Annotated in this window: 43 protein-coding genes and 2 pseudogenes (2 of these 45 cut by a window edge); 21 read left to right on the top strand and 24 right to left on the bottom strand. The window is 70.6% G+C overall.

Annotated elements, in window-relative coordinates:
- The 6 genes from tal to IE217_RS21315 all read left to right on the top strand — a co-directional run.
- Positions 1-1,161, top strand: partial view of a transaldolase gene (gene tal / locus IE217_RS21340; protein WP_190179498.1) — the 3' portion only. It extends 9 nt beyond the left edge of the window; the window shows 1,161 of its 1,170 coding nt (coding positions 10-1,170); the start codon falls outside the window, past its left edge; the stop codon is at positions 1,159-1,161.
- 359 nt (positions 1,162-1,520) lie between these two features.
- Complete coding sequence (gene zwf / locus IE217_RS21335) at positions 1,521-3,053, top strand: glucose-6-phosphate dehydrogenase (RefSeq protein ID WP_229865478.1); 1,533 nt, start codon at positions 1,521-1,523, stop codon at positions 3,051-3,053.
- Complete coding sequence (gene opcA, locus IE217_RS21330) at positions 3,050-3,976, top strand: glucose-6-phosphate dehydrogenase assembly protein OpcA (protein WP_190179496.1); 927 nt, start codon at positions 3,050-3,052, stop codon at positions 3,974-3,976. Before zwf ends, opcA begins: the two co-directional genes overlap by 4 nt.
- Before the next feature lies 1 nt (position 3,977).
- Positions 3,978-5,618: a glucose-6-phosphate isomerase gene (gene pgi, locus IE217_RS21325; protein WP_190179495.1), complete on the top strand. Its 1,641-nt coding sequence runs from the start codon at positions 3,978-3,980 to the stop codon at positions 5,616-5,618.
- A gap of 15 nt (positions 5,619-5,633) precedes the next feature.
- Positions 5,634-6,518, top strand: a complete 885-nt coding sequence (gene gnd / locus IE217_RS21320; RefSeq protein ID WP_190179585.1) for a phosphogluconate dehydrogenase (NAD(+)-dependent, decarboxylating) — start codon at positions 5,634-5,636, stop codon at positions 6,516-6,518.
- Between the two features lie 141 nt (positions 6,519-6,659).
- The gene (locus IE217_RS21315) at positions 6,660-7,325 is read left to right on the top strand and encodes a TetR/AcrR family transcriptional regulator (RefSeq protein WP_190179494.1); all 666 of its coding nucleotides are present in this window, start codon (positions 6,660-6,662) and stop codon (positions 7,323-7,325) included.
- Here IE217_RS21315 and IE217_RS21310 read toward each other — a convergent pair.
- Positions 7,322-7,936 (bottom strand): TetR/AcrR family transcriptional regulator, encoded by a 615-nt coding sequence (locus IE217_RS21310; RefSeq protein WP_190179493.1) that lies wholly within the window; start codon positions 7,934-7,936, stop codon positions 7,322-7,324. The two genes, IE217_RS21315 and IE217_RS21310, sit on opposite strands and share 4 nt — an antisense overlap.
- Positions 7,937-8,095: 159 nt before the next feature.
- On the opposite strand from IE217_RS21310, the gene IE217_RS21305 reads away from it, so the two are divergent.
- A complete protein-coding gene (locus tag IE217_RS21305) occupies positions 8,096-9,073 on the top strand; it encodes an NAD(P)-dependent oxidoreductase (RefSeq protein ID WP_190179492.1) in 978 nt (325 codons plus the stop codon).
- Here IE217_RS21305 and IE217_RS21300 read toward each other — a convergent pair.
- Positions 9,070-9,546 (bottom strand): PPOX class F420-dependent oxidoreductase, encoded by a 477-nt coding sequence (locus IE217_RS21300; protein WP_190179491.1) that lies wholly within the window; start codon positions 9,544-9,546, stop codon positions 9,070-9,072. The genes IE217_RS21305 and IE217_RS21300 overlap by 4 nt on opposite strands.
- A gap of 176 nt (positions 9,547-9,722) precedes the next feature.
- Here IE217_RS21300 and IE217_RS21295 point away from each other — a divergent pair, with 176 nt between their 5' ends.
- Positions 9,723-10,970 (top strand): serine hydrolase domain-containing protein, encoded by a 1,248-nt coding sequence (locus tag IE217_RS21295; protein ID WP_190179490.1) that lies wholly within the window; start codon positions 9,723-9,725, stop codon positions 10,968-10,970.
- An 86-nt stretch (positions 10,971-11,056) separates the two neighbouring features.
- On the opposite strand, the gene ribA is transcribed toward IE217_RS21295, so the two are convergent.
- Positions 11,057-11,716: a GTP cyclohydrolase II gene (gene ribA, locus IE217_RS21290; RefSeq protein ID WP_190179489.1), complete on the bottom strand. Its 660-nt coding sequence runs from the start codon at positions 11,714-11,716 to the stop codon at positions 11,057-11,059.
- 38 nt (positions 11,717-11,754) lie between these two features.
- On the opposite strand from ribA, the pseudogene IE217_RS21285 reads away from it, so the two are divergent.
- Positions 11,755-12,501: pseudogene (locus tag IE217_RS21285) on the top strand (creatininase family protein); the annotation flags it as partial.
- On the opposite strand, the gene IE217_RS21280 reads toward IE217_RS21285, so the two are convergent.
- The 5 genes from IE217_RS21280 to IE217_RS21260 form a co-directional block, all read right to left on the bottom strand.
- Complete coding sequence (locus IE217_RS21280; protein ID WP_229865476.1) at positions 12,387-13,724, bottom strand: lysylphosphatidylglycerol synthase transmembrane domain-containing protein; 1,338 nt, start codon at positions 13,722-13,724, stop codon at positions 12,387-12,389. The pseudogene IE217_RS21285 and the gene IE217_RS21280 sit on opposite strands and share 115 nt — an antisense overlap.
- Positions 13,721-14,728, bottom strand: coding sequence for a class I SAM-dependent methyltransferase (locus tag IE217_RS21275; RefSeq protein ID WP_229865475.1), 1,008 nt, complete (start codon positions 14,726-14,728; stop codon positions 13,721-13,723). The genes IE217_RS21280 and IE217_RS21275 overlap by 4 nt, the downstream gene beginning before the upstream one ends.
- 152 nt (positions 14,729-14,880) lie before the next feature.
- On the bottom strand, positions 14,881-16,080 hold the full coding sequence (locus IE217_RS21270) for a glycosyltransferase family 4 protein (RefSeq protein ID WP_190179487.1): 1,200 nt from the start codon (positions 16,078-16,080) through the stop codon (positions 14,881-14,883).
- A complete protein-coding gene (locus IE217_RS21265) occupies positions 16,077-16,475 on the bottom strand; it encodes a 6-pyruvoyl trahydropterin synthase family protein (RefSeq protein ID WP_190179486.1) in 399 nt (132 codons plus the stop codon). The genes IE217_RS21270 and IE217_RS21265 overlap by 4 nt, the downstream gene beginning before the upstream one ends.
- A 192-nt stretch (positions 16,476-16,667) precedes the next feature.
- Positions 16,668-17,654, bottom strand: a complete 987-nt coding sequence (locus IE217_RS21260; protein WP_190179485.1) for a zinc-dependent alcohol dehydrogenase — start codon at positions 17,652-17,654, stop codon at positions 16,668-16,670.
- 109 nt (positions 17,655-17,763) lie between these two features.
- Here IE217_RS21260 and IE217_RS21255 point away from each other — a divergent pair, with 109 nt between their 5' ends.
- The gene (locus IE217_RS21255) at positions 17,764-18,561 is read left to right on the top strand and encodes a CDP-alcohol phosphatidyltransferase family protein (RefSeq protein ID WP_190179484.1); all 798 of its coding nucleotides are present in this window, start codon (positions 17,764-17,766) and stop codon (positions 18,559-18,561) included.
- 88 nt (positions 18,562-18,649) lie between these two features.
- Here the strand turns inward: IE217_RS21255 and IE217_RS21250 are convergent, their stop codons facing one another.
- The 4 genes from IE217_RS21250 to brxD all read right to left on the bottom strand — a co-directional run bounded on the left by IE217_RS21250 (position 18,650) and on the right by brxD (position 23,776).
- The gene (locus tag IE217_RS21250; RefSeq protein WP_190179483.1) at positions 18,650-19,426 is read right to left on the bottom strand and encodes a YcnI family protein; all 777 of its coding nucleotides are present in this window, start codon (positions 19,424-19,426) and stop codon (positions 18,650-18,652) included.
- Complete coding sequence (locus IE217_RS21245) at positions 19,351-20,142, bottom strand: hypothetical protein (protein ID WP_308432755.1); 792 nt, start codon at positions 20,140-20,142, stop codon at positions 19,351-19,353. Before IE217_RS21245 ends, IE217_RS21250 begins: the two co-directional genes overlap by 76 nt.
- A 77-nt stretch (positions 20,143-20,219) precedes the next feature.
- The gene (locus tag IE217_RS21240) at positions 20,220-22,427 is read right to left on the bottom strand and encodes a DEAD/DEAH box helicase (protein WP_190179482.1); all 2,208 of its coding nucleotides are present in this window, start codon (positions 22,425-22,427) and stop codon (positions 20,220-20,222) included.
- Complete coding sequence (gene brxD / locus IE217_RS21235) at positions 22,427-23,776, bottom strand: BREX system ATP-binding protein BrxD (RefSeq protein ID WP_190179481.1); 1,350 nt, start codon at positions 23,774-23,776, stop codon at positions 22,427-22,429. The genes IE217_RS21240 and brxD overlap by 1 nt, the downstream gene beginning before the upstream one ends.
- A gap of 117 nt (positions 23,777-23,893) precedes the next feature.
- On the opposite strand from brxD, the gene IE217_RS21230 reads away from it, so the two are divergent.
- From IE217_RS21230 to IE217_RS21220, 3 genes are all read left to right on the top strand, one after another.
- Positions 23,894-24,619, top strand: a complete 726-nt coding sequence (locus IE217_RS21230) for a DUF4839 domain-containing protein (protein ID WP_190179480.1) — start codon at positions 23,894-23,896, stop codon at positions 24,617-24,619.
- Positions 24,620-24,789: 170 nt separating this feature from the next.
- The gene (locus tag IE217_RS21225; RefSeq protein WP_190179479.1) at positions 24,790-26,607 is read left to right on the top strand and encodes a DUF262 domain-containing protein; all 1,818 of its coding nucleotides are present in this window, start codon (positions 24,790-24,792) and stop codon (positions 26,605-26,607) included.
- Positions 26,604-27,656, top strand: a complete 1,053-nt coding sequence (locus tag IE217_RS21220) for a CBS domain-containing protein (protein WP_190179478.1) — start codon at positions 26,604-26,606, stop codon at positions 27,654-27,656. The genes IE217_RS21225 and IE217_RS21220 overlap by 4 nt, the downstream gene beginning before the upstream one ends.
- Positions 27,657-27,713: 57 nt before the next feature.
- Here IE217_RS21220 and pglZ read toward each other — a convergent pair whose 3' ends face one another.
- The 7 genes and pseudogenes from pglZ to IE217_RS21190 form a co-directional block, all read right to left on the bottom strand.
- A complete protein-coding gene (pglZ, locus tag IE217_RS21215) occupies positions 27,714-30,641 on the bottom strand; it encodes a BREX-2 system phosphatase PglZ (protein WP_190179477.1) in 2,928 nt (975 codons plus the stop codon).
- Positions 30,638-34,525: a BREX-2 system ATPase PglY gene (pglY, locus tag IE217_RS21210; protein ID WP_190179476.1), complete on the bottom strand. Its 3,888-nt coding sequence runs from the start codon at positions 34,523-34,525 to the stop codon at positions 30,638-30,640. Before pglY ends, pglZ begins: the two co-directional genes overlap by 4 nt.
- A gap of 390 nt (positions 34,526-34,915) precedes the next feature.
- Entirely contained in the window at positions 34,916-35,665 is a 750-nt protein-coding gene (locus IE217_RS21205) for a hypothetical protein (RefSeq protein ID WP_190179475.1), read from the bottom strand.
- A 123-nt stretch (positions 35,666-35,788) separates the two neighbouring features.
- On the bottom strand, positions 35,789-36,244 hold the full coding sequence (locus tag IE217_RS21200; protein WP_190179474.1) for a hypothetical protein: 456 nt from the start codon (positions 36,242-36,244) through the stop codon (positions 35,789-35,791).
- A gap of 119 nt (positions 36,245-36,363) precedes the next feature.
- Positions 36,364-37,035, bottom strand: coding sequence for a hypothetical protein (locus IE217_RS21195; protein WP_190179473.1), 672 nt, complete (start codon positions 37,033-37,035; stop codon positions 36,364-36,366).
- A gap of 140 nt (positions 37,036-37,175) precedes the next feature.
- A pseudogene (locus IE217_RS34830) lies at positions 37,176-37,323 on the bottom strand (SAM-dependent methyltransferase); the annotation flags it as partial.
- A gap of 75 nt (positions 37,324-37,398) precedes the next feature.
- Entirely contained in the window at positions 37,399-38,274 is an 876-nt protein-coding gene (locus IE217_RS21190) for a hypothetical protein (protein ID WP_190179472.1), read from the bottom strand.
- 303 nt (positions 38,275-38,577) lie between these two features.
- On the opposite strand from IE217_RS21190, the gene IE217_RS21185 reads away from it, so the two are divergent.
- The 3 genes from IE217_RS21185 to IE217_RS21175 all read left to right on the top strand — a co-directional run bounded on the left by IE217_RS21185 (position 38,578) and on the right by IE217_RS21175 (position 41,005).
- The gene (locus tag IE217_RS21185; protein WP_229865474.1) at positions 38,578-38,994 is read left to right on the top strand and encodes a hypothetical protein; all 417 of its coding nucleotides are present in this window, start codon (positions 38,578-38,580) and stop codon (positions 38,992-38,994) included.
- A 47-nt stretch (positions 38,995-39,041) separates the two neighbouring features.
- Positions 39,042-40,499: a hypothetical protein gene (locus tag IE217_RS21180; protein ID WP_190179471.1), complete on the top strand. Its 1,458-nt coding sequence runs from the start codon at positions 39,042-39,044 to the stop codon at positions 40,497-40,499.
- 89 nt (positions 40,500-40,588) lie between these two features.
- Complete coding sequence (locus tag IE217_RS21175; RefSeq protein WP_190179582.1) at positions 40,589-41,005, top strand: hypothetical protein; 417 nt, start codon at positions 40,589-40,591, stop codon at positions 41,003-41,005.
- A 175-nt stretch (positions 41,006-41,180) separates the two neighbouring features.
- Here the strand turns inward: IE217_RS21175 and IE217_RS21170 are convergent, their stop codons facing one another.
- Together IE217_RS21170 and IE217_RS21165 are read right to left on the bottom strand one after the other, a co-directional pair.
- Positions 41,181-41,384, bottom strand: coding sequence for a DUF397 domain-containing protein (locus tag IE217_RS21170; RefSeq protein ID WP_190179470.1), 204 nt, complete (start codon positions 41,382-41,384; stop codon positions 41,181-41,183).
- Positions 41,381-42,214 (bottom strand): helix-turn-helix domain-containing protein, encoded by an 834-nt coding sequence (locus tag IE217_RS21165; RefSeq protein ID WP_190179469.1) that lies wholly within the window; start codon positions 42,212-42,214, stop codon positions 41,381-41,383. Before IE217_RS21165 ends, IE217_RS21170 begins: the two co-directional genes overlap by 4 nt.
- Positions 42,215-42,375: 161 nt before the next feature.
- Here IE217_RS21165 and IE217_RS21160 point away from each other — a divergent pair, with 161 nt between their 5' ends.
- Entirely contained in the window at positions 42,376-42,927 is a 552-nt protein-coding gene (locus IE217_RS21160) for an ATP-binding protein (RefSeq protein WP_229865471.1), read from the top strand.
- On the opposite strand, the gene pglX is transcribed toward IE217_RS21160, so the two are convergent.
- From pglX to IE217_RS21145, 3 genes are all read right to left on the bottom strand, one after another.
- Entirely contained in the window at positions 42,917-46,540 is a 3,624-nt protein-coding gene (gene pglX, locus IE217_RS21155) for a BREX-2 system adenine-specific DNA-methyltransferase PglX (RefSeq protein WP_190179468.1), read from the bottom strand. The two genes, IE217_RS21160 and pglX, sit on opposite strands and share 11 nt — an antisense overlap.
- Positions 46,537-51,213, bottom strand: coding sequence for a BREX system serine/threonine kinase PglW (pglW, locus tag IE217_RS21150; RefSeq protein ID WP_190179467.1), 4,677 nt, complete (start codon positions 51,211-51,213; stop codon positions 46,537-46,539). Before pglW ends, pglX begins: the two co-directional genes overlap by 4 nt.
- Positions 51,214-51,432: 219 nt before the next feature.
- Positions 51,433-53,319: a DUF2075 domain-containing protein gene (locus IE217_RS21145; protein ID WP_190179466.1), complete on the bottom strand. Its 1,887-nt coding sequence runs from the start codon at positions 53,317-53,319 to the stop codon at positions 51,433-51,435.
- 310 nt (positions 53,320-53,629) lie between these two features.
- On the opposite strand from IE217_RS21145, the gene IE217_RS21140 reads away from it, so the two are divergent.
- From IE217_RS21140 to IE217_RS21125, 4 genes are all read left to right on the top strand, one after another.
- Positions 53,630-54,037 (top strand): peptidase inhibitor family I36 protein, encoded by a 408-nt coding sequence (locus IE217_RS21140; RefSeq protein ID WP_190179465.1) that lies wholly within the window; start codon positions 53,630-53,632, stop codon positions 54,035-54,037.
- A 115-nt stretch (positions 54,038-54,152) separates the two neighbouring features.
- Complete coding sequence (locus IE217_RS21135; RefSeq protein ID WP_190179464.1) at positions 54,153-55,088, top strand: hypothetical protein; 936 nt, start codon at positions 54,153-54,155, stop codon at positions 55,086-55,088.
- A gap of 291 nt (positions 55,089-55,379) precedes the next feature.
- Entirely contained in the window at positions 55,380-57,143 is a 1,764-nt protein-coding gene (ctaD, locus tag IE217_RS21130; protein ID WP_373298087.1) for an aa3-type cytochrome oxidase subunit I, read from the top strand.
- A 3-nt stretch (positions 57,144-57,146) separates the two neighbouring features.
- Positions 57,147-57,671, top strand: partial view of a hypothetical protein gene (locus tag IE217_RS21125; protein WP_190179463.1) — the 5' portion only. It continues 63 nt past the right edge of the window; 525 of the gene's 588 nt are visible here — the first part of the coding sequence; it begins with the start codon at positions 57,147-57,149; the stop codon falls past the right edge of the window.

Here is a 57,671-nt window from a genome sequence, read left to right as displayed (position 1 = left end):
GTGACCGAAGCAACCGCGACCACCTCGGCGCTCGAGCGCCTGTCCGGCCTGGGCGTGTCGATCTGGCTGGACGACCTGTCGCGGCGGCGGATCGAGTCGGGCAACCTGGCCGGGCTCGTCGAGAACCAGCACGTCGTGGGGGTGACCACCAACCCGTCGATCTTCCAGGCGGCCATCGGGTCCGGGGAGGGCTACGAGGAGCAGCTCGCCGGTCTGGCGGTGCGCGGGGTCACGGTCGACGAGGCCGTGCGCATGATGACCACCGCGGACGTGCGCGCCGCCGCCGACGTACTGCGGCCGGTGCACGAGGCGACGGGCGGCCGGGACGGGTGGGTCTCCATCGAGGTCGACCCGCGGCTCGCCCACGACACGCGGGCCACCGCCGCCGAGGCGCGGCAGCTGGCGTGGCTGGTGGACCGGCCCAACGTGATGATCAAGATTCCGGCGACCCGGGCGGGTCTGCCGGCGATCACGGAGGCGGTCGGAGCGGGTATCAGTGTCAATGTGACGCTGATCTTCTCCCTTGAGCGCTACCGCGAGGTGACCGACGCCTACCTCGCCGGCCTGGAGAAGGCGCGGGCCGCGGGCCTGGACCTGTCGGCGATCCACTCGGTGGCGTCCTTCTTCGTCTCCCGCGTCGACAGCGAGATCGACAAGCGGCTGACCCTGCTGGGCACCACGGAGGCCCTGGCCCTCAAGGGGCGGGCGGCGCTGGCGAACGCGCGGCTGGCCTACGCGGCGTACGAGGAGGTGTTCGGCGCCGTCGACGCCTCCACGCGCCCCGGTGAGCGCTTCGCGCCCCTGGCGGACGCCGGAGCCAACCCGCAGCGGCCGCTGTGGGCGTCGACCGGGGTGAAGGATCCGGCGTACAAGGACACCCTGTATGTGGACGAGCTGGTCGCGCCGGGCACGGTGAACACCATGCCGGAGGCCACGCTGCGGGCCACCGCCGACCACGGCGCCGTCACCGGCGACACGGTGACCGGCGGCTACGAGCAGGCCCGCGCGGACCTCACGGCAGTCGAGCGGCTGGGGATCTCCTACGACGAGGTCGTACGGCAGCTCGAGGACGAGGGCGTCGCCAAGTTCGAGACGGCCTGGCAGGACCTGCTGAACGCGGTCACGAAGTCCTTGAACGACAAGGGAGTTGACGCGGAATGACCAAAACCCCCGCCAAGGCGGCCGGCTCCGCCGCGCCGGCCGGACCACGAACCCCGGGCCCCGCCGAGGCCACCAGGCCCCCCGCCGCATCCACCCGGCCCACCGGGACAGCCGGCGCCTCCGGCGCCTCCGGGACAGCCGGTGGGACCGAGGGCTCCGCACCCAGCGCAGGCGGTCGGCGCCGGGCGGCGGCCGGGTCGGCCGCGTCGCGGAAGACCGGCGGCGCCGTGCCGCGGACCGGGGCTTCGGCACCGCACGACGCGGGCACCGCGCCGAAGGCCCCCGGCGGCTCGGCGCCGGAGGCCGGCAAGGCCCCGGCCAGGAAGAAGGCACCCGGGGGCCGTGGGCGGGTGCCTGTCGTGCCTGCCGCGGGGTGGGCGAACCCGTTGCGGGACGGCCGGGACCGGCGGTTGCCGCGGATCGCCGGGCCGTCCGGGTTGGTGATCTTCGGCGTCACCGGCGACCTGTCGCGCAAGAAGCTCATGCCGGCCGTGTACGACCTGGCCAACCGCGGCCTGCTCCCGCCGGGCTTCTCGCTGGTCGGGTTCGCCCGGCGCGACTGGGAGGACCAGGACTTCGCCGAGGTCGTGCACGACGCGGTCAAGGAACACGCGCGGACCCCGTTCCGCGAGGAGGTCTGGCAGCAGCTCGCCGAGGGCATGCGCTTCATCCCCGGCGACTTCGACGACGACACGGCGTTCAAGCAGCTGCGCGACGCCGTCGACGAGCTGGACGCCTCCCGGGGCACGGGCGGCAACTTCGCCTTCTACCTCTCCGTACCGCCGAAGTTCTTCCCCAAGGTCGTGCAGCAGCTGAAGAAGCACGGCCTGGCCGAGGGCCCGAAGGGCGCCTGGCGGCGCGCGGTCATCGAGAAGCCCTTCGGCCACGACCTGGCCAGCGCCCGCGAGCTGAACCGGATCGTGCACGAGGTGTTCGACCCCGAGCAGGTCTTCCGCATCGACCACTACCTGGGCAAGGAGACCGTCCAGAACATCCTGGCGCTGCGCTTCGCCAACCAGATGTACGAGCCGATCTGGAACCGCTCGTACGTCGACCACGTGCAGATCACCATGGCAGAGGACATCGGCATCGGCGGCCGGGCGGGCTACTACGACGGCATCGGGGCCGCCCGCGACGTCATCCAGAACCACCTGCTCCAGCTGATGGCGCTCACCGCGATGGAGGAACCCATCGCCTTCGACGCCGAGGCGCTGCTCACCGAGAAGCTGAAGGTGCTCAAGTCGGTGCGGCTGCCGGAGGACCTCGGCGCCCACACCGTCCGCGGCCAGTACGCCGAGGGCTGGCAGGGCGGCGAGAAGGTGGTCGGCTACCTCCAGGAGGAGGGCATCGACCCCCACTCGAAGACCGACACCTACGCGGCCGTGAAGCTGGAGATCGACAACCGCCGCTGGGCGGGCATCCCGTTCTACCTGCGCACCGGCAAGCGCCTGGGCCGCCGGGTGACCGAGGTCGCGGTGGTCTTCCAGCGGGCCCCGCACTCCCCCTTCGACACCACGGCCACCGAGGAGCTGGGCCAGAACGCGATCGTGATCCGCGTCCAGCCCGACGAGGGCATGACGGTCAGGTTCGGCTCCAAGGTGCCGGGCACCTCGATGGAGATCCGGGACGTGTCGATGGACTTCGCCTACGGCGAGTCCTTCACCGAGTCCAGCCCGGAGGCGTACGAACGCCTGATCCTGGACGTGCTGCTCGGTGACGCGAACCTGTTCCCCCGTCACCAGGAAGTGGAAGAGTCCTGGAAGATCCTCGACCCCATCGAGGCCTACTGGCACGAGCACGGCACGCCCGCGCAGTACCGGGCGGGGACATGGGGTCCGCGGGAAGCCGACGAGATGCTCGCACGAGACGGACGGAGCTGGCGCAGGCCATGAAGATCGACCTGACCGACACCACGGCAAGCAAGATCAACAAGGCGCTGGTGCAGGGCCGCCGCGCCATCGGCACGCCGGCCGTGGGCATGGTCCTGACGATGGTGATCGTCACGGACGAGGAGAACGCCTACGACTCGATCAAGGCGGCCGAGGACGCCTCGCGCGAGCACCCCTCGCGCACCCTGGTGGTGATCAAGCGCCACGCCCGGACCCTGCGCGACCGCACCCACTCCCGCCTGGACGCCGAGGTGCGGGTCGGTTCGGAGGCCGGCACCGGCGAGACGGTGGTGCTGCGCACCTACGGCGAGGTGTCCGACCACGCCGACTCGGTGGTGCTGCCGCTGCTGCTGCCCGACGCCCCGGTGGTCGTCTGGTGGCCGGTGGACGCGCCCGACAACCCCGCCGAGGACCCGCTGGGCGCGCTGGCCCAGCGCAGGATCACCGACCTGTACGCGGTCGAGCACCCGCTGGAGGTGCTCCAGACCCGCGTACGGCACTACTCCCCCGGCGACACCGACCTCGCCTGGACCCGGCTGACCCCCTGGCGCTCGATGCTGGCCGCCGCCCTGGACCAGGCCCGGGTGCAGGTGACGTCGGCGGCCGTGGAGGCGGAGGCGCAGAACCCGAGCGCGGAGCTGCTGGCCCGCTGGCTGGAGGCCCGGCTCGACGTGAAGGCCGACCGGGTGGTCAGCGGCGGCCCGGTCGTGACCGCCGTACGGCTCGGCACCGCGGGCGGCGAGATCGTCATCGACCGGCCCGAGGGACCGCTCGCCACGCTGACCCTGCCGGGCCAGCCCCCGCGCACCCTCGCCCTGAAGGTCCGTCCCCTGTCGGAACTCATCGCCGAGGAGCTGCGCCGACTCGACGCCGACGAGATGTACGCCGTCGCCCTGCGGGGCGAGGGCATCAAGGAGACCGTCTGACATGTCCGACACCCCTCAGCTGACCCGGCGTCCCGAGTGGACCGCCCTGGAGGACCACCGCGCGCAGTTCCAGCAGCACCTGCGGGAACTGTTCGCCGAAGACCCCTCCCGCGCCGAGCGCTACACGGTGCGCGTCGGCGACCTGCGCATCGACTACTCCAAGCACCTGATCACCGACGAGACCCTGGCCCTGCTCCAGGAACTGGCCACCGCCACCGACGTGTCCGGGCTGCGGGACGCCATGTTCCGCGGGGAGCGGATCAACGTCACCGAGAACCGGGCGGTGCTGCACACCGCGCTGCGCGCTCCGCGGGACGCGGTGATCGAGGTCGACGGCGAGAACGTGGTGCCCAAGGTGCACGAAGTCCTCGACCGCATGGCCGGCTTCGCGGACCGCGTCCGCTCGGGGGAGTGGACCGGGCACACCGGCCGGCGCATCCGCAACGTCGTCAACATCGGCATCGGCGGCTCCGACCTCGGGCCGGCGATGGCGTACGAGGCGCTGCGCGCGTACACCGACCGCGAGCTGACGGTGCGGTTCGTCTCCAACGTCGACGGGGCCGACCTGCACGAGGCGACCCGCGACCTGGACCCGGCCGAGACGCTGTTCATCGTCGCGTCCAAGACGTTCACCACGATCGAGACGATCACCAACGCGACCTCCGCGCGTGACTGGCTGGTGGCCGGGCTCGGCGGCGACGACAAGGCCGTCGCCCGGCACTTCGTGGCGCTGTCGACCAACGCGGAGAAGGTCGCCGCGTTCGGCATCGACACCGCCAACATGTTCGAGTTCTGGGACTGGGTCGGCGGGCGCTACTCGTACGACTCCGCGATCGGGCTGTCGCTGATGATCGCCATCGGCCCGGACCGCTTCCGCGAGATGCTCGACGGGTTCCGCATCGTCGACGACCACTTCCGCAACGCGCCCGCCGAGGCCAACGCCCCGCTGCTGCTGGGCCTGCTGGGCGTCTGGTACGGCAACTTCTTCGACGCCCAGACGCACGCCGTACTGCCGTACTCGCACTACCTGTCCAAGTTCACCGCGTACTTGCAGCAGCTGGACATGGAGTCCAACGGCAAGTCGGTGCAGCGCGACGGCGAGCCCGTGGAGTGGCAGACCGGGCCCGTGGTGTGGGGCACGCCCGGCACCAACGGCCAGCACGCGTATTACCAGCTGCTCCACCAGGGCACGAAGCTGATCCCGGCCGACCTGATCGGCTTCGCCAACCCGGTGGCCGAGCTGAGCGGCGAACTCAAGGCGCAGCACGACCTGTTGATGGCGAACCTGTTCGCGCAGGGCCAGGCGCTGGCGTTCGGCAAGACGGCCGACGAGGTCCGCGCCGAGGGGGTACCCGAGGAGCAGGTGCCGCACCGCACCTTCCACGGCAACCATCCGACCACGACCATCCTGGCCACCGAGCTGACCCCGTCGGTGCTCGGCCAGCTGATCGCCCTCTACGAACACAAGGTGTTCGTGCAGGGCGCGATCTGGAACATCGACTCCTTCGACCAGTGGGGCGTCGAGCTCGGCAAGGTGCTCGCCAAGCGCGTCGAGCCCGCCCTGACCGAGGGCGCGGACGTGCCCGGCCTCGATCCGTCCACCGCCGCCCTCGTGGCCGCGTACCGCACACTCAGGAAGTGAACTGACATGGCAGGAATGCAGCTCGGTCTCGTCGGCCTCGGCAAGATGGGCGGCAACATGCGGGAACGGCTCCGCAACGCCGGTCACACCGTGGTCGGTTACGACCGCAACCCCGACGTCTCCGACGTGGCGAGCCTGGTCGACCTCGTCGACCGGCTCGAAGCCCCGCGCACGGTCTGGGTGATGGTCCCGGCCGGCGCCGCCACCCACGGTGTCGTCGAGCAGCTGGCGACGCTCCTGAAGCCCGGCGACACCGTCGTCGACGGCGGCAACTCCCGCTGGACGGACGACGAGAAGCACGCCAAGCAGCTGGGCGCGCGGGGCATCGGCTTCGTCGACGCGGGCGTCTCCGGCGGTGTGTGGGGCCTGAAGAACGGCTACGCGCTCATGGTCGGCGGCGAGAAGGAGTGCGTCGACCGGCTGAAGCCGGTCTTCGACGCGCTCAAGCCCGAGGGCCCCTACGGCTACGTCCACGCCGGCCGGGTGGGCGCGGGCCACTTCGCGAAGATGGTCCACAACGGCATCGAGTACGCGATGATGCAGGCCTACGCCGAGGGCTGGGAGCTGCTGGAGAAGGTCGACTCCGTGGACAACGTCCGCGAGGTCTTCCGCTCCTGGCAGGAGGGCACCGTGATCCGCTCCTGGCTGCTGGACCTCGCCGTCGACGCGCTCGACGACGACGAGCACCTCGAGAAGCTGCGCGGCTACGCGGAGGACTCCGGAGAGGGCCGCTGGACCGTGGAGGCGGCCATCGACAACGCCGTCCCGCTGCCGGCGATCACCGCCTCGCTCTTCGCCCGGTTCGCCTCCCGCCAGGAGGACTCCCCGCAGATGAAGATGGTCGCCGCGCTGCGCAACCAGTTCGGCGGGCACGCCGTGGAGTCGGCGAAGCAGGGCTGACACGCGGGCCGCGCAGAGGGGCCGGGACCGAGGAGACACGGTCCCGGCCCCTCTCGCTTCCCGCCCCCTTCGTGTGTCCGTCGGGGCGCGCTCTTCCTACAATCACGAGCCTGCACGTGCGCCCGCGCCCGAAGGAACGTGATGACCAGCGCCGACGAACCGGCCCGCCCCGGCGGACGCGCCCATGACGCCGCCCGCACCCGGGCCGAGATCCTCGACGTGGCCACCCAGGAGTTCGCCCGGGCGGGGTACGACGGCGCCCGCGTGGACGAGATCGCCGCCCGCACCCGCACCACGAAGCGGATGATCTACTACTACTTCGGCGGCAAGGAGCAGCTGTTCGGGGCCGTGCTGGACCGGGCGTACGAGGTGATCCGCGACGCCGAGCAGCGGCTGGACGTGGACCACCTGGACCCGGTCGCGGCGATCCGGCGGCTGGCCGAGCTGATCTTCGACCACCATGAGCGGCACCCGGACTTCATCCGCCTGGTGTCCATCGAGAACATCCGCGGGGCGGAGCACGTCGCCGCCTCGGACAGGTTCGGCCGGATCGGCTCCCCGACCCTCGGGACCATGCGCCGCATCCTCGCCTCGGGCCGGGAGTCGGGGCTGTTCACCGCCGACGTGGACGCCGTCGACCTGCACGCGATGATCAGTTCGTTCTGCTTCTTCCGGGTGGCCAACCGGCACACCTTCGGCGCCCTGTTCGGGCGCGATCTGCTCGCCCCGGCGCGGCGCGGGCACTACCGCACGATGCTCGGCGACATGGTGATCGCCTACCTGACGGCGGACCCGGCCTCCGGTTAGGCGCCCGCGCCCTCGCCGTCGCCCGGGGCCACCGCCGCGTCGAGCAGGGGGCCCAGTTCGCGGGCCACGGTCGTCAGCGGGCCCACACCGCCCTCGGCGCGGGCCATGATGATGGCGCCCTCCAGAGAGCTGATCATGAGCGTGGCCAGCGGTTCGGCGCGCTCCGCCGGCACTCCCATGCCGGTGAGGGCCTCGGCGACCGGTCCGCGCCAGCCCGCGAAGGCGGCGGCGGCCGCCTCGCGCGTGGAGGCGGCCGCCGCCGCGCAGTCCACGGTCGCGGCGGCCACCGGGCAGCCGGTGAGGGCGCCGGTCGTCTCGTACTCCTCGGTCCACTGCCCGGTCATCGCGGCGAACAGGGCGCTCGGCCTGGGCTCCGCGAGGCCGGCCACGAAACGGGCGACACGCCGGCCCGCGTAGCGCCCCGCCCATGCGACCGCCTCGTTGACGAGCTGTTCCTTGCCGCCGGGGAAGTAGTGCTGGAGCGACCCGCGCGGCGCCCCGGCGTGGGCGGCGACGTCCCGCATGCCCGTGGCTCCCACGCCGTCGCGGCGGATGAGCTGGGCCGCGCTGAAGACCATCCGCTCGCGCGGGCCCTTCTCGGACCCCGTCATCCCCCACCTCCGCCACACCGCGACCGATCGATTCCCTCCCCACCCTATGACCACGGTCATGGACCGAGCTACTATGACCGGCGTCATAGTTGCTGGAACCCGTCCCCGTCCCGGCCTTCCCGGCCCCCGGCGGCGGACTTGAGACCCCCGGGTGGTCCCGTGCGCGTCGGTTTCATCGGTCTCGGAGTCATGGGCCTGCCCATGGCGCTCCGGCTGGCCCGCTCCGGCACCGGCCTGGTCGTGTGGAACCGCACGGCATCGCGTACCGCGGCGCTGCGCGCGGCCGGCGCGGAGGTCGCGGCCGGTCCCGGCGAGGTGTTCGACCGCGCCGGAACCGTGCTGCTGATGCTCGCCGACGACCACGCGATCGACGCGGTGCTGGACCGGGGCGGTCCTGAGTTCGCCGCCCGCGTGGCGGGACGGGTGGTCGTCCACATGGGCACGACCTCGCCGGAGTACTCCCGGGCCCTGGAGGCCGACGTCCGCGCGGCGGGCGGGAGCTACGTCGAGGCGCCCGTGTCCGGCTCGCGCGTCCCGGCGGAGAAGGGCGAGCTGGTGGCGATGCTGGCCGGGGAGGAGAAGGCGGTGTCGGCGGTACGGCCGCTGCTCGCGCCGATGTGCCGGGAGACCTTCGTGTGCGGCGCCGCCCCCGGGGCGCTGCTGATGAAGCTCTCGGTGAACCTGTTCCTGATCACGCTGGTCACCGGGCTCACCGAGGCCTACCACTTCGCCGACCGCCAGGGCCTGGACCGCGAGCTGTTCCTCGACGTGCTGGGCGCCGGCCCGATGGCCAGCGCCGTCTCCCGGATGAAGGCGCCCAAGCTGCTCACCGGGGACTTCTCGGTGCAGGCGGCCGTCGTCGACGTGCTGAAGAACAACCGGCTCGTCGCCGAGGCCGCCCGCGCCTCGGGCATCGCCTCGCCGCTGCTGGACGTGTGCCACGACCTGTTCGGCGAGACGGTCGCCCTCGGGCACGGGGGCGAGGACATGGTCGCGGTCCTGCGTGCCGTCGAGGCACGGACCGCCGGCGCGTGGGACCGATCCGGAGCGACCGCCCCGGACCGACCCAGGGCTGACCCGGACCGACCGCCCCGGACCGGCTCAGGACCGACCCGGAGCCCGTCGTCCTCGGGCTAACCCTTGTTGGCGCCCTTCGGGATCCCGTACACCCGCTCGATCCTCAGACGCAGCACGAGCCGTCGGTCACGGACCATCGCGGCGCGGTAGTCGTCCCAGTCGGGGTGCTCACCGAGGACGTCCCGGTACAGGCGGACCAGTTCGTCGACGGTCTCGTCGTGCGGGTCGGCGGCGACCGGGGTGAGCTCGGCGGTGCCCTCGGCGACCGTGTAGGCCCAGCGGTCGGCGCTGGTGACGTGGTACGAGACCCGCGGGTCCCGGCGCGCGTTGCGGGTCTTGGCGCGGTCGTCGGTGACCGAGACGCGGATGACACGCTCGTCCGGGTAGTAGGCGTGGCTGACGTTCGACAGCTGCGGGCGGCCGTCCCGCTTCAGGGTGACCAGCACCCCGCCGTGCCCCTCGCCGAGCAGCGCGAGCAGGGGTTCCTCGGTGGCGTCCGGCGCCGAGTCGTGCTTCGTCGTGTCGTGAGTCATGCCCCCAGTCATACCCGTCACCGCGGCGATGAACGTGGGCCCGCGCCGGGCCCGGCGGGAGCGTGCGCCCGCCTCCGCCCGGTGGCGAGGTTGGAGGGCGCGAGGGGAGGGGTAGTCCGCAGACGTTCCCGTACGACCTCGTACGAACCTCGTACGGGAGGGACCGGAGGTGGGCGATGGCACGGCTGCGGCAGGACGTCGAGCCGGACGAGGCCGGGCTGGACGCGAAGGCGCTGGACCGTCTCGACCGGCACCTGGCCCGTCTCGTCGACGAGGGGCGCATCCCCGGCCACCTCGTGTCGCTGGCGCGGGGCGGACGGGTCGCGCACCTGACCACGTACGGCATGCGGGACGTGGCGGCCGGGCTGCCCGTCGAGAGCGACACCCTGTGGCGGATCTACTCCATGACCAAACCGGTCACCGCCGTGGCCGTACTGCTGCTGGCCGAGAAGGGCCGGCTCTCGCTCGACGACCCGCTCGAACGCCACCTGCCGGCCTTCGCCGACCCCCGCGTGTACGTGAGCGGCTCGGGCGATCACCTCGTCACCCGCCCCGCCGCCGGGCCGGTGCTCATACGGCACCTGCTCACCCACACGGCGGGCCTGACCTTCGCCTTCTACCACGCCCACCCGGTCGACGCGCTCTACCGCGCGGCCGGCCTCGCCTCCTCCGTGCCGCCGGGCGCGGACCTCGCCGAGACGATGGACGTGTACGCGCGCCTGCCGCTGCAGTTCGACCCCGGCACGCAGTGGAACTACTCCGTGGCGAGCAACGTACTGGGGCGGGTGGTCGAGGTGGTGTCCGGGCAGCCGCTCGACGCGTTCTTGGCCGAGCGGATCCTCGGCCCGCTCGGCATGACCGACACCGGCTTCCAGGTGACGGACGAACAGGCGGCCAGGCTGGCCGAGTTGTACGGGCAGACGGACACCGGCGCCGGTCCGGGCACCGGGGCCATCGAGCCCATCGCGGGGCTGCCGCTGCGGGGCCGTCCGCGCTTCCTGTCGGGCAGCGGCGGCCTGGTGTCGACCGCGCACGACATGCACCGCTTCATGGAACTGCTGCGCCGCCGCGGCGAGTTGGACGGCGTCCGTCTCCTCACCCCGGAATCCGTGGACCTGATGACCCGCAACCACCTTCCCGGCGGCGCCGATCTGCGCTCCTGCGGCAGCCGGCCCGCCCACGACGAACCGGGCAACGACGGCGTGGGCTTCGGCTTCAACGTCTCGGTCGTGATCGACCCCTCCCGCACCCAGGCCCCGTCGGGGCTCGGCACGTACGGCTGGAGCGGGGTCGCGACGACGACGTTCTGGGTCGACCCGGCCCGCGATCTGACCTTCCAGTTCATGACCCAGCTCCGCCCGAAGACCTCGCTGCGGCTGTACCCCGAGCTCAAGCGGCTGGTGCACGAGGCGGTCCTCGACTGAGGGCAGCCGGGCCCTGCCTGGTACCGGATGCGCCCCGGGCGCGGGGCGCCGGCCGCGGACCGGCCGGCGCTCGCTCGCCCCGCCGGTCAGGACAGGTGGGCCACCGCGTCCAGGTGCGGCAGGTGGTGGTCCATCCGCTCCCGCTTGGTGCGCAGGTAGGTGATGTTGCTCTCGCACGGCGGGATCAGCAGCGGCACCTGCTCGTCGACCTGGACGCCGTGCCGTACCAGCGCCTCGCGCTTGAGCGGGTTGTTGGACATCAGCCGCACCGAGCGCACCCCGAGGTCGTGCAGCATCCCGGCGGCGACGCCGTAGTCACGGGCGTCCACGGGCAGTCCGAGGGCGAGGTTGGCCTCGACCGTGTCCAGGCCCTCCGCCTGGAGGGCCATCGCGCGCAGCTTGGCGAGCAAGCCGATGCCTCGGCCCTCGTGGCCCCTCAAGTACACGACGATTCCGCTGCCTTCGGCGACGACCGCGCGCATCGCGGCGGCCAGCTGGTCGCCGCACTCGCAGTGCTGCGAGCCGAAGGCGTCACCGGTCAGGCACTCCGAGTGCAGCCGGACCAGGACCCGCTCGGCGCCGATGTCCCCGTGGACGAGCGCCACTTGCTCCTCGCCGCGGTCGTGGTCCATGTAGCCGACCGCCTGGAATTTCCCGTAGACGGTGGGCAGGGGGGCGTTCACGACGCGTTCCACACCCGTGCGCCGTGGGGTCTTCGTGCCGAGTACGCCGAGGTTTTCTGTCATGATCTGGATCCTAAGCAGAGACGAAAGGCCGGAAAACAATGAGTGGTTCGGGAACGCGGCCGACGGCATATGGTCTGTTGCCGGCGGACACCACGCAGGACGTACGGAATCGAGGCGCGGACCTCTCACGGCAGGTCGCCGTCCTGCCGGTGGGGAGTTTCGAACAGCACGGCCCGTTCCTGCCGCTGGCGACCGACACACTGGTCGCCTGTGCCATCGCCCGGGAGATCGCCGACGCGTATCCCGTGCACCTCCTTCCACCGGTGACGATCTCCTGTTCGCACGAGCACGCGGCCTGGCCGGGGACCGTCAGCATCTCCTCTGTGACCCTCCATGCGGTGGTACGGGACATCGCGGACTCGCTGCGCCGCTCGGGCGTCGCGGCCCTGGTGGTCGTCAACGGCCACGGCGGCAACTACGTGCTGGGCAACGTCGTTCAGGAGTCCTCCGCGCGGGGCGAGCACATCGCGCTCTTCCCGGCCGCCGAGGACTGGGAGGAGGCCCGCGTCCGGGCCGGGGTGCGCACCTCGCTGCTCACCGACATGCACGCGGGGGAAATCGAGACCTCCATTCTTCTGCACTCTCATCCCGAAATGGTCCGGGCCGGCCACGAGTCCGCCGATTTCACCGCGGACGACCGGCGCCATCTCCTCACCGTCGGAATGTCCGCCTATACCGAATCGGGTGTCATCGGCCGTCCTTCCCTGGGTTCGGCGGAAAAGGGGAAGGAACTGCTGGCGAGCCTCGCCGGAGCCTTCGCGCCGTATTTCGAGCTGCTCACCTCGGGCGCGGACAACGACACGGATAGGGATACGGGCACAGGCGCAGGGGCGGGCGCGGACGCGGAGGTGGGCGCGGACGCCGGCGCCGGATCGGTGAACTCGGCACCGGCGAGCGGCGGTTCGCCCGAGTAGGCCCCGGACGGGGTTCCGGGCCCGGTCCGGGCGCGCATTCCGGTGTACCAGCGGGCGACCAGGACGAGCGCGCCCGGCAGGGCGGCCACGAAGCTCAGCACCCCGTACACCACGGCCACCGCGAGCCCGGTGCTCGCGCCGAGCCCGGCCGCCCCGAAGGCCCAGGCGGTGGCGCCCTCGCGCGGACCGAAGCCGCCCACGTTGAGCGGCAGTCCCATGGCGACCAGCGCGAGGACGGCCAGCGGCAGCAGCACCGTCACCGGGGCCGGCGCGCCCGCGACCCGGGCGGCGACGACGAACATCGCCACGTGCCCGGCCAGTACGGCCACCGAGGACAGCGCCACACCCGGACCGTTGCGGCGGGACAGCAGCCCCTCGCGCAGCTCGCCGAGGGTGCGGCGCACGGCCCGGCCCCGGCGGGAGGACGGCCGGTTCATGCGCAGCGCGAGCAGCACGGCGAACGCCCCCGCGGCGGCGAGGGCGACGAGCGGCGCGAACTGCCGTGCCTCGGCGCGGACCGGGGACGGCAGTGTCAGCAGCACTGCGGCCCCGGTCACGGCGAGGGTGATCTGCCCGGCGACCCGCTCGAGGACCACGGCCCGCACGCCGCGTCCTATGTCACCGGCGCTCTGCCCGTGCCGCACCGCGCGGTGCACGTCGCCGAGGACCCCGCCGGGCAGCGCCGCGTTGAGGAACAGCGCGCGGTAGTAGTCGGCCACGGCGGCGCCGAGCGGCAGCCGGATGCGCAGCGCCCGCGCCACCAACTGCCAGCGCCAGGCGCTGAGCACGGTGGTGACCAGCCCCACGGCGAGCGCCGCCACCAGCGTGGGCGCGTCGATCCGGCGCAGCCCCTCGAGGAACACGCCGGTGCCCAGCCGCCACAGCAGCACGGCGAGGATGGCTACGCCCGAGACCGTGCCGAAGTGGGTGCGCAGAGCACGGGTGTTGAGGCGGGCGAGGAGGGCGCGCGGACGCGAACCACCCTGCTCGGCGTCCGTACCCCGGTCTCCGGAAGCGTCCTCGGTGCCGCGCCCCGCGGGCTCGGCCGGGTCCGCCGCCCGCACCAGGAGGGCGTCCAGCGTCTGCACGCTCATCCGGCACCGCCCGTCGGCCGGGGCAGGGCGAGCAGGTCACTGTGGTGGACGACGGCCTTCAACTCCCCTGCCGCGCAGGCCGCCAGCCGCTCGCCGAGATAGCCCTCCGCGCGCTCCTTCAGCTCCGGCCGCTGCTCCACGGCCGCGCCGACCCAGCCGCGCAGCCACTGGGCGGTCAGCTCACGGTGCTCGGGGCCGAGCCGCCACGCGCTCGGGTGCACGTGCACGGTGGCGCCCCGCTCACCGAAGGCGTCGCAGGCCACGTCGACCGCGTCCGGACCGAGCAGGCCGTCCCGGCGCTGGTGGGCGTTGAACGCCTCGGTGATCTCGGCGTCCATCGGGTGGGCCGGGGTGAGGTCGACGCGGCCGGCCACCGACAGGGTCAGCAGCGCCGGGCAGCCGGCCCCGGCGCAGGCGGCGGCGAGGGTGGCGACCTCCTCGTGGGTGAGGACGTCGAGCAGCGCGGACGCGGTCACCAGGTGGGCGCCGGTCAGGGAGTCCGGGGTCAGCCGGGCCACGTCGCCGCGCCGGGTCTCCACGCTGACCCGGCTGCCGTCCGCGGCCTCGTGGGGGGAGGCGACGGCGGCGAAGTGCAGCAGGTAGGGGTCGCGGTCGTGCAGGATCCAGTGCTGGGCGCCGTCCAGCCGGGGCGCGAGCCAGCGGCCCATCGAGCCGGTGCCGCAGCCGAGGTCGTGCACGACGAGACCGCCGTGCGGGTTCGGCAGGCCGGCGAGATGGATGCGCAGCGGGTCCAGCAGCAGGGCGGCCCGCGCCTCCGCGTCCGCGGCCTCACGGAGTTGGAGCCACTCGGGCGCGTAGCGGGGCGGCTCCGCCGGCCCGTCCTCGCGCAGCCGCACGGTGGCCCGCTCACCGGGCCGCGCGGCAGGCCCGGCGCCGGGGATCACGGAGCCGGACTCGGGCGGGGGGTCGCTCAGGGGGTCGGTCGCCGGACCGGTCGAGGAGTCGCTGACGGGATCGGTCGAGGGGTCGGTCGCGGCGGTCATGGAATGCCTCCCGGCGTGGTGGGCGGCCGGTGCCGCGTCCGGTACGTCGCGCGGGCCGGGCTGGGCCGGTACACGCCCGCCGCTCCGGCCGGCGCCCGTCGAAGGGGTCGTACTCGAGGTCGTACTCGGAGTCGTACGCGAGGTCGTCTTCCTCATGCCGCCCTCCGGGGTTCGTCCGGCAGCCGGCCCAGCACTCCGGCGAGGCTGCGCGCGGTCGTGGCCCAGCCGTCGAGCGCGGCGCGGCGGCCGCGTGCCGCGGCCTTCAGCCGGCGCCGCACGTCGGCCTCGCCGAACCAGCCGCGCAGTTCGGCGGCGAGCGCCGCGGGGTCCTCCGGCGGTACGAGGATGCCGGGCACCCCGCCGTCCGGGGCGCGTCCGACCGCCTCGGGCACGCCGCCGACGTCGGTGGCCAGCACGGGGATGCCGCGCGCCAGCGCCTCGGTGACCGCCATGCCGTAGGTCTCCGCGTAGGAGGCGAGGACCATCAGGTCAGCGGTGGCGTAGGCCGCGTCGAGGTCGGCGCCGGAGCGCGGTCCGGCCAGGTGGAAACGGTCCTGCAAGCCGTGCTTGCCGATCAGGGCGCGCAGTTGGGCGACGTAGCCGGGGTCCTGGGTGAGTCCGCCGACGCACACGCAGGTCCACGGCAGGTCGGTGACCGTGGCGAGCGCCTCCACCAGCCGGTGCTGCCCCTTGCGCGGGGTGACGGCGGCGACGCACAGCAGCCGGGAGACGCCGTCGGTGCCGGGGGCGAGCGGCGCGATGTCGGCGCCGGGCGCGGCGACGTGCACCCGTTCGGGGGCGAGGCCGTGGTGGGCGACGAGCCGGCGTACGGCCCAGTCGCTGGTGGCGACGACGGCGGGCACCGCGCGCAGCACCTGCCGTTCCCGTGCGTCGAGTTCGGCGGCCACGGCGGGCTCGAGCCCGGTCTCGTCGCCGAGCGGCAGGTGCACGAGCACGGCCAGGCGCAGCCGCTGCGTCTCGGGTACGACGGCCTCGGGGACGCCGCAGGCGACGAGCCCGTCGAGGAGGACGACCGAGCCGTCTGGCAACTCCCGCAGTACGCGGGCGAGTTCCGCGCGGGCCCGGGCGTCGGGCCGGGGCCACGTGCCGTCCACGGCGTGCGCCCTGACCTGCCAGCCGAAGCCGGGCAGGTCGAGGCTGACCCGGCGGTCGTAGGCGTTGCCGCCGCTCGGCGTGGCCGGGTCGTCGACACCGCCCGGCAGGACGAAGTGCACGGTGCGCAGGGACATGGGGATGATCCCGACGTTGTCCAGGCCCGCGCGCTGGGCGGGCACGTAGGCCAGGGAGGGCGCGCCGTCTGCGGGCGCCCGGTCGATGGTCGTGTCGGTCACAGGGCACGCTCGTAACTCGCCCAGGCGACGTGCGACTCGTGGAGCGTGACGGTCAGGCCCGCGAGGCCCTTGGCGCCCTCGCCCAGGGCGCCCTTGTGGATCCGCTCGGCCAGCCGGTCGGCGATGACCTTGGCGAGGAACTCGGTGGAGGTGTTGATCCCGGCGAAGTCGGGCTCGTTGTCGAGGTTGCGGTAGTTCAGCTCGCTCACGACCGCGCCCAGCTCCTGGGTGGCCAGGCCGATGTCGACGACGATGTTGTCCTCGTCCAGCTGCTCGCGCCGGAAGGTGGCGTCCACGAGGAACGTGGCTCCGTGCAGCCGCTGCGCGGGCCCGAACACCTCGCCGTGGAAGCTGTGGGCGATCATGATGTGATCGCGGACGGTGATGCTGAACAACGGACGACCCTCCAGGTGCGGCGCGTCTGGCCCCCCGGCCTATCCCTGCCGGGGGATGCCGAGTAGTACGGCTGCACCCTTCCCGTTGTTCAGCCCGCTCTCACTCTTTTCTCAGGTCAGGCGCTCTGGTGGTTCCGGTGTGAACGGCGGCCCCGCGGACACCTCGTCCCTCGCGTCGCCCCTCGCGCGCACTCAGGCCTGCCCGTCGCCGCCGTACCGGATGCGGTGGCACAGGGCGGGGATCTCCCCGGAGGCGAGGCGGGGCATGACCTCGGGCAGTTCCTCGAACGGGCTCTCCCCCGTGATCAGCGCGTCCAGCGCGGGGTCGGCGAGGAGGTCGAGGGCGAGGGCGAGCCGGTCGGCGTAGGTGCGTCCGGCGCGGCGCGGGGAGACGGTGCCCACCTGGCTGCTGCGGATGACCAGGCGGCGCGAGTGGAAGGCCTCGCCGAGCGGGAGGGCGACCCGGCGGTCGCCGTACCAGCTCAGTTCCACCATCGTGCCCTCGGCGGTGAGCAGTTCGAGGGCGCGGGTGAGGCCCTGCTCGGTGGCGCTGGCGTGCACGACGAGGTCGCAGCCGCCGAGGGCGTCCCCGGGCAGGGCGAAGCCGACGCCGAGGGCCTCGGCGACCCGTGCCCGCGCCGGGTCGGCGTCCACCAACTGCACCCGTACGCCCGGGAAGCGGGCGAGCAGCGCGGCCACCGAGCAGCCGACCATGCCGCCGCCGACCACGGCGATCCGGTCGCCGATCAGGGGCGCGGCGTCCCACAGGGCGTTGACGGCGGTCTCCACCGTGCCGGCGAGGACGGCACGTTCGGCGGGCACGCCGGACGGCACCGGGGTGACGGCGCTCGCGGGGACGACGTAGCGGCTCTGGTGGGGGTAGAGGCAGAAGACGGTCCGGCCGAGTAGCCCCTCGGGCCCTTCCTCCACCACTCCCACGTTGAGGTAGCCGTACTTCACCGGCCCCGGGAAGTCGCCCTCCTGGAACGGCGCGCGCATGGCCGCGTGCTGGCTGACGGGCACTCCGCCGCGGAACACCAGGGTCTCCGTGCCCCGGCTGACCCCGGAGTACAGCGTGCGGACGACGACTTCGCCCTCGCCGGGGTCCGGAAGGCTCACCTCACGTATCTCGCCGTGACCGGGCGAGCTGAGCCAGAAGGCGCGGGCGGGACCATTCATCGAGGTTCTCCTGAACGATCGGGAAGTTGTTCACGTACCGAGGTGTGCACAGGCCGCGCACAACGTACGCGGCGTAGATCGACTCTGTCACTCGGCCGGAGGGTGTGCGGTGGCCCTGAACAACACTTACGACGCGAGGCCGGCTCAGCAGGAGACCGCTGTGGGAGCGGGCGTCCAGATCCTGCTGCTGGCCCTGCTCGGCACGGCGATCGGCATGGGGCCGGCGGGCTGGGTGACCGGCCTGGTCTTCGCCATCGCCACCTGGGCGGTGCTCTCGCGGGCGCTGCACCGGTCGCGCCTGAGCACCTTCGGCGCGGCCAACCGGGTGACCCTGGGCCGGGCGACGCTCGTGGGTGGTGTGACGGCACTGGTCGCGGACTCCTTCGAGAGCGCGCCGCCGGTGTCGGTACTGGTCGGACTGACGGCGGTGGCCCTGGTCCTGGACGGCGTGGACGGCAAGGTGGCCCGCCGCACCGGCACCTCCACCGCGCTGGGGGCCCGCTTCGACATGGAGGTCGACGCCTTCCTCATCCTGGTGCTGAGCGTCTACGTGTCGATGTCGCTCGGCCCGTGGGTGCTGCTGATCGGCGGCATGCGCTACGCCTTCGTCGCGGCCGCCCGCCTCGCCCCCTGGCTGAACGCCCCGCTCCCGCCGAGCACGGCGCGCAAGACGGTGGCCGCCCTCCAGGGCATCCTGCTCCTGCTGGCCGGCGCGGACCTGCTGCCGTACGCGGGCGACCTGGGCGTGGTCCTGCTGGCGCTCGGACTGCTGGTGTGGTCCTTCGGCCGGGACGTGCTGTGGCTGTGGCGCCGCTCGCGGATGCGCGCGATGGTGGCCGCCGAGGTCGACGAGGTGCTGGAGGCGTCGGTCGGAGACGTCCTGGTGGAGGCCACGCGGGCGGCGTGAGGCGGGGCCGGCCGAAGCGGGCGACGGAACGACGAAGGGCCCGGATCACAGACGTGATCCGGGCCCTTTCGGGTGTCTCCCGGCGGCCCTACGACCCCTGGGGGCCCTGGCTGCCCCGCGCTGCCCGTGTCCGTACGAGGGCGAACGCGGCGGCGGCGAGACCGAGGACGCCGACGACCAGCCCGGCGACACCGAGCCCACGGGCGGTCGAGTCGCTGCCTGCGGTCGCAGTGCTGCCGGCCGCCGCGGCGGACTTGCTGCCAGTGGCCGAGGCGGCGGCCCCCTCGCCCTCCTTGGCGGTGAGCTTGAGCGCGGGCGCGGGGTTCTCCGGCTCCTCGCCGCCCTGCGGTTCCTCGATCCACCGGGCGACCTTGCCGTCCGAGTAGGTCTGGAGGGTCTTGAAGGCCAACTGCCCTGCGTCGTCGGGCAACTGCCCGAAGGCGACGTCGAAGTCCTGGTACTGCCCAGGCCCGATCTTCCCGCCGGTCCAGGTGATCTCGGAAACGGCGTCGGTGATGGTGCCGTCGTCCGTCTTGACCGGCTTCTTGAGCTTGGTCTCGGTGACCTTGGCGGTCCAGCCGTTCTGCGGGGTGACGAGCACACCGAGGAGCGGGTGGTCGGTGGGCAGGAAGACCTGGACCTTGGTGGTACTGGCCGAGTCCTCCTCGTTGGGCACGCGGAAGGTGAGCACACCGTCGGTGGCTCCCTTGGCGTAACTCTCGGGGTGCACGGTGACGTGCGCCGAGGCGACGCCGGCGGCGGCGAGGACACCTGCGGCGGCGAGAGCGGTCACGGCGCCGGCACGGCGCAGGGCACGTGCGGAGGCGGAGGCTGGGGCTGATGTCGTGCGGTATGTCCTGGACATGACTGAACGGATCTCCGTACAAGAGAGGTGGTGTTTTCCCGGACGTCGTACGGAATCCGTCGCGGCGGCCCGCGCCGCCCCACCGCGTGCCGCAACAGCAACCGCCGCAGCCGCCGCGCCACGGAACCGGTGCGCACGCGCGTCACGGAACGGGCGTGCGCCGGGTCCGGCGCGCCCCGCCACAAAGCGCGGAGCGCGGGCACGAAGCCAACGGCCCGGCGCAACAGGCACCACAGCGCGGCCTCCCCACACCGCAACCACCAGGCCGCGACGAGCGCGGCGAGCAGGTGAGCGGCAAGGGCGTGGGGGGTGAGGGTGTGGGGAGGATGAGCGGAGGAAGCGGAGGCGACGGCCGCGTCCATCGTCATGCGCGAGGGGCCACCCATGTCCATGGCCGAACCGATCGACGATCCAGAGGGCATGGCACCCGCAACGGGCTCCCCCATCCCCCGGGCGGCGTCGAAGACGAAGTGCAGCGCGACCTGCGTGACGAGCATCGCCCCACTGATCCCGGCCAGCGACCGCTCCCGCCCCCCGAGCAGCCACCCACCTACGAACACCCCGAGGAACCCACCCCCGTCGGCCCACAGCGGCGGCATGGCCCCCACGGCGAGCCCGTGCCCGGCGGCAGCCAGCAGCACACACACCGAGGCAAACACCCCGGCCCGCACCCCCCGCACCACCACCGACACACCCACGCTGCCGGATCCTCCCATGAACAGGGGGTACGCATGGCGACGACGTGCCGTTCACGCGGATCGCCGCGATCGCCCTCCGCCAGGCAGCGGACGGCTCAGCCGGCTGCGCCCAAGTCGACGAGACGCACGTGCTCCGACAGCACCGTCTCGGCGCCGTCGAAGTCCGCGAGCCGAGCCGCGACCGTGGCGACGGCGAGACGCTCGGGAAGGGCGGCCGCGAACTTCAGACCGCGAACCGCTCGGCGGTCCACGTCAGGAAGGACCAGATTCTCTCCGGCACTCCGGCGGGCCGCTCGCCATGCGGCTGGAGTCAGGTCTTCACGCAGCCGCAACCAGCAGTCGGAGGGCCGCTGCAAGGGATCGGTGGCCGATTGCAGCGTGGCGCCGAGGGTGGCGTTGGCACGGTATCCGGCCCAGGTCCACCAGCGGACGTCCGCACCGACGCGAGTGATCAGGGTGCTTCCGGGATGCACGGTGGCCGGGGCGTCGCTCTGGCGTTGTGCGGCCAGGCAGCCTTCCGCCCGGCGGGTGAGCGTCACGGGCGGGTCCGTTCCCAGCAGGACTTCGCGCATCGCACGGGTCAGGGCAAAGGACAGTCCGGCGACGCCGCCGTTCATCCACTTGGCGATGCCCCCGCTGTCGGCGGGTTCGACGAAGACGCGTTTGCGCAGCCAGTCGATGTAGGTGACCTGCCAGCTGCGGCCGCCGAGCAGCAGGCGTCTCGGGCCGGGGCGTTCCTCGGTGAGCACGCTCGGGTCCGTGCGGCCGATCTCGGTGCGTCCGGACAGGACGGTGAACTGCGGCGGGGCGGTGAAGGACGCGGTGAGCTCGATGAAGTGCCGCTTGCCGAACCGTCGTTCGGCCTCCGGGCCGACGAACAGCATGCCGCCGTCGCTGTCGAGGAAGCCCTCCTCGGTGAGGAAGCGCAGGATCGGGGCGGCGGACCGGTCGAAGGGGGCGAGGCCGTTCCACTGCCTGTCCCACAACTGGTCGCCGAGTTTGTGCTGTTGCAGGGTGACGGCCAGAAGTTGCTGCGCCACGAGGTGGCGTGGCTCGGGCGGTGGGACGACCGGTTCCACCCAGCCGCGCGACCACAGCAGCAGGAGTCCGGCTGCCTGCAGCAGCGTGTCCTTGCGGGTGGTGAGGAACAGGCAGTTGCGTACGGTGCCGGAGCGTCGGCCGGTGCGGCCGATGCGCTGCAGGAAGGAGGCGACGGAGGCCGGTGAGTCGATCTGGACGACGCGGTCCAGGTCGCCCACGTCGATGCCGAGTTCGAGGGTGGAGGTGGAGACGATCACGCAGTCGCGTGCTTCGGCGAAGGCCTGTTCGGAGCGGGTGCGTTCATCGACGGAGAGGGAGGCGTGGGACAGGAAGACGGTCACCTCGCGGGCCCGCAGCGCGGCGCCCAGTTGCTCGACCTGTGCCCGTGAGTCGCAGAAGACGAGGCGTTTCTCGCCCCGGTGCAGGGCGGCGATGAGTTTGGCTGCGTTGTCGAGGGAGCCCACGTAGTCCAGCTCCACCTCGCCCGCCGGCCGGGGCACCTGCTCAGTGGGGGCGTCCTTGACGTCGCCGGCCCCACGCGTTGCGGGCAGCGTCACCCCCGGGGCGACCACGCGACCCGTTCGGCTTTCCGCGCTCGCGCCCTGGAGCCAGTGCAGCAACTGCTGCGGGTTGCCGACGGTCGCGGACAGGCCGATGCGCTGGATGGGCCGGCGGGTGACCCGTTCGAGGCGTTCCAGTACGGCGAGGAGGTGCCAGCCGCGGTCGTCGCCCGCGAAGGCGTGCACTTCGTCGATGACGACGGCCCGCACGCTCCCCAGCAGCCGCGCATGGTCGGTCTTCACGCCGATCAGCATCGCTTCGAGCGACTCGGGAGTGGTCAGCAGGACGTCCGGCGCCTCGGTGCGGATGCGCTGCCGCTGCGACTCCTTGGTGTCGCCGTGCCAGAGCGCGGCACGCCGCCCCAGCCACTGGGCGTAGGTGTCGACACGGCCGGCCAGGTTGTTGAGGAGCGCCTTGAGCGGACACAGGTAGAGCACCGAGGTTGCGGTCCACCGCTGTTCGGCCATCGCCGACAGCAGCGGGAAGCAGGCCGCCTCGGTCTTGCCCCCGGCCGTCGGCGCCAGCAGAACGGCGTCCTCGCCGTCCATGAGCGGATTGATCGCCGCCCGCTGGAGAGGGCGCAGGTCGGGCCAGCCCAGGGTGTTGACGACGTGGTGGAGGACGACGGGATCGAGCCGGTCGAGCACGTCGTCCCCTCCGCCGGCCGGCCTCTCCCCGGCAGCGCTGCGGCCGTCTGCCATCACAGCTCCAGGTCGATGTCATCGGCGGACGCGGAACCGCCGGTGACCGTGGCAGCCAGGTTCCGCTCCACGTCGGTGAGCTCGCTGCTCGCGACGGTCAGCTTGTAGTGCCGACGTGGGTCGAAGTCGTCGAACTGGTCCACCCGGTCGAGGACGTCCCCGACGAGCTTCTTCAGGAACAGCCGGGGCGCAACCCCCACCTTTCCGCCCAGCGCTCCGCCGACTGCCCGGGCGAGGTCCGCGACGTAGGCGTCGTCGACGACCGTCCGCACGCGCTCGGGCGAGGTGGCGGCGTCCGCGTACAGGTCCCGGATCGTGACGCCGAGACCGACGAGGGATTCCTGAGTGAAGCCGGGCAGTCGGATCTGTACCGCGCGGGGGTTGTCGAAGCGCGGGTCGGTGGTGAAGTCGGTGGCGAGCCGCTGGGCGAGCGGGGCGAGGCGCTGCACGCCCTGCTGGCCGTCGTAGAAGGCCGGCGTGCCGGTGATGACGAGGTACAGGCCGGGGAACCGTCCGGAGTGCACCTCGTCGATGAGCTGCCGCAGCGCGTTGAGCGCCTTGTCACGGGCGTCGGAGCGGACCCGTTGCAGGGTCTCCACCTCGTCGAGGACGACGAACAGCCCGGTGTGCCCGGAGTCGCGCAGCACGGTGAGAAGCCCCTGAAGGAAACCGAGGGCCCCGAAGTGGTCGAGGTCACCACGCACGCCGGCGCTCCTGCGTGCGGAGGCCGCGACGTGCGGCTGTCCGCCGAGCCACGCCAGAACGGCCGCTGCGGTCGCCTCGTCACCTTCGGCGAGGGCGGCCCGGTAACCGCGCAGTGCGGTGGCGAACGACGGGGCGTGCCGGGATACCTCGGCGAGCCGCGCGACGAGCAGCTTCTCGACCTCGCCTGGCAGTTCGTCCTCGGTCGCCCCGGCGGCGAGAGCGTCCTCCTCCAGGGCGTAGAACCAGGCGTCGACCACAGGGCGCAGGGCGCTGGGCGGGAAGCTGGAGGTGGTGAGGCGCTCGGTGAGCCGCCGGTAGACCGTCTCCAGCTTGTGCAGCGGCGTCTCGTTCTCGGAGATCTGGATCTCGGCCACGGCGAAGTTGCGGCGCTTGGCCCGCTCCCCCAGCCAGCGGGTGAAGAACGTCTTGCCGGACCCGTACTCACCGCGCACGGCCTTGAACACGGACCCGCCGGACGCCACGGCGTCCAGTTCCGCGTCGAGGGCCGCCTCGAACCGGTCGAGCCCGGTGGCGAGCAGGTCGAGCCCGCTCTCGGGCACGGCCCCGCGGCGCAGGGCGTCGATGACAGTACGGCGTCGGGCGGCGCTGACCTGGGCGGGACGCTTGGATCCGGTGGTGCTCACGGGGACCAGTGTCCCATCTTCTTGGCCCTCAGCGCCTCGGCCGAGGTTCACGATGCGCAGTCCCCTATGCTGCGCGAGGCAGTTGGTAGGAGCAGTCGCTTCAGGGGGCGGAGCCGCGTGGCCGACGAGATCAAGTACGAGTACAAGACCGTGCAGACACTTCGCGGCACCGACGGCTTGGTGATCTCGAAGATGCAGAAGGATGGCTGGGAGCTCGTGGAGCGGGCGCAGGGCAAGCTCCGCTCCACCCTCAACTTCCGTCGGCCGAAGAAGCCGCAGCCGTGGCTCCTGATCGGCGCTGGCGTCGCCGTCCTCGTGGTCCTGGCCGCCGTCATCGGCGTTGCCTCCGCACTCAGCGACGGAGACGGGGCGAAGGGCGGGGCGGACAAGTCGACGGCCGCTGCGGGCAAGGAGCCTTCCGCCACGCCGACTCCGACCGCTACCAAGTCAGCCGCTCTCAAGGTGACCACATCCCAGAACGACCCAAAGTTCGCAGAGCTTCTGAAGGCGGACTCGTGCGACGACGCGAACCTGGACTTCGCGACCAGGCACAAGGGCCAGACCATCGCGTTCGACGGCTCCATCGTGAACATGGCGCCCCACGGTGGCTACGACACCCGCTACGACCTCCTCCTGGGCCCTGGCGACAAGGGACGGAACACGACGGTCGGGCCGGCCTTCAAGTACGAGAACGTCAACATCTCCGACCTCGGACTGACCGGCAAGAATGCCCCCGCCACCGTCGGCGCGGGTGACAGGTTCCGCTTCGTCGCCAAGGTGGGAGAGTTCAACGCGGAGCAGTGCCTCTTCTTCCTCGAACCGGTCTCGACGGAAACCCGGTAACCAAGGCAGGCGGTCGCGCCAGCAGGGCCGGGCCGGACTCGCTCACAGGCGCCGGACCGGGACGTGGTTCCTGATCCCGGCAGCTGCTTTGGCGAACACGCTTGACCACCACAGCAGAGCGCTGCTGGAATCACTCTCCGTACAGGAAACAGTGCGGGAAGTGGAGTCAGATGGCGGCCCTCGACAACGTGAAGCTCAAGGACGTACTGGCGGACGTCGCCTCGGGTTCCTTACAACTGCCCGACTTCCAGCGGAACTGGAAGTGGGACGACGACCGGATCCGGGCGATCATCGCGACGGTCACGCTGGACTACCCGCTCGGTGTCGTGATGACGCTGCAGACCGGCGGCGCCACCCGGTTCCGTTCCCGGACGCTCACCGGCGCACAACCGGACGGGGATCCGGCGGCCGACCTCCTGCTGCTGGACGGGCAGCAGCGCCTCACCTCCCTGTTCCAGGCCCTGTGGCTGGACGCCCCGGTGGAGACGGCGGACGCGCGGGGCAAGCCCATCCAGCGGTGGTACTACGTCGACATCGAGAAGGCCGTCGGGCCGTCCGCGGACCGGGACGAGGCCATCGTGTCCGTCCCGGCGGACAAGGTGCTGCGGACGGACTTCAACCGCACCGTGCTGCTGGATCTGAGCACCACGGAGGCCGAGTGCGCGGCCGGCCTCTTCCCCCTCCACCTCGTCTTCGACGCCCAGCGCGTGAACGAGTGGAAGAGGGCGTACATCAAGGCTGACGAGGACCGGAACTGGGACCGGTGGGGCCAGTTCGACGAGGCGGTCCTCCAGCAGGTCCGCGCCTTCCAGGTGCCGATGATCCGGCTGGCCGCCTCTACATCCATGGACGCCGTCTGCGCGGTGTTCGAGCGGGTCAACACCGGCGGTGTGCCTCTGAACGTCTTCGAACTGCTCACCGCCACCTACGCCGGGGACCGCGACTACGTGGAACGGACCGGGGACTACTACCAGCTTCCCGAGGTGTGGCGGGAGATCAAGCAGGCGCTGGCGGGCAAGTACCCGGTCTTCGGCCGTCTGGAGAACGGCCTCGAGAACGGGCTGAGCAGCATCGACTTCCTCCAGGCCATCGCGCTGGTGCGCACCTGGGAGCGGAAGCAGCAGGGCCTCGGGGCCACGGTGTCCTGCAAGCGCCGCGACCTGCTGGACCTCCCGCTGGCCGACTTCGTGCGCCTGGCGCCCAAGCTCGCCGACGCCTTCGCCTGGGTGGGCGACTTCCTGGAGCGGCAGTGCATCGTCCGCCCGGCCGACCTGCCGTACAAGACGCAGCTCGTCCCGCTCGCGGCCGTCCGCGCCATCCTCGACAGGGCGACGGGCGGACTGGGGGCGGAGGAGAAGGTCGAGCAGTGGTACTGGTGCGGGGTCCTCGGTGAGATGTACGGCGGCTCGACGGAGACGCGCTTCACCAAGGACGTCGAACAGCTTGTCCCCTGGATCGCGCAGGACGAGAGGGCACCCGAGACGGTCACGGAGGCGTTCTTCTTCGCCGACCGCCTCGACACCCTCACCACCCGCAACAGCGCCGCCTACAAGGGGATCTACGCCCTGCTCATCAAGCAGGGCGCGGTGGACTGGCATCACACGGACGCCCCGCTCAGTCCCGGCCGGCTGGACGAGTACGGGGTGGACATCCGGCAGATCTTCCCCAAGACGTGGTTCCGGCGGGGCAACAGCCACGGGCTGCCCACGAGTTCGATCGTGAACAAGACACCCTTGTCGTACCGGGCCGCGATGGACATGACGGGCGCGCCGTCGTCCTACCTGGCCACGATGATCGCCGCCTCCGACATGCGTCCCGAATGGTTCGACGACGTCCTGACCACGCACCTGATCGATCCGGACGCCCTGCGGGAGAACGACTACGAGCGCTTCTACCACGACCGAACCAAGCAGTTGCAGGACCTCGTGCATTCCGCCATGGGCAAGAAGACGATGCTCCGCGACCTGCCGGAGGACGACGCCCGATGACGACCATGCCTCACGAGCAGGACGTCGCCTCGCTCAAGGGCAGGACCGTGTCCGTGCAGGAGATCCTCGATCTGTTCCGGGTCAGGGTCCGCGACCACCGAACGGTTCACCGCATTTCGCGGGCCCTGACGGACGCCGGACTGACCACGCTGCCGGACTTCGCCGTCTGCGGTCTGCGCAGCACCGTCGACGTCGTGCCGCTGGCGGCCGTTCCAGCGCAGCGCACGCCGCCCGAACCGGAGGGTGAGGCCGACGAGGCGGACGAGGCCCTGCCCTCGCACGCCCTCCCGCAGCGTCTGCTGCTCGGTGACTTGCCCTCGGCGCGGCGCGGACTGGTGTCCGTGGGACCCGGCACTCCGCTGTCCCAGACGACCTTCCTCATGCGCACCAAGGGCTACTCCCAGATCCCGGTGACCACCGGCATGGCGCAGGTCCATGGGGTGGTCACCTGGGGGTCCGTGGCCAAGATGTACGGGGCTGGGAAGCCGGCCACCCTGGACAACGCGATGGAGAAGGACGAACTGCCCGTCTTCGACGCCCGCCAGGAGTTCTTCGCCGCCCTCCCCGTCGTCCGCGAGCACGGCTACCTGCTCGTCCGCGGCGACGACGGCTGCCTCTCGGGCATCGTCACCGCCGCGGACGTCACGGACCGGTTCGAAGGCGCGGCACGCCCCTTCTTCATCGTGGGCGAGATCGAGTCGCTGCTGCGCCGCTGCTTGGGCGCTGCACTGGACACGGAGGCCATCAAGGCGGTCCAGACGAACAAGAAACCGGAGCACCGCACCGGCCAGGTGTCGGACCTTATGTTCGGCGACTACCTGAGGCTCCTGGACGGCAGCCAGACGAAGCAGTCCCTGGCCGAAGGGGCCGACCGTAACTGGGCGGCCCTGCAGTGGCCCAACATGCCCCGGGAGCAGTTCATCGTCCTTTTGAAGCGGGTGAAGGACATCCGCAACCGGATCGCCCACTTCGACGAGAAGCCGCTCCCGCCGGAGATGATCGAGGAGCTGACGACCTTCGCCAAGGTGCTGCGCGAGTTCGCGCCCTGAGGCAGGAACAGTTGGGGTGCCTCAGAACCGGCATCCGAGGCACCCCGAGCCGTGTCGTCAGCTCGCTCCGAGAGCGAACTGCTCGCGCAGCAGTGCCTCGTGGAGCCGCATGGTGCGGCCGTCCGGCAGGGTCTCCAGGACCTGTACGCCGTCGTAGTTGAGGAGTTGCCGCAGGACGGCGGCGAAGCCGTCGCCCCGGGTGACGGGCATGCCGGCGCGCTGGGCGAGCGCGGTCACGGGCAGGGTGCCGCCCGCGTCCAGCAGGGCGGCGAGCGCCTTGTGGACCTGTTCCTGCTGCGGCTTGCGGGCCAGGCCGCCGAGCTGGGCCTGGTACGTCTCCGAGTCGAGCAGCGCCGTCACCAGCGTCTCGGTCCGGGAGACGACGGCCGGGGTGAGCAGGGCGTCGTCTCCCCCGGAGGTCAGCGCGACGTCGAAGAGCGTGTCATGGGTCCGGGCGACTTCCGCCTGATCCTTCTTGGCCTTCCCGGTCGGCTTCTTGGGAGCGGGAACCGTTCCGGCCGCGGGCCGGGCCGTGGGCTCGCTCGGCTGCGGCGTCCTTCCGGTCTCCTCCGGGGCCCACCAGTGCGGACGCTGGTCGCCCAGTTCCCGCCACCCCTTGGGGGGTTCCGCCCCGAACGGCAGGAAGGCGAGCACCGGGATGGTGACCTCGGCGAGGGAGGCCCCGCCGTGGTAGCCGGCCTTGAGGGCGGTGTAGCGGGAGTCGGCGTCCCAGAGGGCGACGACGGACGCGCCGGGCTCGGGCCAGACCACCCGCGGTCCGGACAGGGCGATCTCGCGTTCGGCCGGCGGGCCGTCGCCGGGCGGGCGGTGGCGGGCGGACGCGGGATCGACGGTGGTGTCGGCCTTCGTGCCGTGCCGGTCGACGACGTGGCCGTGGTCGCTGGTGAGGACGACCGCCATGCCCTGGGTGGCCGCCACCCGCAGCAGGTCGCGCAGGCCGGGCACGTCGTCGATCCGCCAGGCGCCGTCGCCGAGTTTCTGTTCCTTGGCGAGCCGGTCGTCGATGGCGTTGAGGACGACGGCGACGTGGGTCCTGCCGTCGGCCAGCGCCTCCGTGAGCGCCGGGCCGAAGGTGTCGCCCGCGGTCTCGGTGCGCAGGTCGTCCTTGTGGAACACGGCGGCCGGGGCCCCGCCCCACAGTTTCAGTGCGGGGAAGAGCCGCTTCTCGTCGGCCTGGGTGCCCTTCATCAGAGTGCCCGCGAAGAGGGAAGTGCGGGACACGGCCGTCACGGTGGGCAGGGCGGCGGCCATCGCCCGCCGGTGCGGGGTGTCGCCCTCGGGCAGCGGGTCGAACTCGGCCCAGGAACGGCGCAGTTCCTCGCCGAGTTCGTTGGCGATGGCGGCGCTCATGCCGTCGAGGACGAGCAGCAGCACCCGGCGTTCCTCGCCGCGCCGCACGACCGGGCCGACCACGTGGTCGAGGAAGGTCTCGACGGTGAGCATGGAGCCGGGCTGGGTGCCGGCCTCCGTCCAAGCGGCCAGGGAGCGCGCGAAGGACGCGTCGATCTGCCGGCGCCGGTCCCTGACGCGGGTGCCGAGAGTGTCGTAGGCGGCCTTGAGAACGGGGTCGGGGTCGCCGCCCGCCTCGATGTGCTCCAGGGCGAGGTCCACCCAGCCGGTCTCGGCGACGTGCCGCTGTATGGCGTCGGCGACGGTGGGGGCGTCGGCGGGCGGATCGGCGGTCAGCCAGCGGGCGAGGCGCTGCCCCATGCGGGCGCGTTCGATGCGGGCGGACTCGTCCGGCTCGGCGGCCAGCCGGTGGTCCTCCAGTCGCTGGACGGCATCCGTCACCTCGGCCGTGTCACCCGCCGCCAGGGCTCGGCCGACAGCGGTGAACCGGGCCTCGAGTCCGCCGCGCAGGACGGGGCTCGCCGCCACGGCCTCCTCCGCGCCGAACTGGCGGGCCAGCGCGGACGCCCGGTCGAGCACGATGCCGGTGGTACGGCGTGCCTCGCGGGCCTGCTCGGCGTCGGTACCGCCGGTGCGGTGTCCGGTTGCCAGCAGCGTGGTCATGTACTCCTCGGCGGCCCGGCCGAAGACGGTCACCAGGGCGTCGAGTTGGTCACCGGTCGCCGGGGGCTGGTCGCCGAAGTAGCGTTCGGCGCGGCCGCGGGCTCGGTAGGTCTCGGGGGCGGCCTCGCCGTGCTGCCACAGCGCCGCGCAGACCAGGCCGAACGCCGCGGCGTCCGCGCCGCGTTCGGCGTCGACGAGGGCGAGCAGGGCACGTCCGGCGAGGCCCGCCTGGTCCTCCTCTCCGAGGAAGGCGGCCAGTCCGGCGCGTTCCGGGCCGCGCAGGGCGAGGAGCCGTTCGGGGGCGCCGGGCCGGGTCGACCAGTGCAGCAGGGCCTGGGCGTCGAGCCGGTCGTCGCCGGGGCGGCGCGTGCCGCCCTCGGTGTCGTAACGGCCCAGGCGCAGACGGCGCTGGGCGAGCGAGGTGAGGGCGTACTGCCGGGACAGCCAGCCGCCGGGCACGGCCGACCAGCCGCCGGGCGGGGTGGCGTCGAGCAGTGCCTCGGCGGCCCAGTTGACGTCCTTGAGGCGGGGGTCGATCTGCCGCGCGCCGAACGCCTCGCGTACGACGTCCCAGCTGTCGACCGTGTCGATGCGCAGCTTGTGGACGCGGGCGAGGATCGCCGGGTCGAGTTCGTTCTGCTCGCGGTCGGTGAGGACGACCAGGACAGCGGGGCCGGGGCGACGGCCACCGAGGTGGTCGAGGACGAGTTGGTGGACGGCGAGCGGGGACGGCGCCACCGCGACACCCGCCGTGAGGCCCTCGCCCCAGGCGGGTTCGGCAGGGCCGTCCCACTGCGGCGCGGACCGCAGCAGCACGACCCGGCGCCGCCCCTGCCCCTCCCCCGTCAGGGAGGCGGCGAGATGCGTCTGGGAGGACAGGTACTGGGTGACGGTCGCGGTGTTCAGCCGCACCGCGCCCGGTGCGGCGGTGGCGGTGGCGGTGTCCGTCATTCGATGACCTGCCAGGTGATCTCGATGGTCGCGTTCGGGTGGCGCGCGGCCAGTTCGGCCAGTTCCGCCTGGAGGTCGGCGGCGGCCCGGGACACGGTCGTGCTGCGGTGTCCGGACTTCCGCGCCGTACCTCCGGCGCCGGCCGGGGAGGGCGTCTCCTTCGGCTGGGTGTAGGGGATGCGCGGGTCGCTGGTCGGCGTGTCCAGGGACAGGTCACTGGCGGAGGCGCGCTGGGGAGTGACGGGCGCGGGCGGCGGAGTGGCGGCGGCCTGGGTGCGCTTGATGAGGGCGACGACCTCGCGTTGGGTACGGGTGAGCGCGTCGCGCAGGTCGGCGGTGCGCTGGTCGTCGCGGGCCACGTTGCGCAGCGAGTCGAGCAGCGCCTCGCCCTCGGGGCCGAGTCCGGCGGCGAGCTCCAGGGTGCTCCAGGGGGCGGAAGCGACTGCCTCCGCGACGGCGCGGGCCTTCTTGATGGAGGTGCCGTACCGGTCGGCGCTGGTCTCGCCCAGGTCGAAGGAGGCGAGGGCCTCCACGGTCTTCTTCGCCCCGGCCGCACCCTTACCGGCCTCCGCCACGAGGGCGTCCAGCAGTTCCAGGGAGCGGCGGGCGAGGGCGAGCCGCCCGGTGTCGGCCGTCTGGTCGAGGCCGAGGAAGGAGGCGTGGCTCTCCAACTGGTGCACTAGGTCGGCCGCGTGGTCGCGGTGGGCGCGGGCGGCCTCGATGATCTGGCGGGCGAACTGGTTGACCATCCGGCCGCGCCGCAACGCGGGCGGCTTCGCCCCGAAGATCGTCTCGAAGCGCTGCCGTGCGGTGTCCCAGTCGGACTCGGCGGGCAGCGGCTGGCTGCGCAGCGCGTCGTGCTCCTTGATCGCGGACAGTTCGGGCGCGGGGTCGAGGACGGTGCCTCCGCGCACCCACACCCGGTCGTCCATCTCGGCGAAGGCGGCGACGACGAGCCGGGCGAGGAAGTCGGGCAGGCCGCGCGGGTCGGGCTTGTCGGTCCAGTCGGTGAGCGTGATCAGGGACAGGTCACCGGTGACGCCCTGGGAGCGGGCGAGCTGCCGGAAGTGGTCGGCCCAGAAGCGGGACAGCTCGAAGTACGCCTCCTTCTGCTGCCCGAGGCGCAGCGGCCCGGCGATCCGCTGCATGAGCTTGCGGTCGGCCGCCGGGACCTCCACGCGCCCGTCGCGCGCCTCGGCGGCGGCCCGGACGTGGGTGAACACCTTCTTGGTGTCGGCAGGCTTGACGGCGGTGCCGGCGGCGTCGGGGTCGAGGTCGGGGTGCGCCGGGTACTGGTGGGCGAGCAGCCTGCCCGCGACGTGCCGGATGCCGTCGTGCAGGCTCTGCCCGAAGGACAGGGTGAGCCCATCGACGTCGGGCAGTGCGACGAGGTGGTCGTCGAAGTCGGGCACGACGTCGGCGGCCTGCTTCTGGGCGAGTCCGTACGCCTGCTTGAAGGCGCCCTTGACCTGCTTGAGCAAAGCCTCGCGCTGGGTTTCGAGCAGGCCCTTGGCGCGGCTGCGGTTGTCGGCGTTGAGGTGGCCGGCGTACTGGGTGTCGAAGCGGTGCTCGTCGGCGAGGGCCTTGTCGATGACGACGAGGCGCCGGAAGTCGGCGAAGCGCTGCGCGGACAGGTGCGCGGGCAGCCAGGCGACGGTGCGGGACCGCTCGCCCTGCTGGCGCTCGCGCAGCCGCTGGATGCGGTTGACGTCCTCGACCGGACCCCACTCGCCCTCGTCGAAGGGGAGGTCTATGGCGATGCGCCAGCGGCCCTCCTCCTGCGGCATCAGGTCGTGGTCGGGCAACTCGTCCTCGTCGGCGACGTTCCCGAAGACGATCTCGGCGGTGCGGGCGGTACCGCGCCAGGTGAAGAGGAGCTGGTCGCTCAACTGGCCGTGCTCGACGCCCAGTTCCTCGGAGAGCAAACGGCGGGCCAGCGCGACGCGGTTGCCGGGGTTGTCGTTGACCTGGGCGTTGGCGATGACGGAGTCCACGTCGACGCCGGAGAGTTCGAGGCGGACGCCGGGGTTGGCGTCGGTGCCGGTCTCCTTGATCTCGGGGAACCGGGCGGCCCACTCGGCGACCTTGTTCTTGATGATGCCGACCTCGGCGCCCGGGATGGGCGCGAGGACCGACCCGTGGTTGAGCGCGCCGAGCCTCCGGATGGTCAGCTCGGACAGCGCTGGCACACTGGGTGCGAGCGCGGACAGCAGCAGCGTGCACACGAGCCGGTTGTCGCCGGTGAACATCCGGCAACCGCCCAGCCGCTTCGGGTCCGTGAGGGACTCGGGCCGGTTGCGGTACTGCTCGACGTCGTCCTCGGTGATGTCGTACGAGCTGAGCAGGTAGGGCCGCAGCTTGGTCTTGTAGAGCTTGTCGGCGGCCTCGAAGACGACCTTCAGGCTGTCGGTGAACGGCTTGTCGCCGCCCTCCGCGATCACCGGGTAGAGGTCGCCGACGGGAACGAGCTGACCGAGGCGGAGCTCGTCACGGTGGTCGGCGAGGAGCTGGCCCATCAGCTTCAGACCGGTGCGGGAGCGCTGCAGCGCGGACGAGATGTGGACGAGGGTGTCCATGAACGCCGGCGAGAACGGGTACGTCAGCCGGAAGGACTCCGCGTCCGCGCCGGTGGTGCCCTTCTCCGAGCCGAGCAGGGTGTCCCAGACCTGCGGGCCGACCCGCTTGGTCTGCTCGAAGGCCGCGTCGACCAGCTTGGCCGCTTCCTCGTCCTTGGGCTTGAGGAGGCGGGCGTGGGCGATCTGCGGGAGGTTGCGGTCCTCCAGGGTGATCTTGTCGAACCGCCCGGAGGCCAGGTTCAGGGTGTCCTGGATGGACGACTCCGCCGCGCCGGACACCTCCTCGCCGACCAGCTCGCGCAGGTCGCGCTGGCGGGCGATGAAGGACACGACGGGGATGGCGCGGCGGGCGTCGCCGCCCTCCACGAAGTTCGTGATCTTGCTGGCCTCGCGCGCCACGAACTTCTGGTCGTGGATGAGGGTGGCCAGCCACAGGATCAGCTCGTCCATGAACAGGATCAGGCCGTCGTAGCCGAGCGACTTGGCGTGCTCGGCGATGACGGACAGACCGGCGTCCAGGGAGATGAAGCCGTGCTCGTCCTCGGCGGCGTTCCTGGTGAAGCCGGGGAGGAGGTTGGTGCCGGCGTCGTTGACGAGCTTGGCGCGCAGCTCGGCCGGGGTGGAGGGGTTGGTGAGGTTGAGCGGGACGCCCGCCTCGTGGTTCTCCTCGGCGGAGAGCGCGGTGTCCAGGAGCTGCGGGGTCCAGGCGAAGCCCTCGCCCCACTCGTCCTCCTCCTCGTCCGCGCCGGTGGTGCCCAGGCCGCGGATGACGGCTTCGTCGCCCATGTTGGCGCGCATGGCGCGGATGTCGGCGAAGAGGGAGTCGGTCCGGTACACCTGCGGGGTCGGCGCGTCCGGGTGCAGCTTCTTGACGTGGTGCACGTACCCGCCGAGCACCCGCTGCTCCAGGGCCTTCGCGCCGAGCATGTGGTACGGCACGAGCAGGAACTTCTTGCCGTCCGTGGTCAGCCACTCGTGCCTGGTCAGCACCGGGTCGAACTCGGTGCGGGCACGAGCGGCCGGGTTGCCGCTGAGCAGCGCGTACAGCACGGCCATGAAGTGCGACTTACCGGAACCGAAGGAACCGTGGAGGTAGGCCGCCTTGGAACGGTGCCCGTCCAGCGCGGACTTGATGAGGTCCAGGGCCTCGTCGAAGTTCTCCAGCAGCCGCTCGGTGACGACGTAGTCCTTGAGCGCGTGCTGGGCGCCCTCGTCTGTCGTCGCCTCGGCGAGGGACAGCACGAAGTCCGAGGTGGAGATGGACTCCTTGATGTCGATGACATCGCGGAGGAGGGGCGGCTGGGCCATCGCGGGTTCTCGCTCTCCCTGACGGTGTTCGGTGCTACTGCTCGTACTCGGTGTGCTGCGGTTCCGCCGTCCCGCCCGGGAACCGGTGATCGGTCCGGGACGGGGAAGAGGACCCGGAAGCACGGGCAGCCTGTGAGCGCTGCGGCGTGCCGGCGGTCCCGGCCGATGGCGAGGAAGGACCGGTCACGTGCCGCCGGGCGCGGACGACACCCACGGCACCGGCCGAGTCAGGGGAGGCGTGGTCGCGGCGTTTGCGCTGCATGTCCCCCTCGTACTGAACGGTCACCCGTACGGCCTGCGCATAGCACCATACATCGGCCCTCCGCCCACCCTCGCGCCGTGCATCCGCGTGCGCCGCCGCGCTGCGGTGCTGCTGTCATCCGCGCGAGCTCAGCGCAGTGCGACTTCCCACGATCCCGGGTTGCCGGCTTCCTTCCCACTGATCGGGCAACCATCCATCCAGGTACCGAATCCCGAGGGGTCCTTGCCTTCCGTGGACCAGCCGGCATGCGTGAACTTGGACAGGTCCGCCACGTAGCCGGACGACGTGGGAACCCGAAGCGGAAGCCGTACGGAGACAGTGTGGCCATGGATCTCCGGCCGGGCTTCCGCGTCTCCTCCGACCACGTCGTTCGTTCCGGATACCTGCACGAACCAACGCGAGTCGAGGTACTGCATGCTCACCGCAGGTTCGTCCATGTCGTCCAGACCATCGCCCAGCCACGTCCAGTAGGTGGCGTCCGCGTCCGAACCGGGCTCGGGAACGTCACCGGCGAGCGTGTAGCTCACCGTCACGCCCTTGCTGTCCCGAACCACGCGGGCTGCCTTGATCCGCAGGTACGCCGGCGGCTGCGAGGACGATTCCGTGACCGAACCTCCCGCCGCCGTGAAGAACATGTTTTTGGCCTTCCCCGTACAACGCGCGGACATCACCTTCGGGACCGGACGGGCTGACGTCTTGGGCGCGGTCTTCGTCGGTGCGGGCTCAATGGACGGGCTCGCGGAGGGAACAGCGCGGCGGTGGCCGGCCTGCGTCGCTGCGGCCTCGCCGCTGGACGCCTCACCGATGGCGATGACCCCCGCGCTCACGCACAGGACGGCCAGCAGGGTTCCCAGGCGGCGAACGCGCTGCCCGGACAAGAAGGACGGGGGATCACGGGGACTCCAACAAGTACGGCCCATACCGGGACGGTTCAGGGCCACTGACTCAGAAAACGTCGGGATGAGGCGCGCAACAGGCGACGAAGCGCTACCGGCTCTCCCTTACTCCGCCGCCGAAGCGTCGGCGGACCTCTGCTTCTCGTCGGCGCTCGCAGGCGAGGACTCGCCGGCCGGACGGACGCCACCCAGGTCGAACGGACCGAACACACCGGCAGACCCGGCTCCAAGCGCGCAAAGCAGCGCCACCGTCCCGGTGCCCCAGCCCTTCAAGAGGACGACAGCCGGCGCCTCCGCTGCCACGGCGGTGACGACCGCCGTCATCCAAGCCTCCCGCCGCCAGGACGGCAAGAACGGACGCTCCTCACCCCACGCGAACACGAGCGCGAACGCGGCAGCCGGAGTCACAGCCGCGCATCCGACGAACCACGCCCACCGCCACTCGGCCACGGTCCACATCACGGCGGTCCACACCAGCCAGCCGACCACCACAAGGGCACAGACGGCGACCAGTACAAGGCAACCCTGCGTCGTTTCGTCTCGTTTGGCAGAACTAGCCATATGTCCTCTTGTTTCGAATGACATCGCCCTCACGCCCACCGATCGAGCGGAGAACTTCCTTGGCGCACGCCGGCCGGCCGGGCTCCCGCCTCGCGGGCCAGCCGGCTCTCGCAGTCGGACTACTTGCGGGCTGCGGCCTCGTACCGGTCGACCTGGTCGCGCAGCAGTTTGGTGGCCGTGTCGGCTTCCGCGTTGGTGAGGCCGCCGGTGCCGACGTTGATCAGGGCGGGCCCGTCGAGGGTGAACTGCTGGAGCACCGTGGAGCCGTCGCTGTCGATGCGTACGCCCAGGGACTGGTCGCCGAGCTTGTCCACGCTCATCGGCGAGTACTTCAGCACTGACCCCTTATAGGTCTCCTGGTGGCAGGTCTCGAGCGCCTTCTCCATCGCAGCGAACGACTCGGCGGCATCGCCGGCGCTCGCGTACTGCCGAATGCCCGCGGTCGCAACCGTGGCGGTCAGCCCTCCGCCCTTCTGGAAGGTGCGCGAGACCTGAATCCGGGCCTTGTGCGGCTGACGGTAGTCGCAGAACGTCTTGCCACCCGAGCTGGAGTCGCCTTCGGTCGACCAGCCGGCAGGCATCTGCGACAGCGACAGCAGAGCCGACGTGAGCTGGGACTTGGTGAGGAGCGCGGTTTGTGGAGTCGGGGAGGAGGATGCCGGGCCGGTCGAGGCGGAGCTGTTCGACTTGGCAGGCTTCGCAGCCGTGGGCGTGGCGCTGGTGCCACACGCGGCGAGCGCCATGGACATGGCGAGAGCGCCCAGCGCCCCGATGTACTTCCGATGAAGCACGGAGATCATCCCCCCGAAGGACGTGAAGAAGGAGTGGAGAACATGGATGCTATGTGAACTTACATGTTCATGAAAACTGAACTACTTCGGGGGTGGGCCCGGTGAGCGGAGGAACGGCACTACGACCTGACGTCCACCGCCCCGGTACCGGGTCCGTCATGGCGCGAGAGCACGGAGCGCGGGTCACCCAGCAACTGCGGGCCGGGCCCGTGACCGGCGTACTGGGTCCAGTAGAAACGCGACTCCGCGCCGCCCCTTGAACGCGGAGGCGGCGAAGGTGTCCCACAGCTGCGAAGCCGTGCCCGAACCTCCGTCGAGGACGGTACGCCGGAACGTTGGGCAGCCAGAAGGGCGCTCGCGGCGTCAGGACCCGGGTTCCTCCAGCTTGACGGCAGCGGTGTCCGCGCCGTGCAACCCAGCGTGTGCCGTGGCGAAAGACTCGTACTCTTCCACGACTTCACCGTCCACGACTTCCTCTTCCATCACTCGGTGCGACGGGTCCGCCAGCGGCAGGCCTGCGAGGTGCTTCTTGAGCCTCTTGGCCATCGGAAGGTAGGTCGCGAAGGTCAGCCCGCCGGAGACGGCAGCCCCTACGAGAGGGATGGCCTTCGAGACGGCTTTCGCGAACGAGTCCTTCGTCATTTTGACGCCGATGTAGGCCGCGACCTTCTTCACTATGGGATAGACGACGCCCTTGGTGAGCGCCTTCTGGGGCAGCTTCTTGGCGACCTGCTTCGACATCATCCCCGCGACCTTCCCCACAGCGGCGTTCGCCGACTGGGTACCGAACATCACGCCGAAGAACAGCGTGAGCACGCCCATGGTCGCGTCATCGACGTCATCGCCCTCGTCGGAGAACAGCTCGGGCCAGCTATAGAGATAGGCGAGCTTCTGCGCGATACGCAGCATGTGGCCGACGTACTGTGCCAGGTCGGCGGGCACCGTGGCGGGGAGGGCGAGAATGCCGGGTATCCCGGCCGCGGCGGAGAGGGCACTGACCTTGGCGGTCTCGTAGCGGATCGAGTCGTTGGCCACTTTCTCCAGGACGTCGATGGCGATACCCGCCGCCGCGGGGGTCTCTTCGATCGCTCTGCGGATCTCCTCCTCGGTGCAGTGACGCGCCAACGCCGTCCGGAGGTACGCCTCTCGGTGGATACGCACACCGGGGAGCTTGGCCGCCGCCAGCAGCACCGTGAAGAAGCGCGACTCGGGATTCTCGACCTCTTTACCCTGCTTCATGGCAGGAACTTACAGTAGCTCCGCGCTCCAGGGGCCAGGATGCACTGACCGTTTCCCGTCCTCGCTCTGAGCCGGAGATGAAGGATGGAGACGGCCTGGACAAAGCTGGCGATCCGGGTGGCTGGGCGCCGCAGATCGCGGAGGAGCCCCCAGGATTCGCGTGCCGTCCAGGGTCAGGTACGCCTTTGCTGACGCGGTCCGTACCGCGTCAGCGAGGCCGGTTTCCGGCTCACCAGCACTTTGCAGCCCTAACTGTGCCTCACATAAAGTTGCGGGCATCTGATCACACTCGGGGGAGAGATCATGACCGAAGACGACATATCACCGGGCGGTGCGGCGCCGACCCGGATGCGCCTGAACCATGCGGCCCCGCTCGATGGCGGTGGAGGCTCGCCGTCCGGCGGCAAGGATCTCGCTTCGAGTCCCGCGGAGAAGAAGAAGGCAGCCGAGGCGATCGAGAGGCACCTGGAGCCTGACACCCACAGGAACGGCACCCAGGCGCGTGAGAGCACGGGGGCAGCCGCACGGGAGTTTGAGGAGTGGCTCACTGGACCTGCTCTGAAGACCGCGCGTAAGACGTGGAGCGAACAGCTCACGACGCTGATGAACCGCCTTGGTTCGGAGAAGGCCGCGTTGCGCGCCACGAACACGCTGCTGCAGAACACGGACACCGGCATCGAGCTGGGCATCCGCAAGTCCTCCGCGCTCGACTCGTTCTGATCGCACAGGTATGCCCGAACCGCGGGCGCCGTAACTGGAGTTCCGTCATGGTGACGTACTACGAGATCATGGGCACCGACCTGTCGAAGCTCACCACGGCTGCCGACGACTGGGCCGCCATGGCCAAGGACTTCGACAAGCTCGCGCGGACCTACCATCAGGAAGTGCATGGAATTTCCATCGGCGACACGTGGGTGGGTCTGAGTGCCAGCGCCGGCTCCGCGCGCTTCGACGTGACGTGGAAGGAGTACCAGGGAGCGCAGAGCGAGGCGAAAGCCGTCGCCGAACTGCTCCGGGACGCGCACGCTGAATTCAGCCGTCTTCGCAAGAAGATCGAGTACGTCCGAGAGGACGCGGTGAAGGCCGGCATGAAGGTGTCCGAGCAAGGCGCCGTCGCCTTCGACACGTCCAAGCTGGATCACAGCGAGCACATGGCCTACGTGCACGATCCCGACTACCAGGAGAGTTCCCGCAAGGCTGCTGCCGGATGGGCCGCGCAACTGGACTCGGCGGTGGCGGCCCTGAACGACGCGGACGAGGGGTTTAAACTCGCTCTCGCCTCCGTGATGCAGGACAGCGACCCCTTGGACGGCACGATCGGCGGTTTCAACCGGGGAGCGGGGCCCGACCCGTACCCGTCGCTTGCGGAGAGGGCGAAGGCTCAGCACGTCCCCAAGGGCAAGAAGGCGGTCGCCGAGTGGTGGCGCGGTCTCGATCCGGTCACGCGCGGCATCCTGCTCCAGGAGAAGGGCGACGAGTTGCGCAAGGCGGGGATCATGAGCCCGCTGTACCACTGGCATGCTGCCGACGCGGGGTCCGGAGCCTTCGACACCGAGAAGCCCACGGCCGAGGATCTGTGGTACCTGGCCCGCGCGCAGGGCATCGCGGCCGGCGGCGACTTCAGCGGGGAGAACGCCGCGTCGCGCAACATGGAGCATTACCTGAGTGCAACGGGTGAGCCGCTGGACCTGGACATCGACCGCATCCTCAAGGATGATCCCGGATTTCGCGACGACGTCTCGGTCCACATCGCCCAGAACCAGGACGCGTGGCGACAGCAGGGGCTCGACGCCTTCGAGAAGGCCGGTGGTGACAAGACGGTCGTCGTGCCGGTGGAGAGCAAGGCGGTCGGTCGCACCTTCCAAAGCGAAGAGTGGTTCCACGCGGTCGGCTCCCACCAGCAGAACGTGTCGGGGATGGTCACCGTCACCCCCGGGGCGGACGGCAAGCCCAAGGTTTCGCTCGAATACCAGGCCAACGTGTGGGACCGGTACAACTGGGACGCTGGCAAGTCGACCACCTTCCCCGGAGGCGTGGTGATCCCGGACTCCGAGATGGGACGGTTGCACAAAACCGGACTTGCTCGGGAGTTCGACATGCGAGGCAGTAGCTCCACGTACACGTACGACCTGGACAGCGATGCGAAACCGGCAGTGAACCCGCCGGACCAAGGACGAGAAGGAACCCGCGGCGACGTCTCACGCGGTGACGAGGAGAATCGGTGACGACCAAACGAAGTGCCCTTCTCATCGCGGCAGTGGCAGCCATTCTTCTGCTTTCCGCCTGCTCCAGCCCGGACACGGACGAGCGCCATGTGACCGACGGGCGCACCTCTCGGTGGGACGAGAACGCTGGCGCGCCCGAGGCGTCGGCGTTCATGCACGTGACGGCGCCCAAGGGTGCGACCGAGGTCAAGGGAGCTGTGCAGATCAATCCCCAGGAGGACATCTACCTCCTCTCGTTCATCACCAGCGAGAAGAACGCCGAAGGCGTGGCGGCGGACCTTCGTCCCGAGGAACCGCTGAAGGTGAAGAAGGCCGACTTCGCCCCGGATGGCGAGCTGTTCCGGCACCTTGGGCTGGCCGAGCCGCAAACGCTGAAGGGAGCCCGCTCGGCCGGTGTCTGCCCCCCGTGCGTGAAGGACGATCGCCGCAAGAAGGTGCAGTGGATCGACATCTACGTCCAGGCGCTCAAGGACGATCGGGCCAGGGTCTATCTGAAGGCGTTCTGACCTCAGTCCCAGCCGAGCCACGACACCGTGCCCGAGGCGCACGTTGACGGCCGCACCGCACTGGCCTGCGCGGGCATCCGGCGAGCAGGGCACCTGGGCTACTGAAGGTGGTGCGCGAGCCGACGTGCGCGGGGCCCTCGGCAAGCGGTGCGCTTGCCGAGGTCCCCGCGTCTGTTCAGAGTGCCGCGAAGGCGACGAACTCGGTCCAGGTCGTGGGGTCCACCGCCAACGGGGCGCGGGTGGTGTCCTTCGAGTCGCGGACGTGGACTCTGGCGGGGGTGGCGGCGACCTCTACGCATTCGCCGCCCGAGCCTGTGCTGTAACTGCTCTTGATCCAGGCCGTCTCAGGTGCCGACGTTATGAGCTGTTGGACGTTCATCTCTCTCCAAGCAACTTCTCGATGAGGGCCAGCGACTCGCGCGGAGTGAGCGCCTGTGCCCGAAGGATGCCGTACTGCTCCTCGATCTCGCGTACCTGCCTCCGCTCCGTATAGAGACGGCTGTCCTTGTACGCCTCCACGTAGGCGATCCTCTGCCCTTCATGCGTCTCGATCAAGGTGAAGGGACCTTCCAGCCCAGCATGCTCGTCCCGCTCGATCGGCATCACCTGGATCTCCACGTTACGTCGGTGCCCGCACAACAGGATCTGCTCCAACTGGCCCTGCATCACGTCCCGCCCACCGAGCGGTCGACGCAGAACGAACTCCTCGATGACAAAGCTGATGGTTGGCATCGAGGACTGGGAGAAGACCTCCTGGCGTGCCAGGCGGGCCGCGACCCGCTGGTTGATGGTCTCCTCGTCCAGCAGCGGACGCCACATGGAGAACACCGCTCGCGCGTAATCTTCCGTCTGCAACAGCCCTGGTACTGCCTTCGTCGCGTACACATGCAGGGCCGCCGCCTTGGCCTCCAACCTGGCCGCGTCCCGAAAGAACGCCGGATACTGAGCCCGAGCCACCTCCTCCTTGCTCGCGCTCAACACCCCGCCCGCGCCCAGCACTTCATCCGCCTGGTCGATGAACTTGGGCTGCGGAATACGTCTCGCCTGCTCGAACGACGCGATCGTCGAGGCCGAGTACCCGGTCAGCGACCCGAGCCTCGCGCGGTCCAGGCCCGCCCGCTCCCGGAACAGCTTCAACTGCCGCCCGAACACGCACAGCATGCCCGTCCCGGCCTCGTACTCCTCCGGCTGCTGAACCTCGTCGTCCACGCCACAGCTCCTCTCGTTCAGCCGCCCAGTCAGCCAACTCGGGGCCCGGGAACCGGTCACGCCCAACACCAGGTACAAGCGCACCGACCGCGTGTACAGCCCGCCCCCGTCAGCACATCACTCCTGGTCAACGCTACGCAGAGTCCGTGATCGTTGACCCTATGAAGTCAGAAACTCCCCCGAATGGGCATGCGCCGCAGCGTCCCGCACCCGAACGCGAGTTCGCCATGCGCTTCACCTCGACGCCGCGCGGCGCCCGCCTCGCCCGCCGACTCGTCTCGCACCGCCTGAACGACTGGGGCCACCCCTACACGACCCCGATCAACGAGACACTCACCCTCATCACGGCCGAACTCAGCGCCAACGCCGTACGCCACGGTCACGTCCCCGGACGGGACATCCACGTCCAACTCACCCTGACCGAGGGCACCTTCCGCATCGAGGTGACCGACACCCGTGCCGAGAAACAGCCCTCGCCCACTCCCGCGTCCCCGGACCCCTTGTCCGAGTCCGGCCGCGGCCTCCACCTCGTCGCCGTCCTTGCGGACGATTGGGGCGTCACCCCTCGCCCGGCCGCCCCCGGCAAGACCGTATGGGCGCAGTTGCGCGTACCGACCGGCGGCCACGCACACGCCCACCCGGGGGCCTCTGATCCGGCAGACTCGGCGTCGGTGCAGGGGCACAACGCCAAGTCAATTCCGGCTACTTCTTGACTGCTGCGCGACGGCCTCGGGTTGCAGCCGGGGGACGCCAGTTGCGGAGGTCGTCGTCGGTGAGTCCGTGCTCGCCCTGCTTCTGCTGGCGGTAACCGGCGAAGAAGTCCGCCGGGGAGCCGCTGTAGAGCATGTCGAACTCGTTGTGCCACTGGTACAGCCACGGCTGCAATTCCAGCAGGCCGGCGAGGAACGGCGTGATCTCTTCGGTGGTCAGCGCGGTGTTGGTGAAGTACGTCGCCAGCGCCTGCGCCTGCTCGCGGTGGTCCCAGCCGGCCCAGCCGTACAGCTCGGGGGTGGCGGCGTTGGTCTGCCCGTAGGAGATGAACCGCTCCTTGGGCACGTCCAGCTTGCCGCGCGCCCTCCAGTAGGACGGGCGCAGGAAGTCGGCCGAGGTGTACTTCGGCGGCACGGGGATGGAGTCCCGGATCTTCCGCTTGGCGGGCTCGTCAGGAGCAGCATCCTCCTTGCGCTGGAGCTCCCACACCTCTTCCCAGTCGGCGCGCTTCTTCATGCCGGACGGCTTGTAGCGCAGGGCGGAGAGGAACGGCACGTGCTCGTCGGTGATCAGCTCGGCGACAACCTTGAGCAGATCCTTGCGGGGCGCGTAGAGCTTGGCCATGGAGACGAAGTCCTCGTCACGCGAGAGCGCGTCGGTAAGGCGGGCCAGGGTAAGAATGGTGGGCTGGCCGTTTTCGTCGAACCACCAGTCGCGGTTTTCCATACGGTCGAGCAGCCAGGAACGCAAGGCCTTCTCCTGGAGGGCGTCCCAGCCTTCAGTGGCCCAGCGGCGCTTGTACTCGGGTCGCTCGACCATGCCGATGGCCCTGTTCGACTCGATGGCGTCGATCCGCTTCTGGACAATCTCCCGGTAAGCGGCGGGCCAGTGGGCAGGGATTTCAGTGATAGGTGTGGAGCTATGCCGCTTGAACCACTCGTCGCTGGCCTCACCTGCGGCAACACGGCGGGCAAGGACGATCTCAAAGGCGCGCTCCCCTAGGGCGAGCTCGGGAACACTGAGGTCGTTCGGATCCTCGGAGACGCGGAGGTCTTCGGGGTGGAGGTCGTAGAGGGAGTAGACCTGCCAGTCCAGCTCCTCTTGCATGGAAATCATGCGAGCGCGGGTCGACTCCCAGGTCTCGCGGGCTTCGCGGAGAACACCGGCAGAAAGATCGCCCCTACAGCTTACAGCTACAGGACTCATAGCAGCAAGCTCCTTAGCAAGGCTATCTAGCCTGGTAGCGAGCTCTAGCGGGAATTTCACTGGAAGCGGCAATTTCGCCACATTCGTGCCCGTAAACTCATAGCGGTCAGACCAGGGATGAGCGCTAACACGGGCCCCTTCACCCCCGACGGGGTCACCACCCTTAGGGTAACTCACTTGCTTGAGCCAGAAAGTAGCGGTGGAACTATTAAGCACCCCCAGATAGTCAAGGTGTTGCACTTCGGTAGCATTCGCAGGCAATTTGATGACTGGAGCAGTCTGCTTAAAGAGAGATTGTCCACGGTCAAGAAAGAACTGACCATGCGAAGAGTCACGCGCAAAGGAGATGAGCCACTTGTGAGTGCCCTCGTCTTTTGGAAGCTGATGCCACTCCCACCAAGGCCGCCCAGCGGTGTAGTAGCTTACCCCGGAGAAGGTTGCACGCTCTCCCAGTTCGGTTCGGTAAGGCCAGAGCGCCGACGATGCCGCCACCACGGAAGGCAGGCTGATCAGTGCCCTACTCTCCGAGTACGGGTAGAAGGCGCGGTTCTGACTTTTAGCATTCCAGTCTCGCACCTCCTCCCCAGAAATGACGGGCTTCAAGAAATTCGCCATTTCGGTCGGCCACGCCCGTTGCGCGCGAATCATAACTTCGTCCGCAGCCGTCATACCTACATACCCAAGCCTCTTCGCGTGATCCCCTAGGCTTGAGAATGAATTCTGACCGATTGTCTCGTTTAGCTCAAGACCACCGTCGGCCAAAATCCATGGCTGTCGAGCAAAGTAACGCTGACGATCGAGATCATCGACCGAGATCCATGGCGTCACAGCGCCTGGCCTGTCTACGTGACTGACAATCGCAGACCAAACCAAGCCATTTTCCGGGCTCTTCGGCGCTTGGGGTTCGCCCTGTACGCTGCGTACAGTACGTACCGTCTCGGACCGTCCAACTCCACTACGTCGCTTGCCGACTAGAATAACCGTTGGCGTACCATGACCAGGAATGTAAGCGCCTGACGTGTCAATAACCTCCATGAGCTCAACTCGATCGCGGAAAAATTCTTCGACAAGCTTCTTGCCGAACTCGCGCTTCATGAAAGAGTTCGCCGTGATTTGCCCAACAAAACCATACCCATGCCCATGGGCATCGCCATGCTTGGCCAGCTCGAAGAAACGTTGCGCAAACGGGACCGAGAGAGCGTATGTACCTGCACATGCGTCGTACAACTCTCTATACAGCGCATTCAACTTCTTGTCGCTAACCGTGATGTAGGGAGGGTTACCCACTACCACGTGATAGCGGCCTTGTTGAAGAATTCCCGGATGATCCTGCAAATCTTCCGTGGCGTAGGCGAACGAGGCCAGCGGGTCACCCATTTCGACCTCATCCCCGCCAAGCGTCAACTCCAACTGTCGGGCCTTAATCAGGGAATCGCCTGACGCCAAGTGAATCGGCCACTCGTAATTTGCGGCTTCCGTCAGTGTCCACACGCTGCTCGCCGCCATCGCTGCCACCAGCAGCCGGAAACGTGCAATAGCCACCGCGAACGGGTTGATGTCCACCCCATGCACCGAGTCCAGCGCAGCCCGCACCCGCTCATGCACGTCCTTGCCCGGCTGCCCCTCCGCCCATAGCCGGACCAGTCGCCGGAACGCCCCCAGCACGAAGTGCCCCGACCCGCACGTCGGGTCGATCATCTTCAAGCCCTGGTACCCGAACTCTCGCACCGCCGGGTTCATCGTCCGGTCGAGGATGAACTCCTCCACGAACTCCGGCGTCTGCAGCAGCGCGTACGTCTTCCGCGCGGCCTCGCTCAGGTCCTGGTACAGGTCACCCAGGAACCGCGTGTCCCAGCCCTCCGTGCCGTCCTCGTTCAGCGGGTCGGTGAAGTCGTGGACGAGGACGCCCGCCTCGTCGCGCTGGCGCCAGAACTCGACCAGTTCGCGCGCACCGTCGTGCGACAGCGGGATCTGGTACAGCGGGTTGTGCCGCTTGTCGAAGAGCAGGCGGCCGGCCTGGCCCTGGCCCAGCTCGTCGAACGCCTTCTCCAGCCAGCCGCGGTAGGTCGGGTTGTCGTCCGACTCCACGTACGCGTCGTACCGCGACTCCGCCAGCTCGCGCCGGTCCCCGTCCGGTCCCGTCAGGTACGGCTCGGGGATCAGCCGGTTGTCCTCGCAGAACCGCACGAAGACCGTGCCCAGCACCCACGCCACCGCGACCTGCGTGACCCGTTCGTCCAGCCACGAGGTCCACGTCGCCGCCGTGCGCCCCAGCTTGCGCGCCTGGTCGTACTCGGCACGCAACCGCGCCCCGACCTCACCGAGCGCCTTCACCTGCTTGCCCAGGTCGGCCTCGACCGCCCTGACCTGCTGCTTCAGGTCGTCCAACAGAGCCTTGCGGTCGATCACTTCGCGTCTCCCTCGACACCGCTTGCCACAACCTCGCCGGACCCTCGGTGGGCGTTGCCCACCCACGTGTCCGGAAGCTGGATCCACTCCCCCAGGCCGACCTGGTACGGCACGGCCACCTGCCCGAGCCTCGGCTCGCGCGAGGGGTCGTTCTGCGGGACCAGGAGCCACAGCCCCCGCCCGCCCCGCCGGGCCGCCGACGCCAGCCGGTCCAGGACGCCCATCGCGTCGTACCGGGCGAACACCCCGGCCTCCGTCAGCAGCACCGGACCCGCACCGCCGCCACCGCCGTTGCCCAGCAGCTCCACGATCCGGGGCTCGACCGAGCCCCACGCCGTCCGCGCGTACTCAGCGAACCGCACCGCGCCCTTCGAACCCGGCTCGGCGGCGTCCGCCTTGAGCAGGGTCTCCCAGGTCGGCTTGGTGCCCGGAGTGACCTGCCCGTGCAAAGCTTCCAGAAACAGCTCGGTCACCGACAGGGCCTGGGCGCCCAGCCGTTCGGCCCCCAGTTCCCGCACCGCGTCCCGCACGAGCTGCTGCCGTACGGTCAGCACCCGGTACCCGTCCCGGCGGGCCGAGGCGAGCAGCCGTTCCTCCGCGCGCACCGCGCCCGCGAGCTGCGGGTCGTCCGCGTACCGCGTCACCGTGCCCGTACGCGTCGACTGCCGCCACGCACCCGTCGTGAGGTAACTGGAGGCGTCCTCCACACGCGTCGGCAGGTAGCGCAGCGTGCCCGTGTCCTCGCGCATGCTGAGCGACAACTCGAAGCCCGCGTCGCGCAGCGCCTTGGTGAGCGGGCCGCCGGTGGGCAGTTCGTGGGAGGCGCCACCTCGCCCGTCCACCACGACCAGCTCGGGGAAGCGGGCGCGGACCCGTTCGTGCACGTCCTCCCCGGTCAGACCGGGCTGTCTGCCCTCCGGAACGCCCGGAATCCAGCGGACGAGTCCCGCCTGGGTGAGGCGCAGCGCCCGGACGAGCGGCAGGTCGCGCGGGTAGATCTCCAGGCGCGGAGTGGCGGCGGCGTTCACCGACGCGGCGGCGGCCAGTTCCACCATGCGCCGCTCGTCCCAGTCGACGGCGCCGGGCGGGACCGTCAGCGCGCCCAGTTCGGCCAGGACGGTCGCGGCCGTCGGCAGGGTGTCCAGCCGGGCGAGCCGGTCGGCCGTCTTGCCGAGGCGGGTCGCGTAGTCGAGCAGGCCGGGGGCGGTGGGGGTGTCCGGGGCGTCGTTCTCGCGGACGTCGAGGGCGAGCAGGCCGGCGCCCAGCGACTCGTCGGTCGCCTTGCGGTTCGGCTGGTGCTGGAACTCGGCCTCCTGCGGCACCAGTTGCTCGACCTCGACGACGGCCCGTACGGCCGCCAGGGCCATCGCGCGCCGCTGCTCGCGCCCGGCGAGGTGCGTGCCGCGGCGGACGGCGAGGGCGTCGGCGATCTCCACGGCGGACGCGACGCGCCCCATGCTCTCCAGCAGGTCGATGATCTCGTCCCGCAGGGCTTGGACGGCGGGCTCCGCCTTCCAGCGCTTGCGCTCGTCCTTGAGCATCTGCGGGATCCGGCCGTGGCTGAGGCCGAGCGCGTCGGCGACGTCCTTCTGCTTCGGCCAGACGCCGATGCCAGGCAGGACGCCGTGCTCGTCGGGCAGGCGCAGCAACAGCCGCACCATCTCCGCCTTGTTGCGGTTGGAGCCGTTGTTGTTCACGGCCGGCACGAAGACGGTGGCGAGGGTGTCGAGGCTGACCGAGCGCAGCGTGCGGGCGGACAGCGCGCCCGCCGACTCGCCCGTCGCGAGCTTGCCGACGAGGGCGGACTCGGCGGCGGTGAGCTGCTCCAGCTCCTCCTTCGCCTCCGCCCGGCCCTTCGGCGTGAGCGGCGAGACGGGGATCTCGCGCAGCCGCTCGCCCCATTCCCGCTGGCGCTGCTGGACCTCGTTGCGGGTCTTGGCGCCGAGGCCGGGGGCGTTGACGAGTTTGCGGCGGCTGTAGTCGAGGAGTTCGCCGACCGTCGTGATGCCCAGGCCGTAGAGGAAGGACTGGGCGGCGGGCGTGAGGCCGGAGACGGTGAGCGGGGTGTCGCGGGTGACCTCGGCGGCGAGGCGGTCGCGCTGCTGCTCGGCGGTCTCGGGCTCGGCGTCCGCGATCCCCGCGGCGGCGCCCTCGGCGGGTGCGGTCCCGGCTGCGGGAGCCGCGGGGCGGGTGCGATGGCTGGAGGGGACGGTCTGCGAGGCGTCGAGGAAGACCTTGCGCCAGGCGTCCCGCATGGGCTTGAGCTCGGGGAACCGCTTGCCCGCGTCGCGGTGCAGGGCCTTCTGGAAGAAGGCGACGAGCCCGTCCCGCACGGCCGGGTCGAAGGCCTCGGCCGCGATGGTCGGGTACGGCCACTCCTTGGGGTCGGTCATGCGGGGCAGGACGCTGCCGTCACCCCACTTGGGCAGCTCGCCGGAGGCCATCTGGTGCAGGGTGACGGCGACGGCGTACCGCTCGGCGTGCGAGTCGTAGGAGCCGCGCGTGATGACGTCGACGAAGGGGTCGAGGTATCCCTCGGTGCCCGCGTCGGTGTTCCTGGCCGGGTAGCCGGCCAGCGAGAAGTCGATGAGGACCAGCTCGCGCGTGCGGTTGGGGCGGATGCGGACGGCGATGTTGTCGGGCTTGATGTCGCGATGCCAGACGCCCTCGCCCTCGAGGAAGTCGACCGCGCCGAAGAGGTAGTCGCCGTACGCCTCGAGCTGGTCGACCTGGAGGCGGCCGTGCTCACGGAGCTGACGGGCGACGGTCTCCTCACGGCGGCGCGGTCGGGCCGTGCCGTCGGCGTTCTGGCCGCCGTCGTCACGCTCGTCGCCGACGTACTCCAGCACCAGGACGGTGCGTCCGCCGATGTGCAGCGGCTCGGACTCGACGAGGCGGATGATGCCGGAGTGGGGGCGCAGGCGGCGCATGGCCTCGGCCTCGCGGACGAGGATCTCGCCGCGGTTGTCGGAGAGGGCGACCTTCAGCACGGCCAGCGGGCGCGTCCTGCGGGCTTCCGCCTCCAGGTCGCGGACGAGGAAGGCGCGGCTGGTGGAGCCGGTGCCGAGGCGGCGGCGGACCTCCCACCGGCCGGCGAGCACGTCGCCGGCGACGGCCTCCAGCGGATCCTTGTCTGCGACCGCCCCGGTCTCCCCCTCGGCCTGCCCGTCGAGGGCCGCGGCGGGGGCGGTGAGGGAGTCCTCGACGACCTCCAGCAGCTCCAGAAACTCGTCCACGCTGGATAGACGCTGGCCGGGCCGGTAGGCGGTTGCGGCCTGCACCAGCTCGTCCACGTCCTCGGACAGTCCGTCCACCAGGGAGCTGGGGCGCAGGCCCTCTCCCGCTTCGAGGCGGGCCAGCAGTTCGGCCTGGCTGGCGGCCGGGGCCTTGCCGGTGACCAGCAGGTAGGTGAGGACGCCCAGCCCGTAGACGTCGAGGTAGACCGGGTCGGGGTGGAGGGCGGTGAGTTCCGGCGCGAGGTAGGCGTCGGCGTCGTCGGACAGGTGCATGGCGGACAGGGCGGTCGGCGCGAACCGGGTCATGCCCTGGCCCTGCGAGGAGTCGCCGCTGCGCTGGGTGGCGATCTGCCAGTCGGAGATCTGCAGGTGCGGGCTGAGCCAGGCGGCTTCCTCCCCGACGGCCTGCCCCTTCCGGCCGCGCGGCCGGGGGACGACGTGGACGGAGCGGGCGGCGAGCGCGCGGTGGTGGATGCGGCTGGCGTGCGCGGAGCGCATCGTCTCGGCAAGCTGGCGCACCAGTGCCATCCGGCCGAGGATGTCCAGCTTCTCGCCGTACTGGACCAGGTACTCGTCCAGCTTCAGGGTGTCCGGGTGGTAGTCGAAGATCAGCGCGGGGCCTGCGGCGTGCCCGGAGGGGAAGTACTGCTTGAGCTCGACGACGCCCGGGTGCTTGAACCGGCCCAGCACCGCGGCCTCGCGCCGGGCGGCGTTCTCGACGGACTGGCGCAGGGAGGCGTCGGAGCCGCGCTCGCTGAGGTAGATCCGCACGCGCGCGGCCTCGGGCAGGTCGCTGTGGCGGGCGAGGTAGTCCGCCCAGGTGGGCCCGGAGTCGAAGGACTTCCGCTCCAGCTCGTAGGGGCCAACCTTGTACTGGGCGTCGCTCTTGCGGATGCCGATGTTCTTCAGGGCCGCCGCGACCTCGCGCGAGCTGATCGCGGTGATGCGGCGGCGCTCGTCGCGCGGGGGCTGCTTGAGCATCTCGACCAGCTCGTCGACGGTGTACACGCCGTTCTGGTCGTGGGCGGGCAGCCGTACGCGGAGGCTGTTGTCGGTGAAGCAGACGGCCTCGGCGACCCAGACCCGCTTGGCGCCGGTCTGGGCGAGCAGGCCGGCCAGCTCCTTGGCCTTGCGGTTGACCAGGTGCAGCGGGTTGCCGTGGGTGCGGCGGTAGCCGCCGGGGGTGGTCTGGACCCAGGTGCCGTTCTCGGAGGTGACCGAGCCGTGCCAGTCCTTGAGCTCGATCATGCAGAGGCCGCCGGGGGCGACGACCAGCAGGTCGACCTCGCGGACGTGACCGGTGTTCGCCGTGAAGGTGAAGTTGGACCAGGCACGCCAGGGGTCGGAGTCCGGCAGCTTCTCCCGGATCGCCTCCAGGCCGCGGCGTTCGTGCTCGAACTCGGACTCGGTGACCGTGACCCACCGGCCTTCCCGCATGCCTGTCCCCACTCGTTCGTTCCCTCGAGGCCCGCCGTTCCCCAGATCCGGACCTGCCAGAGATCCTAATGGTTGCCTGCTACATGGGAAGACTTCGTGAAGGAGGGGACTATAGGACGTTCAAGCCGCGACAGGCGCATCGCCTCCTCTCTGTCCGAAGCCCCGCACAGCCGACCCGCCTGGGCTTCGGACAACATCTGAGCGGCGAGGGCCGCGTCATCAAACGGGCGCGGCCTCCAATGCCACCCCGCCCGCGAGTTCCCGCAGCTTCTTCCGCGTCTCCGGGTCCGTCGAGTACACGATCGTGCCGATCATGCCGCGGGTCAGCAGCACCTTGTAGGTGTTGCGGATGAGGCGGTCGACGTCGGCGTCGGGGGTCGACTTCCTGAAGACCGGGTCCTTGGACTGTGTGCGGTCGGTGATCCACCGGTCGCCGCGCCAGACCAGGTCGGGGCCGATGATCACGCCGGACCAGTCGTACTCGAAGCCCTGGGCGGTGTAGACGCAGCCGACCTGGCCGAAGCCGGCCGGGTCGGTGGCCCAGAGGGCGGACGGCGGGGCGCCTGAGACGGAGCGGTCGCCCCGCAGGTTCCAGGGGCGGGCCCAGCCGCCGATGACCACGTCGGCCGGAAGCGGGGCACCGGGCTTCGGTTCCGGGGACCAGGGCCAGCAGTAGCCCGCGGACATGCGTGCCCCGTAGCCCTGGGAGCGGCGGGCGTCGAGGAACGCCTCCATCTCCTCGGGGCTGCCGGCGACCAGCAACTGCATGCGGTCGTCGGGCTCCCAGACCACCGGGCCACCGGGCTGCAAGCCGAGGAGGCGCACCACCCAGCGCAGGTAGGCGTCGCTGCCGCCGCAGCGGAACTGACTCTCCAGCGGCACGACATGGCATGCCAGGCCCTTGGCCGCCGCGGCCGCCTTGATGTCCTCCACGGTGCCCATCTCTCCCGGGCGCACCACCTGGTGTTCGTCGAGGAGGAAGACGGGGACCCGCGCCACGTCGATGAGTTCGTCGATCTGCCGCTTGCCGGTGCGGTGCGCGGCCGGCGTGTACCGGTTGGCGGAGGTTTCGCGGATGCGGTGGGCCTCGTCGCAGATCAGGACGTCGAGGGTGTTCCTCTCGGTCGTCATGAAGCTGTTGAAGTACTTGAAGAGGTCCTGCACTTCGCGCTTGCGGGTACCGGCGACCTTGCGCATCGTCTTGGTGAACGACTGGGAGCCGGTGGCGTGCAGGGCGGGTACGCCCTGCCGGTACAGCTCGCCGAGGAGGGACAGGGCGATGACGCTCTTGCCGGTGCCCGGACCGCCGGTGACGACCACGACCTCCTTGTGGTCGGACTGCTTGGCCTTGCGCACGGCGTTGAGCACCATGCGGTACGCCACCTGCTGCTCGTCCAGGAGCACGAACTGCTCCCGCTCCCGAACCTCCTGGGCCGCCACCGACATCAGCTGCTTCGACGGAACCGTCCTGCCCGCCTGGAGCTCGTCGGCCGCGCGGGCGCCGGGCACCTTGTCGCTCAGCAGGGCACGAAGGTGATCGAGGAACTCGCCGCGCCGTTCACCCGTGAACAACTGGCCCCGCTCGTCGAGTTCGATCGCACGCAGACCGCCGACGCCGAACTCGGTGGCGTTGTGCAGGTAGGCCACGCCGTGCACCCGGTCCGGGTGCACGGCCACCGCGCCGTTGAAGTTGACGAGGTACTCGCAGTAGCGGCGCACCTGCTCGACCGGGTTCAGCACCGGATGCGGGTAGGCGTCGATCCGGCACAGTGCCGGATCGTCCTCGTCCGGTTCCGCCTGGCTCCACTGCTTCAGCTCGACGACCACGTACGACGGCTCGCCGGTGACGGGGTGCACTCCGGCCAGGACCGCGTCCGCCCGCTTGCTGTTGAGCGGGAGTGCGTACTCCAGCATCACCTCGACCTCGCTGAGACCCGCGTCGTTGAGGGCGGCGGCCAGCGCCGGGATGCTCCGCTCCCAGGAGCGGACCTCGGCGGGGCCCGGCCGGTAGCCGTGCATGTGGACGAACTGCTCGGTGAGATGGAGGTAGAGCGAACTGTCGAACGCCCTCGCGGCGATGGTGTTCGCGGACTCGCGGAACAGCAAGGACTTCCCCCAGGCAGCACGAAATGACTCGTGCGGGTGGGGGCATGTCCTTCGAGACTCCACCGCGGTGGAGCGGAAGCCCGTCGGGCCGCAATGACTACGAGATGAAGACTACCTGGAGGTACTGACACACCCTGGCGACGGCCACCGCGCGATGGCTGCACCCGCGGTGGTACAACCCCGCCGCCTGCCACCAAGGTTTACCCTCCGGTCCAACCCGTGCGGGACGCACGCCTTGTGTTCTCTCTGTCAGAGTCTGCAGCGCATTCAGTTCCGTGTGATTCGATCTGAGAAAACAGGGGGCAAATAAATGAATCTGGTGAAGAAGGCCGCTCTCGCCACCGGTGCCGCCGTGCTCGGAATGGGTACGCTGCTCGTTCCGTCCGCGATGGCCGCGGGTTCGCCGGCCGGGGTTTCCGAGGGGCGGGTTCACATTCAGTCCGGCACGTTCCACCTGTACGAGAAGAACAACTTCAAGGGCGGCTGGGCCGGGCTGACCCGGACGGACAAGGATCTGCGGAACAACTACTTCGACAACGGCAAGCGGGTCGACAACCAGACCAGTTCGGTGAAGAACTACACCAACAGGTACGTCGACCTCTGGCAGAACGTCGGCTGCACCGGGGCCCACACCACGTCCTACCCGGGCACCAAGGACGGCAAGCTCAGCAACGACGCGATCAAGGACAACCGGCTGAGCTGCGTCAAGTTCCGCTGATCGGCGGGTTCCGGGCGCGCGGCCCTCGTCCCGTGTGCCCGGAACCGGGAGCCGGACCGGCCGTACGCCGAACGTACGACGCACGTACGCCGCACGACACGTCGAGGTGAACACGATGCATTCCTCCCGGTACGTGCGCCACCTTGGCATGTGCCTGGCAGCAGCGATCCTTGCCGGCGGTCTCGCCGGGTGCTCCGCCGACGTGGTGCGGCCCGCGCATCCCGCGCCCCGCACCCAGCCGAGCGTCACCCCCTCCCCCAGCGGCCCCGCCCCCACCGCCCGGGTCCGCGCCCTGCTGCTCCCCTACGACCGGTACGAGCTGACCCCCGGCGACCTCGCCACCGTGCAGACCGCGGAGGACGTGGTCATGGTGTCCTGCATGCGCGCGCGGGGCCGGTCCTGGACGCCGCTGCCCGCCGCCACCGACGCCGATCCGCCGAACCGGACGCGGTACGGGGTGATCGAGGCGGACGTCGCGGCCCGGTACGGGTACCACCAGCCGCCCTCCCCGCCCGGCGTGGCCGCGCGCGCCGCCGCCGAGGGCGCCCGCAACGCCCGCCTCACCCAGGCCGACGCCGACGCCGCGTTCGGAAAGGCGGGGGCCGCGGAATCCGTGGGCGGGTGCTGGAAGACGGCCCACGAATCGCTGCGCAAAGACGTGCCCGGATCCAGGCACAACCTCCTCGACGAGCTCACCACTTCCTCCTTCGACGCCTCGCTGAGGAATTCCGGTGTGCGGCAGGCCTTGTCCCGGTGGAGCGCGTGCATGAAGAAGTCCGGGTATTCCTATGCCTCCCCGCTGGATGCCGCCGCCGATGAGAAATGGCAGAAGACCGACCGGCCCGGCCGGCTGGAGGCTTCCGTCGCCGTCGCGGACGTGCGATGCAAGGAGGAAACGCGTCTCGTCCGGCAATGGAGTTCGGCCGAGCGGGACTGGCAGCGGGAATTCATTCGCCAGCGGGCCGGTGGGTTCCGCGCACTCGCCCTCGCCAAGGACACCTGGCTGCGGGCGGCCCGGGCGGCTCTGCGGAACGACCCGCAAGGTCACTGACGTACCCGGCGGGAAGGGGCACGTACCCGACAAGAAAGGGAACATATCCGACAATAAGGGGCACCTGTCCGGCGGAAGGGACCTCGGGCACCCCGCCCGCCGGAAAAGGTCCCGGACCTTTGGGCCCTGTCCGCCGGGTCCGGCAGGGACTGTTGGGCCCTATGGGTACCCCCCTCCCCTGCGGCGATCATGAGGCGGCGGCCGGGAGGGCCGGGTCCGTATTCCTCAGCCTGCGTACTTCCGGTTCGTCGTCATGTCGATGAACCGAGCAGATGGGGAGGGCACCGTCCGGTGGACGAGGTGCGGATACAGCAGGTGCCGGAGAGCCGGCGGCCTGGAGACCCGGCCGCGACGGCCGAGGTGGCAGCCGGCGGGGCGGACGGCCCGGCGCCGGCGGGACGCGCCGCGCGGCCGGCGTGGGTGGACTGGGTGACCACCACCGACCACAAGAAGATCGGGACGCTCTACCTCGTCACCGCCTTCGCCTTCTTCATCGTCGGCGGCGTGCTGGCGCTGATGATGCGGGCCGAACTCGCCCGGCCCGGACTGCAGATCATGTCGAACGAGCAGTTCAACCAGGCGTTCACCATGCACGGCTCGATCATGCTGCTGATGTTCGCGATGCCGCTGTTCACCGGCTTCGCCAACTGGATGATGCCGCTGCAGATCGGCGCCCCCGACGTGGCCTTCCCCCGGCTGAACATGCTCGCCTACTGGCTGTTCCTGTTCGGCTCCTCCATCGCCGCGTTCGGCTTCCTCACGCCGGGCGGCGCGGCCGACTTCGGGTGGTTCCTGTACGCGCCGCTGTCGGACGCCATCCACTCCCCCGGGCTCGGCGCCGACCTGTGGATCATGGGCGTGGCGCTGTCCGGCTTCGGCAGCATCCTCGGCGCGGTCAACTTCATCACCACGATCATCTGCATGCGCGCCCCCGGCATGACCATGTTCCGCATGCCGATCTTCACCTGGAACGTGCTGCTGACCGCGCTGCTCGTCCTGATCGTCTTCCCGGTGCTGGCGGCGGCCCTGTTCGCCCTGGAGCTGGACCGCAAGTTCGGCAGCCACATCTTCGACGCGGCCAACGGCGGGGCGCTGCTGTGGCAGCACCTGTTCTGGTTCTTCGGCCATCCCGAGGTCTACATCCTGGCGTTGCCGTTCTTCGGGATCGTCTCCGAGGTGATCCCCGTCTTCGCCCGCAAGCCGATGTTCGGTTACATGGGCCTGATCGGCGCGACCATCTCCATCGCGGGCCTGTCGGTGACGGTGTGGGCCCACCACATGTACGTCACCGGTGGCGTGCTGCTGCCGTTCTTCTCCTTCATGACGATGCTGATCGCGGTCCCGACCGGCGTGAAGTTCTTCAACTGGATCGGCACCATGTGGAAGGGAAGCCTCTCCTTCGAGACGCCGATGCTGTGGACGACGGGCTTCCTCATCACGTTCCTCTTCGGCGGCCTGACCGGCGTCATCCTCGCCGCGCCGCCCCTGGACTTCCACGTCTCCGACTCGTACTTCGTCGTCGCGCACTTCCACTACACGGTGTTCGGCACGGTCGTGTACGCCATGTTCGCCGGATTCCACTTCTGGTGGCCGAAGTTCACCGGCAAGATGCTCGACGAGCGCCTCGGCAAGATCACCTTCTGGACGCTCACCGCCGGCTTCCACCTCACCTTCCTGGTCCAGCACTGGCTGGGTGTCGAGGGCATGCCCCGCCGGTACGCCGACTACCTCGCCGCCGACGGCTTCACCGCGCTCAACACGCTGTCCACCATCGGCTCCTTCCTGCTGGGCCTGTCGATCCTGCCGTTCTTCTACAACGTCTGGAAGACGGCCAAGTACGGCAAGCCGGTCGGCGTCGACGACCCCTGGGGCTACGGCCGTTCGCTGGAGTGGGCGACCTCCTGCCCGCCGCCCCGGCACAACTTCCTCTCCCTGCCCAGGATCCGCAGCGAATCCCCCGCGTTCGACCTGCACCACCCGGAGATCGCCCAGCTGGACCACGCAGCGGAGGTCAGCGGTGCGGCGGGGCTGCCCGGCCTGGAAGCGGCGAGGTAGGCCATGGCGCACGCCGTCGCCGCCCTGGGTGCCGGGGCGCTCACCGCAGCGGGCTGCGTCTGGTACGTGCCGGCCCTCGCGGACCTGCGGGCCGGCGCGGACCGGCCCGATTCCCGCCGCTTCGCGGCCGCGGCCTGCGTGACCGGCTGGGCCGGCACGGCCGTGCTCGCGCTGCTGCTGCTCGTGGCCGAGGGGTGGTGGGCACCGGGTGTCGCGGCCGTGGTCGGCGCCACCGCCACGGCCGCGCTGCGGCTCGACGCCGCCGTACTGCGCAGGCGCGAGGTGCGCGAGACCGCGCGGCAGTGGGCCCGGCTGGGCGGCCCTGCGCCCGCGGCCGGGCCGGGCCGCACGCGGCACGTCGTCGCGGCGGTCGTCGGCTGCGGTCTTGCCGTCGCCGTGGCCGTCACGGCCCTGCACGTCCTCGCCGGACCGGGCGGCGGCCCCGGCTGGCTCGCGGCCGCCGCCCCGGTGGCCGTGATGGCCGTGTTCCTCCTGGCGGCGGCCACGTACGCGCGCAGCGGCCGGGAG

Origin of the sequence: Streptomyces naganishii JCM 4654, from assembly GCF_014650575.1 — a bacterium.
In the GTDB taxonomy this organism is placed as follows: domain Bacteria; phylum Actinomycetota; class Actinomycetes; order Streptomycetales; family Streptomycetaceae; genus Streptomyces; species Streptomyces naganishii.
This window is presented reverse-complemented; position numbering and strand designations above follow the sequence as displayed.

Coding starts and splice junctions, on each gene's coding strand:
- opcA (WP_190179496.1), top strand. CDS start 3,050: ATGAAGATCGACCTGACCGACACCACGGCAAGCAAGATCAACAAGGCG.
- pgi (WP_190179495.1), top strand. CDS start 3,978: ATGTCCGACACCCCTCAGCTGACCCGGCGTCCCGAGTGGACCGCCCTG.
- gnd (WP_190179585.1), top strand. CDS start 5,634: ATGCAGCTCGGTCTCGTCGGCCTCGGCAAGATGGGCGGCAACATGCGG.
- IE217_RS21315 (WP_190179494.1), top strand. CDS start 6,660: ATGACCAGCGCCGACGAACCGGCCCGCCCCGGCGGACGCGCCCATGAC.
- IE217_RS21310 (WP_190179493.1), bottom strand. CDS start 7,936: ATGACGGGGTCCGAGAAGGGCCCGCGCGAGCGGATGGTCTTCAGCGCG.
- IE217_RS21300 (WP_190179491.1), bottom strand. CDS start 9,546: ATGACTCACGACACGACGAAGCACGACTCGGCGCCGGACGCCACCGAG.
- IE217_RS21295 (WP_190179490.1), top strand. CDS start 9,723: ATGGCACGGCTGCGGCAGGACGTCGAGCCGGACGAGGCCGGGCTGGAC.
- ribA (WP_190179489.1), bottom strand. CDS start 11,716: ATGACAGAAAACCTCGGCGTACTCGGCACGAAGACCCCACGGCGCACG.
- IE217_RS21280 (WP_229865476.1), bottom strand. CDS start 13,724: ATGAGCGTGCAGACGCTGGACGCCCTCCTGGTGCGGGCGGCGGACCCG.
- IE217_RS21275 (WP_229865475.1), bottom strand. CDS start 14,728: ATGACCGCCGCGACCGACCCCTCGACCGATCCCGTCAGCGACTCCTCG.
- IE217_RS21260 (WP_190179485.1), bottom strand. CDS start 17,654: ATGAATGGTCCCGCCCGCGCCTTCTGGCTCAGCTCGCCCGGTCACGGC.
- IE217_RS21250 (WP_190179483.1), bottom strand. CDS start 19,426: ATGTCCAGGACATACCGCACGACATCAGCCCCAGCCTCCGCCTCCGCA.
- IE217_RS21245 (WP_308432755.1), bottom strand. CDS start 20,142: ATGGGAGGATCCGGCAGCGTGGGTGTGTCGGTGGTGGTGCGGGGGGTG.
- IE217_RS21240 (WP_190179482.1), bottom strand. CDS start 22,427: ATGGCAGACGGCCGCAGCGCTGCCGGGGAGAGGCCGGCCGGCGGAGGG.
- IE217_RS21225 (WP_190179479.1), top strand. CDS start 24,790: ATGGCGGCCCTCGACAACGTGAAGCTCAAGGACGTACTGGCGGACGTC.
- IE217_RS21220 (WP_190179478.1), top strand. CDS start 26,604: ATGACGACCATGCCTCACGAGCAGGACGTCGCCTCGCTCAAGGGCAGG.
- pglZ (WP_190179477.1), bottom strand. CDS start 30,641: ATGACGGACACCGCCACCGCCACCGCCGCACCGGGCGCGGTGCGGCTG.
- pglY (WP_190179476.1), bottom strand. CDS start 34,525: ATGGCCCAGCCGCCCCTCCTCCGCGATGTCATCGACATCAAGGAGTCC.
- IE217_RS21200 (WP_190179474.1), bottom strand. CDS start 36,244: ATGGCTAGTTCTGCCAAACGAGACGAAACGACGCAGGGTTGCCTTGTA.
- IE217_RS21190 (WP_190179472.1), bottom strand. CDS start 38,274: ATGAAGCAGGGTAAAGAGGTCGAGAATCCCGAGTCGCGCTTCTTCACG.
- IE217_RS21185 (WP_229865474.1), top strand. CDS start 38,578: ATGACCGAAGACGACATATCACCGGGCGGTGCGGCGCCGACCCGGATG.
- IE217_RS21180 (WP_190179471.1), top strand. CDS start 39,042: ATGGTGACGTACTACGAGATCATGGGCACCGACCTGTCGAAGCTCACC.
- IE217_RS21170 (WP_190179470.1), bottom strand. CDS start 41,384: ATGAACGTCCAACAGCTCATAACGTCGGCACCTGAGACGGCCTGGATC.
- IE217_RS21160 (WP_229865471.1), top strand. CDS start 42,376: ATGAAGTCAGAAACTCCCCCGAATGGGCATGCGCCGCAGCGTCCCGCA.
- pglW (WP_190179467.1), bottom strand. CDS start 51,213: ATGCGGGAAGGCCGGTGGGTCACGGTCACCGAGTCCGAGTTCGAGCAC.
- IE217_RS21140 (WP_190179465.1), top strand. CDS start 53,630: ATGAATCTGGTGAAGAAGGCCGCTCTCGCCACCGGTGCCGCCGTGCTC.
- IE217_RS21135 (WP_190179464.1), top strand. CDS start 54,153: ATGCATTCCTCCCGGTACGTGCGCCACCTTGGCATGTGCCTGGCAGCA.